This window comes from Porphyromonas gulae DSM 15663 (assembly GCF_000378065.1).
GTDB lineage: Bacteria > Bacteroidota > Bacteroidia > Bacteroidales > Porphyromonadaceae > Porphyromonas > Porphyromonas gulae.
In genome coordinates this window covers 1-44,739 of record NZ_KB899169.1, presented here as the reverse complement: position 1 = coordinate 44,739, position 44,739 = coordinate 1, and the positions used below count along the sequence as shown (strand labels likewise).

Here is a 44,739-nt window from a genome sequence, read left to right as displayed (position 1 = left end):
CATCCGGTGGCAGGTCGTATGCCCGGACATATGAATGTACTTCTGTGCGAAGCCGATGTACCCTATGACCAACTCTTCGAGATGGATGCCATCAACGGAGACTTCGCTCAGACGGATGCGGTGGTAGTAATCGGTGCCAACGACGTAATGAACCCTGCCGCTCGCAATGCAGAGGGTACGCCTATCTATGGTATGCCCGTACTGAACGTGGACGACGCTCCAGAAGTAATCATTTGCAACTTCGACCTCAAACCCGGTTACGCCGGTGTGGAAAATCCCCTCTATACACGAGCAACGGGGGTATTCCTCAAACTCGGAGATGCCAAGGAATCACTGGCAGAAATCATGAAAGAAATGGACATCGTATAGCTGTAAGCGACATCCATCCCAATACAAACGGAAAGGACTGTCAAGGAGACCGGAAACTCCTTTGACAGTCCTTTTCCTTTTGGCATTTGCCCGACTAACCAGACTAAACGATCACTGATGACTGCACTCGCAGGTATCGAAAACTGTCAATGATTGCCTTTCAGAAAAGCTATCGGGAAATTGGGATCGATACGCATCGTCAGCTCCAAGGCGTGGCTCATCGCAAAACGATCCGAAGGCTGGGACCATACCCGAGCAACAGCTGCCAACGAAATGCTTCGTGCCATCCGCCACGAATAGTCGGCATAGAGACGAATATAATCGCCCCGGCCGCTCGGAAGAGGCTGTTTGTCATACATCAGCGAATTGGCGAAAGGCGCAGCAAAGGGAGAAACGTAATGCCTGCCGTACCAATAATCCGCACGAAAAACGAGGTGTTCCAAGTCCATTCCAAGAGAAAGATAACCGCCCCACCCTCTTTCGTAAGGGAAGTATCCTCCACTTGATAAGGCCGCTACAGCATAGGCAGAACCCCAAATCCGCATGGGTTTGTCGGTACGAGGACGAAGGGAAAGCTTAAGTCCGATAGCTCCGTTCACCCATGTATGTACGGTATCCTGCTGTGCCCAGTTGTATTCTCCACCGCGATGCGTGGCAATAGCCTGCAAGGGCAGTTCGAGCTGCCATTTGCTTTCGTTTGACAGCAATTTGGAGGTAGTGGATAAGCCGAAGACAAAAGACTCCTGATGATTGTCATTCTTGAAAATCATGCTCAACCAATTGATCCAAACATGCATGCGGAAGCGTGTCCAATCTCCCCGAAATTGCAGACCGGCTTCAGGATCAGCCGTCAAATCCAACTCAGGATTGTAGATCGGTTCGATCAGTCCGTGAGCTGTACCGCCGGCTATATTGCCCAACGTCAGAGCAGTCGTGGCAGTAGGCTTCAGCGTGGCCTGTACATAAGGCAGAATACGCAAGCGTACATAGTCGTTATAGTCCGTCCAATAAGGTAAATCGGAATAAACGATACCGGCCGGATAGCGACTTGCCCCCCAGTAGTTCAGGGTAGATACTCCGAGCGAAAGCTTCACGCCATGTGCTGCCGGTAGCGAGTAAGAGGCAAAAGCGGAAACCCGTGCACCCGGCAACGTATAGCCTTTGACCGAGCGTGCATTGTACTCATTGTTACGAAAGAAGAGTGTACTTCGGATCGAAGCAGAGAGTTCATTGGGGTGAATGGTATCCGTCTCCGGTCGCTCTCCCCCCATGGAATAATAATGCTGCCCGCTAAGCACAGCAGGCAGCATCATAATCAAAGTGATAAGAAAGGCAGAGAGTCTCATCCTTTCACCAAATCCTTCATGCCACCCAAGGCACCGAGCATACCAGTAGCCTCGAATGGGAGGTAAACGGTCTTGGCCTGATCGCCCTTGTTGATGTCCTTGAGCGTTTCGATGTACTGCATGGCGATGAGGTATTGGGTCGGATTGGCACCGCTACCGGCTACTGCTTCGCTGATCTGGCGGATAGCTTCGGCCTCGGCCTTGGCCACCAGTATCTTAGCCTCGGCCTCCGCTTTAGCTCTGAGGATCTTGGCCTGCTTCTCACCTTCGGCATGATTGATGGACTCCTGCATCTTACCCTCGGATTCGCGTATCAAAGCTTCTCGCTGTCCTTCGGCTTGGAGGATTTGAGCACGCTTGTCACGCTCGGCACGCATCTGCTTCTCCATGGCATCGCGAATATCGCGCGGAGGATTGATGTCCTGTAGCTCCACGCGGTTTACCTTCACACCCCATTTGTTGGTGGCTTCGTCGAGGATTTCGCGTAGCTTGCTGTTGATGGTATCGCGGCTGGTCAGCGTCTGATCCAAATCCATCTCACCGATCACGTTACGCAGACTCGTCTGAGTCAGCTTCTCGATGGCATCCGGCAGATTGGAAATCTCATACATGGCACGCATGGGATCCACGATCTGGAAATAGAGAATGGCATTGATCTCCGTCACCACGTTGTCACGCGTGATCACACTCTGGCGAGCAAAGTCGTACACCGTCTCACGCAGGTCGATACGGGTATCGTCCTTGAACTGCACCACATTCTGTCCGGAGGGCAGTGTATAAGCGATGCGCTTGCGTATGGGACGGGGTTTGTCGATAAAGGGGATGATGATACTAACACCCGAACTGAGCGTACGATAGTACTTGCCAAGTCGCTCGATGATCATGGTCTCGGACTGCTGCACGATCTTCAAGCCATTGGCGATGATGGCTATCACGAGAATGATCAGAGCTGCAAGGATAAATCCTGTTGCTGTCATAATGAATTAGGTTTTTATTGTTGAATTATTATTGTTTGTCGTTACCAAGGACTACTACATTTAGGACAATGCTTTCGTAGGATACGATCTCCACACGCACACCCTTTTCTATCACCTCTCCGGTCAGCGAGCGAGCCGTCCAAATATCTCCATCCACAGCCACGCGCCCTTTGTCCGTCGTCGGATCTATCGTCTCCGTCACCAGCACCTTCCGCCCAACGAGGGCATCCGCTCCGGTGGACACATGCGGCAAGGCTTTCTCTGCCCTCTTCTGCATAAAAGGCCTGAGCAGGAAGAGCGAGAGCAACGAAGCCACAATGAAGAAAACGGTCTGCCACACGATGGACAAGCCCAAGGCCGCCGGTATAATGGCAGCAAAAGCCCCCACACCGAAGCAAGCCAGGAAGAAACCCGGGGTAAAAATCTCAAAAACGAAGAGCAGAATACCTGCTACCAGCCACCACTGCACCGGAGTAATCGATTCGAATAACATAGTTCTTTGAAATGTTTCTTAGAAGTATTTTGATTTCAAAAGCCGGTTTCGACAATCGAAACCATGCCCTACAAAGATAAAGGAAAAGGTGATGCATACTGAAAAAAAGGGGAAAACTCCTATAGTCATTCTTTTTTTCACTTTAATGTCATATAACACTGATAATCATTGCGTTGCAATGAAGACCGTAGGCCTACGCTGGTCTCCTGCACCGTGCAGGAAGGTATCGTACGCCTACGATTGTTTTCCAATCGCTGCACAGGCTGTCGCCACAGCGGAGACGGCCCGGAGTTTATGGCCTTCAATAAGATTGAAAAGACGCCCAAAGTGTCGATATACTTTGCAAGGCGATACACCTCTACGGATAAACCGCACATCGAACATCTCAACGCACTCACTCGGCAATACCTCCCTAAAGGCGTTTCTTTCATCGAAGATGGAATGTGCAAACTATTTTCAATCTTAGATTAAAAAGTAGCTTCATATTCAATTTTTCTGGTATCTTGGGAGCGTTCGGATATGCATTAAACAAATACATCAAACTATCGAAACAGAAAAGTTTTCTTCAAATTGGGACCGGGATACAGAGATACAGCAGTTATTAACTAAATAAAAACAGAACCAAGATGAAAAGGAAAATTTCAGTTGTTTTAGTAAGTATGCTACTCGGTTTTGTAGCAAACAGTCAGGAGATCAGATTTTTTCAGGACCTTCCCGTGAGTAACCCTCAGGAGTTGTTCAAAGAGCTGGAAGCCAGAAATTTCCCCAAAGAAGAAAAAGGCAAGTTCAAAGGAGAATACATCACCGAATTCCAAGGACATCGGTTCTATTTAAGTCAAGTGGAGGACATGGTAATTGCCAAGTATTGCTGTGAAGGCGATACACGGGAGACCATAGAAATCTGCAGCGAACTCACCAACCAGCTGGAGCGACAGGCCACCAATGCAGGGCACGAAGTATCGATTATTTATCACGAAGGAAAAGAAATCCTGGAACTAAAAAATCATGTCGATATTCGCCGGCAAATGGAAAATAGGAAATACGACAGACAACGGGAAGTGGACTACTCCATCATAACGCTGGAGAACGGAGATACGATAACAGTTCGCCTCAAGCCGGTAATTGGTCTGGGAACATTCCACAAACACAGCGCAGTGTCTTGGGAAATCAGCGTATTGTTTATGTACAAGGGTTCCGCTTCCTAAAAGGAAAAGGTGTGCAGAATGAAAGAAAACCTTTCTGCATCTGGAAAAAGGAGGACATAGCCCCATAAACGATACGGATGGAATATTCCATTCAGTAATCCCACCAAAACGAAGTGACCCACCGAATTTTTCGGTGGGTCACTTCGTTTTTACAACTGTCCAAATGGACGACGTTTAGGACACTACGGTATCGTACTTACGAATCTTAAAGGATGAAGATGGAGGTAAAAGCTGACTCGGAGCTGATTTTACGCATCCTCATACTCAGTCATGTGGTTGAGATTCGGATAGTCTTTGTTCGACAAGCTCTTCGGCTAAACGGACACAGTTGTTACAGGGGTATTTTAGTTCCCCCTTCAGCTCGCGGCAGGTGATACCGCCGGCAAGGGCTTGAAACTCCTGACTCACAGGTTGCAGCCCTTTGGCTTCAAGAATTCTGTTGGCTGAATAGAGTGCACCGCAGAGTCCGCCTTCGGCTCTTCCGCCTCCCTTGGGGCGGTATTCTTCTTCGATCGCTTCGTCGGTCATGCCGGTCAAATCTTGAAATCCTTTTTGAACAGCTTGTGCGCAGTTCCAATTGTTCGGTTTGTTGTGGAAAAATGTTTCCGATCTGGATTCTTTCGTCATATCGGGTTGTGTTTGGATATTGATACGCAGTTCTTGTAGGCCGGATTGAATATAGGGCCTCGAATAATCAACATGCTTCAGTATTGTATTGTTCCATGCAATCAGGTCGATGTCGATGGCTACGCGGCCATCGAAGGGTTTGGTATACGTTCTGCCCAACTGCAATTCTATTCCTTTCAGCTTTCGCCCGACTTCTTCCCTGTCCTCCGTCGAATAAAAATGGGCGGTCAGGTTGGTAAAGCGACCGGACGGGTATGGAAAGTCAATGGGATCATTCTCGATGGGCTCGGAGAAGCAGATCGTCGGATATGACCCCCGCAGCAGACGCATAGCCGCAGGAATATTGATCTCTGCGGCATAGTTGCTGCCTATGCTGATAACGATGTGGTGAGTATTCATGATGTGCAGTCGTCAGTGTGCGGCTTTTAGGGAGCAAGGGTTTGCAGACGGACAGATTCCTCATGGATACGACTGAAGAGCTCCGATACGAATGCTTCGTCCAAACCCAAGAGGGTAGCAGTGCGTGCGCAATTGCGTTGGAGCTGTTCGTAACGCAGGTTCTGAACGACAGCCAGATTGTGCTCTTTTTTGAACATGCCTATCTCGTATGCTACTTGCATCCGCCGTGCAAGCAATTCCACAATATTCTCATCTATCTGATCGATCTGCATGCGCCATGAGATCAACTCTTCGTCCTGCTTCTCGGATTGGCGGCATGGGATACGCAAGTGCCGGAGTATTTGAGCAAGAACGGCGGGCGTTATCTGCTGGCCTGCATCGCTTAGAGCCTTGTCAGGAGAGCAATGCGATTCGATGATCAGTCCGTCGAAATTCATTTCCATCGCTTGCTGGCTGACGGATTCGATCCGATCTCTCTGTCCCGTAATATGGCTCGGATCGCAAAGGATGGTAAGCGAAGGGAAACGTCTTTTCAGATCGAAAGGGATCTGCCAATGGGGAGGATTGCGAAACGTCTTGGTCGCATAGGTACTGAATCCTCTGTGGATGGCTCCGATCTGTCGAACTCCGGACTGCCGAAGCCGTTCCAAGGCTCCTGTCCACAGATCCAAATCGGGACTGATCGGGTTCTTGACAAGGACAATCACCGATTCGTCCTTGCCTATCGTATCGGCAATTTCCTGTACGGCAAAGGGATTGGATGTAGTTCGTGCGCCCAACCAAAGTATTCGGATACCGGCTTGCATGGCTTGCTCTACGTGCTCGCGAGTAGCCACTTCCGTGGCCACAAGCATACCCAATTCGTCCTGTACACGCACCAACCAAGGCAGCCCGACTTCTCCCACTCCTTCGAAGCAACCGGGAAGAGTACGAGGTTTCCACAGACCGGCACGAAAGATACGAATGCCGGCCTCGTTCCTAAGTGCACGAGCTGTAGTCATTATCTGTTCCTCGCTCTCGGCACTGCAAGGGCCGGCAATAACTGTCGTATTAGGCTCCAAGGGAAGAAGCAACGGTGCAAAATCACGGTACTTCATGATGCAATGCTGAATTAGTTAGCGACAATAGTTTCGAGCAGACGAGCATATTGTCCTGCCTGCTCCTTTCGTGAAAAAGTGGAAATGAAATCTCTGTTCGAATTAGGAAGGGATGTATCCCCTTCTGCCTTCCAGCGCGTATATTGATCGTTCAGGAACGTAGCTACCTCTTCTGTCGTCCGAGCAGCCAATCCGGCCTCGGCCTTCGATATAATATCTGCCACGATAGCTTCATCGCTCCTTACCATCAGGATGGGTTTTTCCATGGCCAACGACTCGAATAACTTGGTCGATACTATGCCATGAGGACCTCCGGGCTTCTCTGTATTACCCAACTGGAGCAGGATACTGCTGCGACGCAATATTTCAGGTACCTGAAGGGCCGGAACCATCGGGAAAAAGCGACTCATATCGGCCAGGCCATACTGCCGAATCAGCGGTTGCAGGATAGAACGGGAGTGTTCGTCCACATACCAGTGAAGTTCTATTCGTCTCTCTTTGCGCACCTCCTGAAGGGCTTCAGAAGCCAAAGCCTCGAACAAAAGGGTAGGGTCGTGCATTTCCGAAGTCAGCAATCGTCCTGTATAGGAGAGGATGAATTTGTCACAAGGGAGCGATCCTCGAGAAAAAAGTTCGGGATCATAGCCGTTGTAGATCAATTCTGTACGAGGATTAATTTCTGCGAGCAGATTGCAGTGCCAAGGAGATACTGAAACTACACGATCGGCTTCATGGAGATAACGGTTTCGGAGGGAAATATAGCGGTGTCGGAGCCACTTCATCAGCAGACTTGGCAGTCGCTTGCCACGAGGAAGAAAATCGTACTTGCTGTACTGTTCGATCACATCGCGGCAATCTGCCACCCAAGGCAATCGATGTGCTCGTGCATAGCGGCAAGCTGTAGCAAGGGGAAACTTGCGATAGGTAAGACAAAGTACAGCATCGAATTTGACACTGGGAAAAGCTTTCACCGCTTCTTTGTAGAATCGCTCTTCTTTCTGCTCCCAAGCCAATTCGCCGAACAGACGAGCCGAACGGATCGCATAAGAAGGTGAAGAGAGATCGATTGCCGTTACCGGAATATCGGTGCAGAATCCGCCGAATACATCGCCATGTGACTGGGATGCCGGAGCAGGCATCTTTTCCGTTATTACGTAAGGTTCCCAACCGAAGCGAAGCAGGTATTTGGTCAGATAGGCTGCTCTCGGAGCGAAAGCCGGTGGGAAGATGTCAGCGAAGATGAGTACCCGTTTCATTGATCGGTGGCCGTTTCGTAGTCAGGAGATTCGTTCTCCTGTTTTTCCTCCATGGTTTCTATCAGTCGCAACACCTCGCGATACAAACGGGCATGCCAAGGATGGATGTCACGAGAGAGGTATTCGTTGTGCCAGAGAAGTGTGGCTTCTCCTCCGTGGGTGAAAGTATGCTTCAGCAGCACCTCGCACAACTTCGTGGCTGCAGCTTCATCCAAGCCCATATATTCCCGCCTGTCCAGCGTACAGTCCATCAGCGTAAGTGGGTGCAGGATCAGTTCGCTCAGCCGTCTTGTGGAAGGCATGATGAAGCGAACGGGACGAGATGTACCGAGGCGGAAACCTGCAACATCGGCATATCCCATGGAGTAATCGTGTCTGATACCCGCCGAGATTAGGGCTTGCATGTCCTCCGGCTCACGGGCTGCAAGGTAGTGATGCCTGTTGCAGTCCACCACCGCGCCGGTATCACTCATCAATTGCTTACGCTGCTTTCCGATCAGTTCGGGGTTCAGTCCGGCGGAGTAGTTGCTGTGGAGTCCTATCACTATTCCATTGTTTTCGACCAAAGATCGGAGCGGTTGATAGAGCGGTTTTCTCAGCGAATAGTTCGGCGCATCTTGTGGGGCCTTTCCGGGTGTTTTGAAGAAAAAGATAATCCGACAGTGATCCTGCATTTTGCTGCGCAATGTTTTGTCCCAATCCACAAAACGGGGAAAAGTAAAAAAGCGATCGCTTGACGGATTGGCATAAGCCAGACGAAAAGCCTTGAAGGGAGATTTGCGTTCCTTGATCAATGCTCGGGCAAAGCTTCTCCATCCTCTGTACTCGAACGGTTCGTCTACGTCATGCGTCAGATTCACCATGGAAAAATGGGGGACAGGGTCTTTTATCGGCCAGCCCATCTGACGAATTTTAGTACGCAGGATGGCCCCGTATTCATCTACGACAGGACGCTGCAGGAATCCTGCCTTGAAAGGTAAGGACTCTCTTCCCGGAAATCGTCCGTGTATATCTCGATGTTTACGCCGGTACATCTCCTCGTAGCGAGAGATCAGAAAATATGTAGAGGCGACAATGTCGGCATTCAGCACCAGCGTGTCGCTCTCTTCCAACAGCTCTTCGGTCGGCTCTCCGAACAGGAGCGGTACGCCCTCCCACTCTTTCAGTGGTAACGAGGGAAAAGCCTTATCGGTACCGTAAATATCCGAATCGAAGAAGTTTGAAGCACGGATGACAATGCTGTATCGGGACATCTCGCTCTGCTTCGAGGTATAACCGATGCGGCTGAGGAGCTGATCGCTTCCGCTTTCATCTCCGATCAGAAAACGAATGATGTAGTGGATTACTTCAGTATTCATACCTGTTTTTGCTGACCGGCATCATGAAAGGCCCGCCATTTACGTCTTAGTCGGCCACATAAGCCAATCCGGCCTTTGGACAGTCGGAAATAGGGCGTTTGCACGCCTCCGAACGAGCGGAAGAATCCTTCTACCCCCTCCAGCATGGAACCTTCGAAGTCAAATGTATGAATGCCTTCCATCTCACAAGCCCTCCGAATGGCCTCATACAGGACAAAAGCTCCGGCATTGCGCCCCTGTCCTTCACGAATCTGGCCGGAAGCAATCGTATAAGCTGTGTCATGATCATGGACGAGGAAGACGGCAGCCAGCAGATGCCCTTCGCTATCTTCACAGCCGACTATTTCACCTGCTTGTCTTTCGATGGCGGCTTCCGCCACCCGTTGCAATGTCTGCGATGCAAATCCTTTTGCTTCCTGTCGGGACATGGATATACGACAGAGGCGCAGCAGGTCGTCCACCGTGGCCGACGTGTAGCGGAGTCCGTCTCTTTCCCCCTTACGTATCTTCTTCATGGCGTCGGGGCGAATAGCTGTCCGTACAACATCGATCCCCGGGCTTAGATCTAGTCTGTATGTATATCGCGTAGTCTGAGAGTAACCCTGCCAGTAATAGGGGAGCCAATCGGTAAAATCCTTGGAGTATTGTACCATAAAGGACTTATGAGGCGGAAGCATGGAGCGCAGCATATCGTGTACCCTGCGCTGGGTACGAAAGGAGGTTGTGCCGTCTTCATTTTTGCCTATGAGACTGTAGGATCCCAAAAACTGGGTGAAGGGCGGCATGCTGATATGACCGGGTACCGGCATATAACATGGCATCACGCCTGAAGCCGTCCCTTCCTCCTCAAGGACGAAAGCCATCCATTCGCCGACACCGCATACAGCGTCCAGCCACCAATCCTGCAGGTATAGAGGAATGGGCACTCCTCGCCGGCATAGCTCCCGATAGCGTTGCTTCATCACTATCCAAGGGAAGAGACCGAAAAGCCTCCGATATGCTCAAACGCCTTCGATCTCCTCATCCAAGATTGCTTTATGAATGTTTGTTGCGAATGGCTTCGCGTATTTTTTCAGTCAGTTCTTCGGCCAATTCCTCATTGTCCCGAATCATTTCCTTGGCAGCCTCACGGCCCTGTCCCAGCTTCGTATCGCCATAGCTGAACCACGATCCGCTCTTCTTGATAATATCCAGCTCTACACCCAAATCGATGATCTCGCCGGAACGCGAAATGCCTTCTCCGAATACGATATCGAACTCTGCTTTGCGGAACGGAGGAGCCACCTTGTTTTTCAACACTTTCACCTTGGTCAGGTGTCCCATGATCTCTTCCCCATCCTTGATAGGTGTGCTCTTGCGAATGTCGATGCGGATGGATGCATAGAATTTCAGTGCATTCCCCCCTGTGGTGGTCTCCGGATTGCCGAACAAAACACCGATCTTCTCACGTAGCTGGTTGATGAAGATACAGGTCGTATTGGATTTGCTGATGGCTCCGGTCATCTTACGCAGTGCTTGCGACATCAGACGGGCATGCAGACCGACTTTGTTGTCGCCCATTTCGCCCTCGATCTCCGCTTTGGGCGTAAGGGCTGCTACGGAGTCGATAACGATAATATCGACAGCAGAAGAGCGAATCAGTTGTTCGGCGATTTCCAAAGCCTGTTCACCGTTGTCCGGCTGTGCTATCCAGAGATTATCCACATTGACCCCCAGCTTTTCGGCATAGGTGCGGTCGAAAGCATGTTCGGCATCTATGATAGCTGCCAAGCCACCGGCTTTCTGCGCTTCGGCAATGGCATGGATGGCCAGAGTGGTCTTACCGGAAGATTCCGGTCCGTATATCTCGATAATACGTCCGCGAGGGTAACCGCCCACACCGAGAGCCAAATCCAATCCGATGGAGCCGGAGGGGATAACGCTTACATCCTCCACCGTATTGGCTCCCATATTCATGATAGCACCTTTTCCGAATGTCTTCTCTATCTTTTCCGTGGCCATTCGCAGGGCTTGCAGTTTCTTTTCGTCCTGCACCGCGGGTATCTTTTCTTCTGCCATATATCTTTATCTTGTTGTATTATCCGTTTAGTATCTGGTCGGCGTGGTCTTTGGTCTTGACCTCTTTGCCTCTGATGATGCGTGTGACTATACCCTCCTCATCCGTGAGAAAAGTAGTGCGTTCGGTCCCCATGTATTTGCGTCCGTACATGCTTTTTTCCACCCAAACGCCGAATAGCTCGTTGAGACGCATGTCCTCATCCACGATCAGCGGAAAAGGAAGCTCGTACTTCTCTCGGAAATTGCGATGGCTCTTGGCCGAATCACGACTCACTCCGATGATTTCGTAGCCGGCAGCACGAAGTGCGCCATGACTGTCGCGCAGGCTGCATGCCTGTGCCGTACATCCCGAAGTATTGTCTTTGGGGTAGAAATATAGTGCGATCTTTCGTCCGCGATAATCGTCTCTTTTGACTTCGTTCCCGTCTTGGTCTATCCCAAGAATCTCAGGGATACGGTCTCCTATTTGTATCATTGTTCTGTCTGTCTGAATTATATCGAACAAAGGTAACAAAAAGGTCACACCCTACAGTTCCTAATTTTACGAAGTATCTCGATTACCTTATCGACCGTATTTATCATGGAAAGAGCGAGGGGAGAAAGATCGTTAGAGAACTTTACTCTGTGCTTCGCCTTTGGTACTGTGGAATACGATCCTGATGTTCTTTTGGCGACAGTATTTGGTGACATTGCTGCTTAGAGAGATGTCGTCGCTGATGATACTGATTTGCTCGACCTATGCAGCAGGCTGTTTGCAGATCGTCCGTCCCCCTTTCCTTACGAGCAGATGGTTCCAGCTGATACCGACGAAAGCTCCAGGTTCGGTGACCATCAAATCGGATACCTCTTCCTGCCGTTGCAGCTGTCTCTTCTACCGGTCATGCAGGCTCTCTCTTTCATGCTTGATCGGACTGCCGGCATGGGACTTTCCTGTCTGTCTTTCGAAAATCGAAAGCGATGTTTTTCTGTTTTTACCGGATCATTGAGGACTCGTACAGCATGAGTACAGAGTGTATGGCGGTATGCCGTAGAGGATGACGAGCTATCCCATACAGCTTTTCGAGCTACGCTGTAGAGTTCAGCGAGGTACGCTCTACAGCGTAGCGAGCCGAGCCGTGGAGTTCCGCTCCGGGAGCCCTACAGACGGCTGAGCTGAGCCGTAGAGCCTGACGCAACGAGCCCTACAGCGTAGCTCGAAGAGCCGTAGAGCGTAGCTCGGTACGCTCTACGGCGTAGCCCGAGTAGCTGTAGAGCGTAGCTCACCTCCTTCCAAAGTATGCTCCGAAAGGCTGTAAAACGATGCAAACTCGATAAAACAGCGACAGCTGCCGAGTTTGTCGTAAACTCGACGGCTGCCTTACATACTCTCTGATTATTACAACAAGCTTATTTTGCGTTGTCGCTGCTCTCGACAAATCGGCCATACCCTACGTTGGTCTTCGCTCCGAGTCCGAACATAAGTATTATCTCTTCGAATAACTTTTCTTTGTCTGTTGCCGAAAAGACTATTTCGTTTCCGTCTACCAATATCTTGGTGTCTTTCAGAATAAAGCGGAATCGGTATGTTACGCCGGGGTTCACCCTGAGAAAACGGATCGGTGTAGGGTTTTTCAAAGGGTGTTTGTGAGCTGTGATGTAATCGTCTCCAAAGAGAGTCTTGTCGCTCTCTACGGGAATAGCATCCAAGAAAATATCCTGCTTATAGCCGGAAAGACCTTTCCCCTCGAATACATAGTCGAGAAAGTGTTCTTTATCATTTCCTTTCCATGTCGATGAGCCATTGAGTTCTTTGTATTTCAAAAAATCCCACTTTTCAATGGCTGATTTCAATGCCCCTTTTATAGAAGACCCGGGGATAACAGGCAGTCCCGAAGTGTAATCGAAGTACATGCCGAGCTGATAGAAGGCTCCACTGTCTCTATCTTCTTGCTGATCGTGATTGGCGTTTTGCTCATTTCGTTCCGATTTGTTGATCTCATGATGGTAGCCGATGCCGCAGAGCAATCCCGGATAAGAGGTTTTCAGTTCGAAACAGGTAAATCCCGGAATCAACTTGAATACCGGATCTTCTTTGGCGGGACGTTGGTTTATGGCTTTCAGCTTGTCAGTCTCCTTATTGAATTTGTCTGTATTCAGGAGATTGCCGTCGCCATCTAGCTTCAGGGTTTCGAAGTAGTCTCTGTAGTACCATTTGCCGTAGTTCATGATTGTCCTCCTTCCTTGTCTGCGATCTTAAATGTACGGGTGGCCAGCTTTAGCGTTACAGCGTATTTCAGGAGTATTCGTTCCCTCGCGAGCAATTCGGTTTTTCTTTTTTCCCGAATCTCCCTGATGGTTCCCCCTTCCCCTCCGATCACTTTTTTTATGATCGTGGTAGGCTCCACTTGCTTCCAATCCGCAACGTTTTCTCGTTTGTCTGTATCAGTCTCATTATACATATAATAGAGGGCCTTCAGCCACAGCTTGCGGTCGCCTTCGCTGTTGTCCTCTGTCCCTTTGTTGTAGAAAATCAGTGTGGGCAGAAGTCCTGACTGTAAGATATTAGGCCCAAGAGCATTGATATATCCCTCGTGCACTTTCTCTATTTCCCCCTGTTCATCGGCTATGCCTACTGCGGTTATGGCAGCCATGGCTGTGGGGATCAATTCTTGTATCTCTTGCTTCCTGACTATCATAGTTGAGTGATATTAGTGATCTTACACAATCCATAGCCGATCGAGCTGTTCGCACCGATCTGTACAATGCTCTTTTCGTTCGTCAGCAATGCATCGAACTTCTTGAATATATCTTCGGGCTTTTCCTTACCGGTATTTTCAGGATAGGTAACGAAGAATACGAATCGCGACTCAGCGGGTACTACCTCTTCATACCAGAGGTTTTTGCTTTCCCCGTTTTTCAGATAATTTCTGGCGATAATCGGAAGACTCTCGTGCGCATCGGCCAATACCTTTTGTTCTTCCTCGGTAAAGTCCGGAAAAACTATACCGGCCACCCCCATATGCTGTCCCAGCTCTTTAAGAGACTCCTTCCATGCCGGACAAGAACAGAGCTTGTAGCCCTCGGGTATATCCTCCTTCACACTTGCTTGTATAGGAAACGCCAGGAGATTGGCTTGCAGGAAATTGAAGTGTCCCGTTTTATTGTCTTTTTCGGCCGCTCCGTCGTTATCGGGGCCGAATATGTAGTCTATATCGATGGTATCCGGCTGTAGAGAGGCAAAAAACTGTCTCAAGGCTCCCTTCAAGCTGGAAGAATATATGCAGGGCCTTCTGTCGGTTACATCCCTTTGTACGGGGTTGTCCACCACATTGTAGTTTGCACCGCCTACACCTACATGGAGGTTGGTCAGGCATCGGATCATGTATACTGCTGTTTTCATATTTTGTTTGATGGTTATTGATTAGAGATTAGAGATTAGAGATTAGAGTTGTATGATTGTATCCTATCGCATGGAAGTGCGAATCGGCCACTTTGGATTGGAATTCCTTTGCTTGTTTCTCGGATGTGAAGTAAAAGAGCGAACCTCTGGCATAGAGTTCTATCTCCTTGCTGACACACATATCGCTATTGGACTTATCGTTTAGCTCTTGTATTCGAGTCTTATTCCTGTTGTAATATCTTTTCGTTTCGAGATTGGTGAGAAGACAAGCGAACTCCCTTACATCTGTGACGGCAAAAAATGCAGTCTCTGCAACAGCAGCCTCGATATAAGCATCCGAAAGGAGCAAAACGGTGCAATAGTTGGGATCCTTTTCATACCCGATTGCTGCTACAGCGCGATTATAGCCTTCGGTCTGTTCTCGGAGAGGGGTTACATTCATCAGGAAGGGTTGGCGTTCTCCTCCCAAGTGTACTATTTTGTCGGAGAGTGCTCTCTTCTCTTTCAGCCTGATGTAGAAAGCGAAGCACAGCTCTCTCCACTCCTCGTTATTGAAACGATAGAAGGTCTCATAAAAAAATGATTTGTCATCCGTTCCTCCCTCGTAGTTTTTGCGAATGCCGACACGGCTGTCTTCGATAAAGAAGTCTTCTTCTTTGATAAGCCCGTCGGGAGAGATCCACATATTCGGATGCTTTGCTTTGGAAGAGTATGTTCTGAATAGAGCTGCCCCATTGGAATTTGAGAGTTTTAGGAGGGTATACGGTTTTTCTTCAGCTTCTCGTTGGTACCTTTTTCCAGCAGGCAGATACGTTTTGTTGTTCTTTCTGTCCATCAGAAAAACGGGCGACAGACCTTCGATTATACCGAAGTCGCTGCTCTTCTTATCCAGCGGGAAAGGCGAAAAGCCGGCCCGACCTATCAGGCTTTGGGCTTTTTCTTTGTCTTGGATTTTATTCTCCCCAAAGACTTCCTCTCCGGCACTTTGCAGTATTTGAAAGCGCATCAGGCCCAATAGAGCCGTCTGTTGGGGGAAATATGATGAGCGAACAAAGTAATTGACATTGTCGTCCTCGAATGTATTTCTTTGTCCAAAGAAGAATTTCTCAATGGGTGTGAGTGTCACTAAATAGGTATACATATTCATCTTTCTTCTTTATCGGTTACGAATTGGCAGTAGCGCAAGATACCGTAGAGAAGCTTCTTACGCTCTTCATGATCCCATCGGGGAGTTTCCTTTTCGCTGCTTGTGAGGTATAGGAAGTCGAATACTTCGCCCATGAATTTCCTTGCCTTTTCCTCTTGATGGATTTCTTCATCGAAGAAGTTCTTACAGAGAGCACTCAGGCGGATCTTCTTCATTTCATCGGGCATCTGCATATCCAATATCGGAGCTATTACGGCATCGTACATCTCGCCAAGCCAATGGATGAAGCCTTCGATCATGGCCCCATCTTCACGAAGATCTTTCATCAGCCGGCGAGCTTCATTGTACAAAGAAGGCCCATTGCCCTGAGTCCTGTTTGCTGTTTCCTTGCATGGCAGCGCAAACTCGATAGTCTTGCCACTATGTTTTCGTATAGAGACGGCTACCCGGTCTTTGCCTTCATAGCCCTTGGCTTTGTCGAACAACATCTTGGTAGCCACATCCATAGCCTCGGACATCGGACTTTTGTAGTAGAAGATGCTGACCCCGTAGGACATGGAAAGATCTCCCGCATTGCTCAGCTCAGAGCGGAACGACTTGAAACAGTCGTCCACCTCGTTTATCAGATCGAATACATCGTCTTTGCCATCCCGAAGAATCGGAGCGAAGAAGAACAGATCGTCTCCTCCGATATAGATGGGCACTGCTTTTGCTACTTTTGCCACTTTTGCCGGTTTGAATTTTTCAGCAACGTCTGTGGAGAAATTGAAAAATTTTTCGGAAAATGTCCCCATCTCTTTGGGAGATAGCCCCTTAATGAACGAACCGAAACTATCCCCGTCGGCTTTTACGATAGCCATATACTTATAGCAGTTCAGGAAGTCTTCTCTTTTTTCTTGGGATATTCTGCGATAGTCTACCTCTTGCTCTCCATTGAGGTATTTACGAGTTTCATCGCGTGTTAGCCAACCGGATACTGCTATTTCGGATATTGAATCAAACGGTCTCCCCTCAAACTCTTCTTCGATAAAGGCATTGTTTCTCTGTATGAAATCGGAAATATGATCCGAAGAAAAAGTCACGGCTCGTTGTCTTAGTTCTTGGGTATCCAAGTATTGATTGAGCTTGGTAAAAATTTCTGTTTGATCTTGATATTCTATCCGAACATGAGAGATAGAGATATACTCTTGGAGGTAGGCTTCAATATCTTTTACTCCCTCAAATTTTTGGGCCAAATCTTCGAGTACCCTCCTTTTAATGTCATCGAAGTCTGTGACCTCGCCTTTGATAAAGGCTCTATCGGGAAATAAGCCGACACCTTTTGGGGCATTGGTGTCGCTCGAATAATGTGGAGAAAGAATAATTTCTTTGCCATACTTTTCTGATATTCTTCCGAGCAACTCTCGCATGATCCAAGAGAAAATGAAACTGGCACTCCAAAAAGATTTGGTGTTCCGGGCTTTGGACAAAGTCTTACATATCGGCCCTATGGTTATTGCTGTGTATGTCATAATAATGTTGTTACATCGATTAAACTGCTATCCTTGATAAATCCCATGAAATCAGCAATATCAAAACTGTCTTTTTCTGGTGTCAAGACAAATTCATCACAGACAGCATTCGCAGAGAATGTAAATTTTGTATTGAACATCTCATCCGGAATATCATTCAGTATCAAATAAATAATTCCTCCGATGGGCTTATAGGTAATAGGAGAAGAGAAGCGGTCGATACTCTCATGAGAAATTTTGATGATTTCCTTGTTGTTTTTATCATTGGGAAATTCAAAGTGCTGATGTAGCCCCAATAAAGCTCGAATATAGCGTTTGGGGAAGTTTTTGGTTCCCGTCTCTTCTGATCTGTTTAACATCCGACGTGCTATCGGTTTTTCCCATTCTATGGACTGTTCATGATAGTAGCACCTTAGTTCCGAATAGGAGCCTTGGGGCCCGGTTTTAATTTTGTTGTGGAATTTCCATATCTGGCGAAACTGGTATCCGATGTCGTCGTTTCGGCTCTTTAAGCAATCCACAACATCATTTTCCTGCATCTTTTTGGCAATATCTTTCCTTGAATTGGGAATGGGCTTGTTTTCTATTGAAAAAACAGAGTAACTCCCAAATCCCTTGGTTTGTCGCGTGCCGAAATTGTGAAGGAGGAAGAAATTCTCCAAATGCTTTATAAGTCTACAGCGCAAATCTTCGTATTTGGTGTAAACTTCCCCCACAATATGGCCTCTAGTGAGTATTGCAAGCCTCACAAGATCCCAATTGACCCGCTCATTCTTCACACCTTCTTCATTTGCGAAGTAGGGTGATGGGGATAGTATTTGGATACCCTTGAAGATATTGTGTCTGTCTATATCCTCCTGAAGTTTGGCCTTTTTCTGATCTCCCATATTACTAATCGGCAGATAATATTCAATGGAGGCCTTTTCTTCTATTTTAAAACTAAGCTTATAATCCAAGGCTTTCGGTTGGCCGGGAATACACCATCCCTTTGATTCTATGAACTCCTTTCCAAGTTTTTGAATTAAATACTTATCCAGCTTCGGTTTGACTTCCGAAGCTCGGAGGGTTGCACCCATATCACCTGCCTGAAAATGGATAATAGGGGTATGCTGTATAAGTTCGAATGTTAGGATTTCCATAAGCATTTTATTTGTTAATTATTTAATTCCTTTTCATTATAAGACTTTTGCCCATCCTTCAATTGTTTTCTGGCTTTGTCATAATCTTCTGGCGAGATATAAAGAGGATCGGTAGCATGTTTTTCCGTTTCTTTCTGGAAATAATTAAGATTGTCTATGACTTCTTCTGCTGAGATTTTCCCTGAATAGATTAAAGCTTCTATATTTCGAACTTCTTTCCAAAGTACATTAACTCTCTCTGCACGAATGAAATACTTCTTAGACTGACTTTCTTCTTTTGACAAAATAGAAAATAAATTGAGTATAATAGAAATAAAGCCAAGTATTGTGGCTAATAGCAAGCTTATCTCCTTAGGTATAGATTCTAGAAATTGGGTCATAAAAGCACTTATCGAAAAAACAGATAAAGAAAGAGAGAAAATATTCATCAATTTGATATGCTTGATTTTCCTCTGCTCAAGATTGCTTAATCGATTAAAGGCATTAAAACAAGAGTATGCATAGCAGGCAAAATCTGTCTTATACTCCTGTACTCGTCTCAAAAGATAATCATTATTTTCCATTGGATTTCTTGTTGATTATTTCAAATACTTTTTTTTCAAAATCATCAGTGGTTACGGGATATTTTTCTTTGTAGAAAGTTATATGTTTTTTGTTGAAATCAGGGTGTCTTATCCATCCATATGATGTATAATTCTCTACATCGCATATTATGTCAATATTTATACCTCCCATGTTGAACTTTCCGTAAAAAGATTTAATATCCTGAGAGTGGCAAAATTGAATCTCTTCAACTAGAAAAACATTCAATAATTTATTTACCTTAGTATAATCACCTTGATTTGCCAGAAGAATATCTATATCTCCACAATAGATTGATTCTCCCTTCAGGAATTTTGATGCAGATCCTGTTACTGCCCATTCTATCTGATTTTCATCAAGGATACTCTTTATTATTGGAAGGACTTCTTTTATCGCTAAAGAAGTATTTGTCAATGGTAGATTCTTATTTATTTCTTCCCATGATTTATTCAGAATATCTTTATTTTCCTTGTAAATTTTGTCTGGTATGTCAGGAGATTTTAAAATAATATCAGTATATGAATTATAAACTTGAAGGAATTTTGCATCCGTTTCGATTCTTGCGGAATATAAGTCTTTAACGAGATTATCTATTGATGAAATTACTATTTTAAGATTTTTGTACCTTTCGAAAAAATTGAAGGATAATGACGAAACGACAATAAGTCCTATCAAATAAACGAATTTCATATATAAATCATCAGGAATATTATTTACAATAAAAGGAAGAAGAAGAGAAATAAAAAATAGTAGAGAAACAAAAAAAATGAATCCAAGTAATATTCTTCCGTCTTTTTCACGCATTTTTTTATATAGGTGCCTATTCCAAATACAATTTTCTAATATTCTATAGGAAATTTCCTGATAAACATTTAATTCCTTGGGGGTATTAAAGTATTCATCGTTGTAGCATGAATAAAAATGTACATTTTCTTTTTTGTTTCTTCTTTCAATTTCCGGAATATATTTGAATAATAGTGCTTCTATTTCTCTTCGGTTGGAGATGTTGTATAGAATCTCCAGTTTCAAGATTTCCCTCGCTCTAGTTCCTTCTTTCTTATATCTCAAGAAATGTTTCCAAGACGCTATCTGAGACCCAATAGACAATAATCCAAAAATAAGCGATAGTCCTCCTTTCGAACTTATAAGCTGTTTGGTAGAGCAATCAGGCATTAAGCCTATAAAATCACAGAAGGGTATGATCACAATACATACCAAAGATAACCATCCATACGTTTTGCTTTTGTTTCGGTGTTTTTTTGATCTCTCAAATAAATATTTTCGAGCTTGCTGGATAGTCCATTTCCCCCTGAATGTTTTTTTTGTCTTCATAATCTATAGAAATAAGTATTCTTATAAATTGTAGTTATATCTTAATTCGGATTAAATTTATGCAATTATCTTGATTCAATAGATAAAATATCTATGACCAAATATCTTAAGAATATTGGTATTCCATTAGGTTGTTTGAAAAATACACTGACGCTCTTATATGTATATTCTTGCTCTTAGAAGTATTTTCTTTTTTATGGAAAATCCTCCTACAATCCCACTGAAAAGGGAAAATAAAAATATGCCTGCTATGCGTAGTAGAACTCATAGAATGGGTGATTTAGTTTTTTTCTAAAGTATGTATTCGGAGACTTTTTTCCCATGCTTTTCTCAATCCGACAGTAGGGAAATGATCAAATACAAAAGAAAAGCATACGAACGAAACAAAGATAAGTATTTTCCGATCTTATAGGATGGGTATGACATGGATTTCGATCAAGAGTAACTTCGCCACCCTGAGGGCGAAGGATTCATCCCATCGGTTGTATTGTATAGTCAGTTCGGCTAAGGAGGGGATAAAGGTCTCTCATCCACCATCTTAATAGCCATGCCGGCTGTGTTTGATCGGCTCGGATTAGCAAACGAGATGTAGCTTCGTTCCACTTGCTTTCGTCTGTTGTGTACTCTTTCTGCTGCTTGAATATATGGCCATAGAGATGGGAATATCACTCGCTATGCTTGAGAGCACTGCTCAAAGCAAATCGAGGCATGAAATAGCATTTGCGGTCGAAGTCTACAGCACGTTTCGCTATGAAGCGAACGCTTCGAAAAGAGCTTTTTTTCGAAAATCGAAAGCGATGTTTTTCTGCTTTTTTGCCGGATCATTGGGGATTTGCACAGAATGAATTTTAGCTCGCTTAGCAGTTGTCAGACACCCTACAATACAGTACTCTCGAAGCCGGATCATGACTTCACGAAAAGGAATGACTCAGGCTTCGAGGGTAATACAAAAACAGCATCCCGGCATCTTCGAAAATACGTGCCAAAAAAGTTTTCAACAACGAAGCGGAGTTTGGAATGATTCCAAATAAGCACCCGAAAGAGACAGATTCCGGAAGCGAAAAAGACGAGAAAACGGACTTTTGCAAGAGAGAATCTGCTTTTCGGAAGATCGGAAAACGATTTATATATAAAGCATTTTCAATTTATATATAGATTGTTTTCGATTTGTATATAAAACGTTTTCAATAAATATATAGATCGTAAATGATTTGTATATAAATCGCAGGACGAAAAAGGCCGATTCGGGAGGTGATAAAACAAAGGCACCCACCGAGTTTTACTGCAAACTCAATGGGTGCCCGGTCTCTTGAGAGGTGTATCGAAAGGGTATTCCGCCCCTACGCAAAATAGAATATATGTTCTTTATTTTCTATGGCGTTGATGGAACATAGATAAATGGGCTGCGGTTGTAGCAGCCAAATCGGCAGATGAAGGGGATATGAGAAGTCGGTGTACATGTCGGGTAGCAATTAGCAGTTTATCTAATGTATTGGTATTGAGCGGGTAAAGAGTGTAGGATAGAGCAATCTGCTTGCTATCCTTAGCTTTACCGGCAGCAAAGATAAGAAGATCGATCATTCTCAGGGAATCGAAATAGCCCCATCTATATCAGATAAGGAAGTCCGATAAAACTTCTTTTTTATCTACTTTTGTATTGCACGACAACCAAATTTAACAACGATGAAAACTGAAAAGGATTCGGAACTTTATCATACAGAAAGTAGCGGAACATCTTCTCTATATATACGAGCCGTAAGAAACAGACTCTTGAGTTACTCTTCGGTCTCTTTACTCTGTTATTTATTATTGTTGCAGGTCGTTAATGCAGCCTTTTTCTACCATCAAACGACGATCAAGACCGATTGGCTCCTGCCTTTTCTTACCGGAGCTTTGCCCCTGACAGCGTTCATCTGGATCTTGCCCTCTCTTGCAGTTAACAAATGGTTGAGGCATATACTCACCGCCTTGATCGTTGTCCCGTTTTCCGTCCTGTTTATATACGAATACCATTTATTGACGCTCTGGGACACACCTATCACGGATAGCGTTCTGATACATTTCCACACGAACAATCCATCCGAAGCCAATCCGGGCTATTTCTTGGGTGGTATCACCTTTGCTTCGTGGGCGAAAGGAGGAGCCATCCTTCTCTTGCTAGCTGCAATATCCATTGGCAGAAGACTGATTTTCCCTCTACTGTGTCGCATCCGATATTTATTTGGACGTGGTGCATATGTTGTTTTGTTTTCGGTCGTTTTTATCATTTCCGTTGTCGCTTCGCGCAAAGAGTTTTACAAGCTGGATGAATCCACCCCATACAATCGATTGGCTCTGAGCGAACGCTTCGTACTGGGCACGATGCATGCCATACAGGATAATGCTTCGATGAGCAGTATGGTGGAATCGCTCACTTCTCATTCCTTCGGGGATGTTTCCATCTCTCCGCAACGCAAGCCGCATACCGTCGTATTGGTCATGGGCGAATCTCTTCGTAGGCTGGATATGCATTGCTATGGCTATCCTTTGCCTAATACGCCGGTTATAGACTCTCTCTGCGCTATGGGCCATATGGTTCTTTACGACGATGTGGTCACCTGTGCCGCAAATACCAACTCATCTCTCAAGTCGGTGCTTACATACCACCAAACGAACACCGAGCAGGAGACCGACTGGCTGGACTATCCTACCCTTTCGCGGGCTTTCAGCTCGGCCGGGTACCGCACACATTGGAGCAGCAATCAGGAAAAGAGCGGCTTCTTTGTCGAAATGGTAGCAGCCATCGCCCAAACTTGCGATAGCACTTTCTACACCACACACTATTCTACTACGACATGGATGTGGGGAAAGCAAAACAACTCCTACGACGAAGCCATACTACCACTGCTTCAGAGCCATGAACAATGTGGCACAAATCTGCTGCAGATCATTCATCTCATGGGGAGCCATGCCTTATTCGAGGATCGGTATCCCGCCGATTATGCCAAATTCTCGGGAAAAGATATCCCCGAATCGCATGCCTTGGAAGAAAACGAGCTTTCTGCTCAGTATATGAACTCCGTCTACTATAGCGATTATGTGCTCGGTGAGATCATCAAACGGTATGAGAACTCTTCTGCCATCGTTATCTATCTCTCCGATCACGGTTTGGTGCGCTACGATGATCCCAAACATTCGCAGGCCATTGTGCATGCCAATGCTCCCACTGCTCTACAAATCCCCTTTATGGTATATATGAGTCCTCGCTTTATGGCCGAAAACCCCGATATAAGCGATAAGGTGAAAACAGCGCACAGGAAACCGTTCATGACAGACCTCCTGCCCAATTCCCTTGCTGCCCTTATGGGCATCAAGAACAGCTACAGCAATCCTCTGCTGGAGCTCTGGAGCGACGAGTATGACTATTCTCGAAAAAGAATTATCACAGGCTGGGATGCCTTAACAGAGTTTACACCCAAGCATCCTGAATATCAAAGCAAATAAGACGAAAATGGAACGAAAACAAATGGGCGCATTCTTTTTAGGATTGGACAGGCGTCTCTATCAACTGATCTGGCTGCTGATTTTTCTTTTCCTTGTCCAATTTTTCAACCTCCTTGAGCTACAAGCTATGGGAGTCGATAGCCAGGGGCAGATGAGAATGCTGAGGGCATTGCTGGCATGGTCTCTGGTGGGCTACCTTGTACCGGCTTTCATCCCTAATAGAATCATACGTAATATTGTAATCGGTATAGAACTGGTCTATATCTGTGTTTCTTTCCTCACGGATTTCTACCTGATCAACATCTACCGCCTTCCTTTTTCCGGAGCCATGGCGCAGCCTATACTGGCAACCAATCCATCCGAGGCTATCGGGTTCTTCCGGTCCGGTGGAAACGCGATGCTTTTTGGTCGTGGACTACTTTTGCTCTTAGTCGCTTTTGTCATAGCCCGATTGCTGCCTTGGTCTGTCAGAAAGGGATTCTCTTTGCTATTGATATTGATGGGCAAGATGCCGACTTCCGTCAGGGGTTTCCATCGAGGACGTTGGGGGCTGATCGTTCTTGTTTTACTGATGATTTTTCTCGGAGTATGGCATGCCAAATATATATATGCAGCCTACCGGAGCAATTGGATTCGTTACAATGCGATGTCATTACCCGAACGACTTTGGCTAAGCAATAGGATGGCCCAAAAGGAGATCTCCCTGTCCAATATTTACTACCATCCCCAAGCCCCTCATGAGAATCACTTGCACAGAGAGCGAACGATCGACACTCCTCACAATGTGATCGTAGTCTATGACCGGCTTATTTATCCGCACCTGATGCACTGCTATGGACATTATATAAAGAATACGCCGACTATCGATTCTCTGATAGCTTCTCAGGAGTTGTTCATTTTAGACAAGGCTTACACCGCGGACAATACGCCCCACTTTGCCATGGCGCAAGCACTGTCCTATTACGACCCCGGAGACGAAAGCAGCTGGGATGTCTATCCCACTTTGCCCGGAGTCATGCGACTGGCCGGTTATCGAACTTTTTGGCTCGACAATACGCCCAAAGCAACTCCCTGGCTGGATGTAGTACCCCAGCTTGCTGCCGATTGCGACTCTTCCTATCATGTCAATCTGCGTGCCTCGGAGGAATGCTGGAACGGCAATTCGCCTCTCGACGAGGCTGTGCTCGAACATTTGACCGATTATCGGCAGGGGAGCCAATCCGTGTTCAGTGTTATTCATTTACAAGGTGGAGAAGGGAGTATTTGGTCTCGTGTCAACAGGGACTTTTGGACTTTTGATCGTCGTCATTTCACAGTCTTCGACAACATACAGCCTGATGATAGAGACGTTTTAGCCCAATACCACAATCTCTTGCTGTATCACGACCATATACTTGGAAAAATCATCGATTTCTATAGCAGTACACCTTCCATTGTCATCTATATGGGCAATCTTGGAGTACAGGGCGATACGCATCCGTATGACGGGACACCGATCGATGAGGCGGATCGTAGCCGTGTTCCTTTCATGATTTACTTAAGCCCTGAAATGAAGCGGTTGCGACCCGATTGGAGCGAACAAATACAGGCCCTTATCGGTAAAACATATTCGACTGCCGACTTTCCCGAATGGCTAACCCGATTATTGGGTTTCGAGTATTTCAAGAACAAGTCGATAGTTGTACAGGAAGAATAATTCGGATACTGCCCCTCTTACGGGGAGGGTAGCATTGTTTTCCACATTTCACAGTGAGAAAAGAGGATTAGGGGTGCTTTGGGCAAAAGGGGGAATGTTCGACGGGGAATCTGCATTGCATGGCCGAAAAAGGTCGCCGCAAGCTGCGGGACGACATCTTTGACCCGAAAAAGCTTCTCGCAAGTTGCGGCGGCCTTTTTCAGTGCGAATTTGTCGTTCCGCAACTTGCGGCGAGGTTTTTTCGTTCGGAAATGCTTTCCCGCAATTTGCGGAAGCGAATTTCGTGCCCGATTTGCAGGTTTGCACGCCGGACAAACTGCACTGTGGAGTCGAAAAAGGTTGCTCCAACTTGGAGGAAGGCATTTCGGTGCGGATTTGTCTTCCTCCAAGTTGGAGCGGTGAATTTCGTGTCTGATTTGCAGGTTTACACGCCGGACAAACTGCATTGCGGAGCCGAAATGCAGATTTCCCGACGAACAATTGCATTTTCCTGACCCAAATGGTCTGTCGTGTAACTTTTGGAACAATTGGAAGTTTGGGCAGTGGGCTTTCTTGCGATTTTTTCAGTCCCAACGGCATGATCTCTCTACCGATCGGTACACTGAACGTAGAGAGAAAAGAAGGGGGGAGCCGGCACGTGGTCGGCTCCCCCTCTTCGTCTGTACGGGTTTGGCAGTGGGCTTAGTCCAGCAGCATCATATCGAGGATTACGACGTCTTTCAGGGGACGATTGCGCTCGTCCGTATGCTGGCGTTCGATCTTGGAGAGGGTCTTCTCGCCTTCGATCAGTTGGCCGAAGACGGTGTAGTCGCCATCGAGGTGAGGTGTACCGCCTTGGAGCATATAAGCTTTCTTCTGCTCTTCCGAAAAGGTGCATTTCTTCTCCTCTGCCATGCGTTCGAGGTCGAAGTCGGTGAAGAATCGCCCCGTAACAATGTAGAATTGGGTGGCCGATGAGCGTTTTTCGGGATTGACGTCGTCGCCTTGTCGCGCCGCGCAGAGTGCACCTCGTCGGTGGAAGTGTTTGGACGGATCGATCTCCGCCGGCAGGGTACGCGTCGTGGTATCGTTGCCGAGGTCTTCGAGTGGCTTGGCGTTTTTGCTCAGGAGGTTGCCCGACTGTACCATGAACTGGTCGATGACACGGTGGAAGAGCACGCCGCGGTAAGCTCCACTGCGGACGAGGGTGATGAAGTTGTCGCGATGGATCGGCGTCTCGTTGAAAAGCTCTACCGTCATTTTGCCCCGCGATGTTTCGATCAGGACGCGGCGGCGTACTTCGCCGGTTTGTGCCGCAGCCGCACAGCAGGCCACGAATACAAGTAAGATAAATAAGGTTCGTTTCATATCGTTATCGTTGATGTTTTATACTGTATGCCGTCTCTGTTCAGATGTCGCTCAGCTCCAACCAGCGCATCCCCTTGCTGTCGATCTCTTCGATCAGGGCGGCGATGCGGTCGCCGGCGGTGAGGAGTTCGTCCGTGGACATCGTGCCGCTGCTCATGCGGGATTCCAGTTCGGCTTTCTCCTTTTCCAGTTTTGGCAGTTCGGCTTCGAGCTGTTCCAGCTCTTGCTTCTCCTTGAAAGTCAGCTTCCGCGGACGCTCGGCAGTGTCGGTTCGGGGCTTTCCATTTTCCGCCTTGCGTGTCGTGGAGGAAGATTCGACGGCCTGTCTTTCGGCCTCTTCCTGCTGCTTGTATTCGCGATACTGCGTGTAGTTGCCGGGGAAATCCTTCACGATGCCGTTCCCTTCGAACGTAAAGAGGTGATTCACCACCTTGTCCATGAAGAAGCGGTCGTGCGAGACGACGAGCACGCATCCTTTGAATTCGCTCAGGTAGTTCTCCAATACGTTCAGCGTGAGGATGTCGAGGTCGTTCGTAGGCTCGTCGAGAATCAGGAAATTGGGGTTCTTCATCAGTACGGTACAGAGGTAGAGCCTGCGTTGTTCGCCACCGCTCAACTTGTGAATCGGCGTATATTGCTTTTCGGGCGGAAAAAGAAACTGCGTCAGCAAGGCCGATGCCGACAGGATGGTACCGTCCTTTTCGTTCCGAATCACTTCGGCGATGTCCTGCACGGCTTCGATGACGCGTTTATTTTCGTCGAACTGCATACCCTTCTGACTGTAGTAGCCGAAGCGAACCGTCTCCCCTACATCGAAATACCCTGAGTCCGGCTCTTCTTCGCCGAGCAGCAGCCGGAGGAAAGTGGTCTTGCCCACGCCGTTGGGCCCTACGATGCCCACCTTGTCGTATCGGCTGAAAGTGTAGTCGAAGTCGCTCAGGATAATGCGTTCGCCGAAAGCTTTACAGACTTTGTGAGCTTCGAATATCTTATTGCCTATGTATCTGCCCTGCTCCGAGAGGTGGAGCGTTTCGTCCCGGTGGCGAGGTTGGGCTTTTTCCTTGAGTTCGTAGTAGGCATCGATGCGGCTCTTCGCTTTCGTACCCCGTGCCTGCGGTCTGCGATGCATCCATTCCGCTTCGCGGCGCAGGAGATTGGCAGCACGGCTCGTTTCGCGTTCGGCAGCTTCCAGCCGCTCTTCCCGTTTGTTCAGGTAGTATTCGTAGTTGCCCTTGTAGGCATACAGCTGTTTGTTGTCCAGCTCCAGTATGCGGTTGCATACGCGATCCAGAAAGTAGCGGTCATGGGTGACCAGAAGCAGTCCGATCTGCTGATGCGAGAGGTAGCCCTCCAGCCATTCGATCACATCCAGATCGAGATGATTGGTCGGTTCGTCCAGAAACAGCAGTTCCGGATTGCCGATGAGCGTGCCCGCCAGAGCGATACGCTTAAGCTCCCCACCGGAGAGATTGTCCGTGGTGCGGTGTAGATCGTCCAGATGCAGACGGGTGAGAATCTCCCGTGCGCGCTGCTCGTACTCCCACGCGCCGAGGGCATCCATTTCGGGGAGCAACTCCTCCATGCGTTTGCCGTCGCCCCGAGCCGAAGCCTCCTCCCATCGCGCTATCAGGGAGGTCATCTCATCGTTGTGTCCGAAGCAGGTCTCCAGTACGGTACTGCCCGGAAGTACTTGGGGGAGCTGCGGCAGGTATGCGCGGCGGATACCGTTTTGGTAAATCACTTCTCCGGAGTCGGGTGAGTCGATTCCCGTGAGGATATTCATCAGGGTCGTTTTCCCGTTGCCGTTGCGTGCGATAAGTCCGACCTTTTCGCCCCGTTCGATACTGAAAGAGAGGTCTTCGAAGAGAACCAAATCGCCGAAGCTTTTGGTCAAGTGCTGTGCTTGAAACATGCTGTTTTTAGGTGCAGTAGTGTCAATCCTTCTGTTTGTATGCGTGATAACGAGCCATTACGCTGCGTACGTAGTTGATCGTTTCCGTACCTCGCAGATAGCCGGAGCGACAGACAGGATCGTTATAGTAGTTAGGATCCTTCTTGAGGCGGATGTATGCTTCCACGTTATTGTCCCATACGTTGGGGTTGCCCCCGTACTTCGCTGCCAAACGCCTTGCATCCGCCACGTGACCCGAACCGGCATTGTAGGCAGCGAGCGTAAACTTGAGCCTTTCTTCCGGATCCGTCACATCGGGAAATTCGTTCTTGAACACCAACAGGCATCGGATGGAGACGCGCACCGAAACTTCCGGATCCAAAAGCTCCTGTTTGTCGGCCCCGAAGCGCCGGCCTGTCCTCGGCATGATACCCATCAGTCCTCTGGCACCGGACCAACCTACGATACCGGCATTGAAGCGCGATTCGTGGTAGGCGATGGATGCGAGCAGATGCCAGGACCAGCCGAGCCGGAGTTCCTCGGCATAGTGCTTGAAAATGGTATCGTACTGCGATATACTCCCTTTTGTCAGTTTGATGCGAGGTCGGGGGGCGGACTGTTCCTCTTCGATCTCATCGTTGCTCTTGCTCATCTCGAAGTATCGCTTCTGTATGGCCCGGTACGATTCCTTGTCGGGGATGGACTCTCCCCACCGATTCACCCATCGTGCCAGACAATGATTGTCCTTGCGGACGATCCATTGCAACCTCTGGCCGAAGCCTACTCTCATGCTGATGTCTATATTGCGGTAGTAGGTTCGTGCCAGTCGTGCCAACTGTTCATCGGCAAAGGTGTAGTCTATTTCCCCTTTGGCTACCTGCGTGATCAGATCCTCCGTCGTGAGCGTATCTCCACTGAGGATCAGCGAATCGATACCCCCTCCCACTTCTTCATTCAGGTGCCGGAGCCGATCGGCATAGCGAGTATGTGCCATGACCGTGACGGGCTTGCCGATAAGGTCTGTTACGTTCGTTATACGCGGATTGACATCGGTGCGCTGTACCAATACTTGTCCCGATATTTCTTCGGGGCCGACGAAGAGATACTTCTGCTTACCCTTGAAGGTCGCGGCCTGAGGCGTAATTGCCATATCAACCAGACCGGTATCGACTGCGGCATAAAGTGCCTCGTCATTGGGCACTACCTCTACGACCAGAGTCAAGCCCAGAGAGTCGGCAAGCAGCTTGGCCAGTTCGTACTCGTAGCCCATTTCTTCGTCTTTGTACACGAAGTAGGTGGTCGATGACGAGAGTGTAGCCACGCGCAGCGTATCCGCAGAGCGCAGCCCCGATACGACAGAGGAGTCGCATGGGATACTGTCGGCTCTCCCCCCTCCGGATGCACAACCTCGGCAACTCTGCGACAAGGCTCCCACAAGGATGGAAGCGGCAAAACCGAGCAGACATAGGAGCTGTCTGCGAAGATAACTTTTCGATATGGGCATAACGATGATAAATACCGTATTGAAGAGATACACAGGCATCTCTTTGACGAACGAAGATAAGGACTTTCCGATAAAGCGACTTCCGAAGCCTGCCGCTGCACAACTGCTCCGAATCCGATACATGGACATGAGCGCAGCGCAAGGATGAAGGGCTATATATATAAGTGGTGTTCGGTACCGGTAAGAATACTGTCCGAATCAGCTTTCGAACAGATTCCGCTTTCCTGATTTTACGAGCGAAAAAACCGAAGAAACACGAGCCACTTTTCTGAAAAATGCGCGTGAGATTTTTTTCGTTGTGGTTCGTAATTTTTTTACTTCTCGCGCCAAAAGAAAAATTTTCTCACGCCACGTTTTGGGGAACGTGGATAGAGAAGTTTTTCGAACGAGAATCTCCATGACCGTGACACTGACATATACAGAAAAAGGTTAACACTCGGAGAGGTTAAGTCCATGATCAAAATTACAGTGTCTTTCCTAAAGTCCGTTATGGGTTTACACTCCTTACTCTTTAAGACGACTTTCGGTTTACACCGGTCAAACAGCCCCTTTTACACGGCGTTCATTTTGCCATGCAACTTGGGCGTGATTCGGGGAAGATCCTTCATTACACTTCAGCAGAGCAGAGAATGTCAACCTATTTTTTTATTTTTGTTGATGTATCGAATATATGCATTGGCAGAGGTGTCCCCCTCTTCCATTGGTAGTCATTGGATAATGAGCTTCACTTAACGACAAGAAAGACATGGCGGACAAACTTTGTGGAGAAATAACCTGTGCTACGACTTTTAAGGAAGAAGAGGAGGCCGTGCTGTGGCTCGCTGCCGGAATTGCTAAGAAACATGTCGAAAATGGTGACATTGAGGACTTCGACAATAGAGAAAGGGAGAAGAAAAGACTTATCCCCTCTATTTTCGTATTCTTATAGAAGAAAGTGATTCTTAAAAAATTAATGAGCAAGTACATATGGGCCGAAATCAAATATATATCACACAGGAGCAATTCGATTTCTTTTGTCAAACCCAACGACCCTATGAAGGATTTGTGGAAGGTGTCGGATATGCATTTGTCCATCGTGGACTTGTCAATCCTCACGCCAATCGCCCGACAAATCCGTTCCGCCAAACCAAAGGCTATGTATTGCCTTTCAAGCAACAGTTGATAGAGGTCTCTCCCGACTTGATAGCTAATAGCCTAAAGTGTAATAAGACCGCTGATACACCTCAAGAGGCACCTGAGAGAGACAGTAGATTTTTAGGAGAGCGATTTTACACAAAAGACGGTCGATATGTCTATATCGGTACTATGTCCGGCGGATGGGTCTGTTATGACAGATCAGGGAACAGAATACTGGAGCAATTACCTGAAATTATTGTTTACTCTTCAAAAGAACCCGGTAGAAGTATAATAGGGACAGGAAAAGACTTCGTCAACGCCGGACTGGGTGTCGCATCCACCTATATGGTTTATAAAGGTGGATACTACAAATGGAATGAAGCCTGGCATATGACAAAAACACGAGGTTTGAGATACCGGTTTCAGAAACAATGGAAAAACCCGGGTGCTGCTCACTGGCGAAAAGTCCAAACAAATACGGTCAGAACAGCTCGAAGAACAGCAGGGAAATTGACTAAGGCAGGAGGAGCCTTACTCGTTGCAGATATTGCCTTGTCAGGAGAACTAAAGCCTTCTCATGCGATAAATGCTGTTATGTTAGGAGCCTCCACCACCGGAGTCGGCACTATCGTCGCGGGAGCTTGGTTTATCCTCGACTTTGGGACTATGGGTGTGAACTATCTGATCAATGGAGAGGCAAAAAGCTTGAGTGATATAATTGATGAAAATATCGGGACAATCGAAATGTACGATGGACTCTATTAACGGTAAAAGCATAGATTACAGACCTCCGGTAAAATATCTGCTGTTAGGCATTGGAGCCATCCCCTGCAGCATATTTATGTTTTTGGGGATGGGCGGAGGAAGGCTCATCGTATCGATCATCCTCGGGATTCTTTGTGTCGCTACGTTGGCAATGGCGATAATCTTCTTGCTGCTTTACTTCAGGCGAACCGGCATTCGGAGGATTATTATCGGACAAGACCAAATCCTCTTCGTATCATTGGATAATACCGTGCAAAAGTTTCCTCTCAACACACTGAAGTCAGTCGATTTATACTCTACTTATGATGAGATGATCGAGCTTAAAGCCCATCGACAGCCGAAAATCATATTGTCGAAAAGCCGGATTAAAAGGAAAGACTATCGGTTTATTGTGAGCTATCTACAAGAACATTCAGCCCCAAGCGGCTATAAATACACCGACTACCGGTAACCAAACCTTTCCCATCCGAAGTACCTTCCCTTTTCCCGACAGTTACCATTGCAGCATGGAACAAGGAAGGGCAAGCAGAATCGAAGTACGAGACGTGAATGCTGTCCGGCAGGCGATATTACTGCTTTTTCGACCCATCCGGGAGCCAACTTCTTTCATTACATGTCGTGTCTTTTTTGCAGAAAAGGCCATGCTTCGATGCCAATTTGTACTTTTACCGTGCAATGGAAAAACAGATCGATATTTTGGTCGTGGACGATGATGTGGCTGTCTGTGCCGCACTGCGTCTGGTGCTCAAGCGAGCCGGCTATAATCCCATCTTAGCCAACAGTCCCGACGAAGCTTTGTCCATCGTGCGAAATCCCGATAGCGACTGCAAGCCGGCCGTAATCCTGATGGACATGAATTTCTCCCTTTCGACCTCCGGCAGGGAGGGATTGGAGCTGCTGGAGAAGATGCGGATATTCACTTCCTGCCCGGTCATACTGATGACGGCTTGGGCTTCGATTCCGCTGGCAGTGGAGGGAATGAGGCTTGGGGCTTTCGACTTCATCGGCAAGCCATGGGACAATGATCGACTCCTTCGTGCCATAGATACAGCCTTGCATCTGGCTGCTCCCTCAGCTATGGCGGATCCATCGAAACAGTCTAACAGAGATACAGCCCGTCAGCCGAAAACGGTGATCAAGGGGAATGACCCCTGTGCTCATATCATAGGCCGGAGCGATGCCATCTGTAGGATCAAAGAACAGATACGCCGCATAGCTCCCACGCATGCCTCTGTGCTGATCACGGGCGAGAGTGGTACGGGCAAAGAATTGATAGCCGAGGCCTTGCACCGTGGGAGCAAACGCGCTTCAGCTCCATTTGTCAAGGTCAATTTGGGCGGGATTCCCGAGAGTCTGTTCGAGAGCGAACTGTTCGGACATAAGAAAGGAGCTTTTACCAATGCTTTTTCGGATAGGAAAGGACGGTTCGATCTGGCCGATGGTGGCACTATTTTCTTGGACGAAATAGGCGAACTGCCGGTCGGCAACCAAGTGAAGCTGCTGCGAGTGCTACAGGAACAGACATTCGAGCCGTTAGGCGAGAGCATCTCCCACCGAGTGGACGTCCGTGTGGTATCGGCTACGAATGCTTCCTTGGAGCAGATGGTAGCCGAGGGACGTTTCCGAGAGGATCTCTATTATCGAATCAACCTGATACATCTGCATCTGCCTCCGCTGCGCGAGCGTCAGGAGGATATACCACTGCTGGTGGAAGCCTTCAGCAATGCTTTTGCCCAATCGGGCGGATTGTCCCCTGTCTGTTGGAGTGCAGAAGCTATACGACGTATCTGCGCCATGCCCCTGCCGGGCAATGTGCGCGAATTGAAAAACGTAGTGGAGCGTACACTATTGCTCTCGGGAGCGAGAGAAATCAGTGCCCGGGATGTGGCTGACTTCGGTCTGCAGGCAACAGCAACAGACTGCTCCGACGAACGGGCTTTGACCGACATGGAAAAGGCTGCCATCCGAGAGACGCTGACTAAATACAACGGCAACGTCAGTCGTGCTGCACGAGCCTTGGGTTTGAGTCGGGCAGCTCTCTACCGGCGAATGGAGAAATACGGACTATGATGGCGTGTAAAACAGAATCGGCACGATGAAACGATTGGGCAGAATATCCCTACGCGTTTTGCTCCTGACAGGAGTATCGCTCACCTTGATGCTCATAGCGATGACTCTCCTATACCCTCCGGTGGAGAGGAGTGGGCTATTCATCATACTGGCCATAGAGGTTGCTCTCCTCTTCTTTCTCGGTTTTCTATATAATAAGGTGGTATTGCCGATACGAGCCGTAGGCGATGGAATGGATATGCTCCGTTCGCAGGACTATGCCACTACCCTTGCTCCTGTCGGTCAGCCGGATGCAGACCGGGTGGTAGAGCTTTACAATGCGCTGATGCACAGCCTCAAGAGGGAAAGACTTAGACTGGAGGAACGAGACAATTTCCTTTCGCTCGTGATGGATGTTTCGCCCGTGGGCTTCGTCGTTTTGGATTTCGACATACGAGTTGTGTCCGTCAATCCTGCCGCTCGCAGACTGTTGGACTTGCCCGATGATTATATTCCGATCAAAAGACCATTGGAAGAAGTATGTACAAAGATCCCTTTCCGTCCGGACGAGCTGGGTGAGGGAGAGTCCCGTACATGGCGATTGCCTACCGCCGAGGTGAGGAGGATTACGCGGATGAGATTCTACGACCGATCGTTCAGCCGTCTCTTTTTCAGTATCGAAACCCTGACCGAGGAGTTGCGTTCGGCCGAGAAAGAAGCCTATGAAAAACTGATCAGGCTGATAGCCCATGAGGTCAATAACAGCACTGCCGGTATAATCGGTGTGCTGAATGCCGTGGGGGATGCTTTCGACGACACGCCTCATACACCCGAAGGGGAAGTATCAGAAGCCATTGCACTCTGCCGTGATCGGTGTATGGCCATGAGTCGCTTTATCACACGATTTGCCGAAGTGGTCAAGCTACCCGATCCTACCCTATCTTCCGTAGACTTGGTATCTCTATGCGAGCGGTGCATGCTGCTGATGCAGCCTTTAGCTGCCGAAATGGGTGTGGAAATGAAGATGTGCAAAGAGCAAAATTCCTGCTTTGTCCATTGTGATTCCGAGCAGATAGAGCAAGTAGTGATCAATCTGCTACGCAATGCGATAGAGAGCTTTGCAGGGTATGAAAATATGGCAGCCTCGGAGACAAAGACGGTTCTGCTCTGTCTGGATGGTCACAATCTGCTCGTAGAGGATAACGGACAGCCTATCAGCGATGATGTCGCTGCCCGTCTCTTTACGCCATTCTTCAGCACCAAGCCAAATGGTCAAGGGATAGGCTTGGTCGTTATTCGCGAAGTACTGACCCGCCACGGCTGGTCCTTCTCCTTGACCACCGATGCCGACGGCCGCACTCGTTTCCGTATGGCGTGGCCATGATGCGATTTACCTCTTTTGTTCGCTGATAGCCCTTTCCAACAGGGCTATAATTTGGGAGGATGGAATGTTTTTGTCACCTTAGCACGTCCGTTTTCCCGATTTCTTCTTTTTTCAGGGACGATTCGGACAAGTATTCAATATGATTTTTAGGCATGGACAATCAAAAAAGACCTTTTACAACGCGTTTCGATCATTATAACTACAACGTCCTCGACCTCGAGCGTAGTCTGGCCTTCTACGACCGCGCTTTCGGTTTTCGTGAGGTGAAGCGTAAAGAAGCGGCCGATGGCTCGTTCATCCTCGTTTATCTGGGCGATGAGAGCGGACATTTTCTTTTGGAACTGACTTGGCTCAGGGACAGGAAAGAGCCTTACAATCTGGGAGAGAATGAGGTGCATCTCTGTGTCCGGACTACGGGCGACTACGATGCCGTACGCGAATATCACCGCACCATGGGCTGTATCTGCTATGAGAATGAGCAGATGGGGCTCTACTTCGTGAACGATCCGGATGGCTATTGGATCGAGGTGCTGCCGGAGGATCGGGATTGAAGTTTCTCAGCTGTCGGATGTCTCGATGCTGCCCACTTCGAACAGCTTTTCATGTGCCGATTCTTGAGGATTAGATGAATTTCATCATGCTTTCTACCAATCAGATAAAATTCTTGCGAAGCCTGCGCGAACGAAAATACCGTTTGCGAGAGCAGGCTTTCGCAGTGGAAGGGCCTAAGCTCGTCGGCGAGATGCTGCCTTTCTATCGCTGTCGTATGCTGGTCGGCACGGCTGCCATGCTAAGAGCCGTAGGCGTACCGCATGATGTCGAAGCAGTGGAGCTACCCGAATCCTTCGACTTCAAGCGCATCAGTACGCAGACCACTCCACAGCCACTAATGGCCGTATTCGATCTGCCTGCAGAGCCGGAGCCGGTAGTGGAAGGGCTGACGCTGCTCTTGGATGGGGTGCAAGATCCGGGCAATGTGGGGACTATCCTACGAACAGCCGACTGGTTCGGTATCCGTCATGTGTGGCTGGGGGCAGGTTCTGCCGACGTCTTTTCTCCGAAGGTCGTACAGGCCTCTATGGGAGCATTGGCACGAGTACAGCCGACACCCCTAAAGAATACGGTCGATACACTGGCTTCTTTTCGTCGGCAGGGAGTACCCGTTTACGGAGCTTTTCTGGATGGACAAAGCCTGTACGAAGCCTCCTTGCCGAACTTCACCGAGCCTGCCATACTCGTCTTGGGCAGTGAGGGGCGCGGTATCAGTCCCGAAGTTGCGACAGAGATCACCGACAGACTTACGATACCGGCTTTCGGTTCATCGGTCGAGGGGCATATCGAATCGCTCAATGTGGCTATTGCCGCAGCTGTTTTGTGCTCTGAATGGAGACGTCGCAACTGAGAAAAACAGCACCCTTTTCGATAGTTTCCCAAAAGTTTTTGCAAATGGTAAAAGGAGGAATTGTTTTCGGGTATCCAATACCGATCTACGATTCATCCGAGTTCGGCTTTTTTCTTACATTTGCCAGTGAAGAAAATCCTTCTTCAGGCTGTAAATACCTATCAATAAACGACTAAATGATAATAGACATGTACTCCGACTTCATCCACTCCATACCCTCTGTGGCCTATTGTACCACTCCTATACAGCTTATCTCACTCCGAAGTTGGATAAAAAATATCTACGTCTATGGCTAATCAGCAGGAATAGCCCCTCTTCGCTCATCCTCCGAACTAATAAGGCACCCGTCGAATTCTTCTGCGAATTTGACGGGTGCCTTTGTTTTATTATCTCCACAAAAAGCCTTTTCTGCCCTACGATTTATATATAAACTGCTTACAATCTATATATAAACTAAAAACGATTTATATACAAATTGAAAATGATCTATATATAAATCGAAAATGGTTTATACACAAATCGTTTTCCAATCTCGCAGAAAGCAGGTTTTCAAGTAAAATTGTCTACTTTCTTATCTTTTTCTCTTCGATTCCTACCTCCCAGAAGCTGCTTATTTAGAATGGTTCCAAACTCGCCTTCGTTGTTGAAAAGTTTTTTGGTACGTATTTTTCATTACTAGAAGTCACTAGAGTCTTTAGCTATTACATTTAAGTACTCTCCGAACCTCCTGTTGTCACCGACTCCGTTGCTATCCAACTGCTTTCCTCAGATTTCCAACTTTCTATCCTTGCTACCATCTCCGGCTTTAGATAAGCCTTTATATGAGGTTCATTCACATACAATAGAAACAGTAATACACTCTTTGCTGTCTGCAGCTTTTCTTCCTTAGAGAAGAAAGGTGTAAAGTCGCTCAATGTGTATGCCCGTTCCTCCTCATGACTCTCTCCGTTCAGTGCTAGACGGCACATAAAATTCTCGTAATAGACTCGTTTATCCTCCGACATGTTACTGATTATTCCCTCCATACGCATCATGGTTTCAAAAGGCTTATTATAGCAGAAGCTTGAGAAGGCCTCTAACATTCGCCGCATAATATTGCCAATACCCATTTCCACTGTTTCATCTAGGTCATCTAGGCACTCGCAGTTTGCATATTCATACACATGTGTCAACAATTTCTGGTATTCGTTTCTTACAGTCTGCTCCCTTATCTTCTTATTCTCTAGCTCCAGAAACTTCTTCTCACCACGTCCTCCTTGTAGATCATTCTTTATTTTTACTAAATCAAAGACAGACTGTAGATCGTGAGACATGACTAATAACCGGCTATTTGGATTACCCTTCTTTATGTTACCAAACTGATACCGCAATAGAGACATCACCCCTAGCCTGTTTCCGTAGTCAAAGCTCGAAATGGGGTCATCTATCACGATCAAATATTCCGAGGTATACTTATCCTCATCACTTTTTCCACTAAATAGCATCGCAAAGAAGTAGCAAAGTCCCAGCACATTTCGCTCCCCCACACTAATCTTCTTTGGCTTTACCTCTTTACCGTTCACCGTCAGTTTGTAGCAGCCCTCGCCGGGAGTTAGCTTCACCTTGCGATTACTATAGAACACGTACTGCAGTTGCTTGTTGATATACTCCAGAGCAATGTCCGTTCGCTCTTTCTGCATTTTCAGTTCCTTTATAGCAGCTACTAACTCATCCTTTTGCTCTTTCAGTTTTTGAAGTTTGTTTTTATCTTCAAGCTCATTATCCAATGCCTTTCTGTAGCTTATTAGTGCAGATGCCAATTCTTTTCGGGCCAACTGATTATTCTCGTTGCTTACCTTTGCAAGCAACTTATTTCGCCTGTTGATTGTCTCATTAAAGATCTCCACGCGTTCCAGTATACAATCTAGTGCAGTCTTCCATGCTATGCGTGCTTCAGTATATTCGTCCATCTTATCAATAAACGGAGTTTGCAACTGTTTATAAATATCGCTTTGTCGCTGCTCTATTTTCTCTCTTACGATAGCCAATACATTGTTCAATTTCGTTTTCGCAGTGATGGCAGCATCCAGTTCTGTTTTATTTAGACTATTGGGAAATTCAGGCATCTCTGTTTCTATTGCCGTAAATAGTTTACATTCATTACTTAGCCTCGTGTTAAAGTCATCCGCTTCTTTGTTTAGAAGATGACTTAAAATCTCATCTATGGAAACTCGATCTTCTTTTGTGATTTCTCTCAAGCACAATGGGCAGAACGTCCACCCCCCTTCTAGCATATGCCGAGTATGGGACTGCTCAAAGCGCTGTGGTTCTTGACTTATCTTTGTTAATAAATCCATAAGTCGCTGTTCTCTCTCTGTAAGTTGCGGCGAGTCTAAGGGTTTTTCTAATAGCAGAGTCAAGTCTTCCAAATTTTCTGGCAACGTCAATTCCCCTATACTCCACACTATAACTTGCGAATTCTCCGACTCCAAGTATAAACTCTTATCAGCCACCACCTGCTCTCGCAGTTGCTCGCAGCTCTCAGGGGGTTCTTCCATTTCCATCAGCTTTTTCAACAAATCATCCGTAATGCGGCTTTTCAGTTTGTTTCTTTTCAAGTCGCGGTCTATGTCAGCCCATCCACCGTCCTTGCGTAAGCCCTCTCTAATCTGATTTCGCCAATACTCTGGTGATATGATTTGGTGTGTATCCTCGTATTTCCTTACTTGTTCTTCTTGCTGGTTAAACTCTTCTTCCTTCTTTTTTAATTCTTCGTTTTTCTTGTTTATCTTTTCATCCAATTCTACCTGCTCACCTAGCATCACTATAGCATTCAGTCCATCATTCTTCACCCTTACATTGTTCTGGACAAAATCTTCGTCAAATACGAACACATCCCGTTTATACTTATCTGCTATAGGTATCTCGCTGCTCACAGTATAGTCTATTTCTTTATCCAATGGCACTTCCTCACGTTTAGCTCGCTCTTCTTCGCTCTCTGATAACTGTTTCAAACAAAGGGCTATAGTGCTCTTTCCACTACCATTGCGTCCATAAATGATACTCAAAGGTGCATCTCCTTTGAACAGTTCCAGTTCCGTCTCCTCGTCAAAGTATCCACCCTTTATCTTTATCTTCTTAAAATTCTCAAACATAATATGTCTTATTTATTCTGCAATATTACAATTATAAATCAAATTTCAATATAGGAGCACATTATTTTCCCTGTAAAAAAATTATCCACATAAAATAGTGATACCTAAAAAGCCGACGATCAAAGAGGTTAAATCTGAGATTTAATTTGTGGCGTTTTATCTAAAGTCAATTATAGGTTTACACATTTTGGCTGTGTGCATTCACCAGGAAAGATCGGTGAAGCCACACCATTTAAACGATATAGGCAATATCAGCTACGACCTATTCTCCCAGACGCTTGGGCACGAGGTTGGATTCTGTATTCAGCAGGTCTTCATAACGATAGGGTCTGTGCTAAGAGTTGGTGGTCCGAGGAGAAAAACAGCATTTGCGGGGCATTAAGTCGTTGGTTCTAAAGAATCAGTAGAAACTGTTCCGACCGATCAAGAAAGAGCATTGAGCCCCCCTTTGCCAAACCTATTGCATATAGAATATCTCAATACGCTATATAGAAATAAAAGAACACATTTCGATAGTTTTCATCCTAAAATTTAATCCGTAACCAAACTGTCACATTTGAGACTGGAATATGTGAGGAAAGAAATTCGTATTTTTGTCCTCATTATCAAAGAATAACAACCTACTACGTGCAATCGAATATGCTCACGTCAAAAGAAATCAGAGAGTCGTTCAAGACTTTTTTTGCCTCAAAAGGTCATAAAATCGTTCCCTCTGCCCCCATGGTGATCAAAGGCGACCCTACGCTCATGTTCACCAATGCCGGCATGAATCAGTTCAAAGACATCATACTCGGAAATACCGAGGCTAAATACACTCGTGTAGCAGACTCGCAGAAGTGTCTGCGTGTAAGCGGCAAGCACAACGACCTCGAAGAGGTAGGCCATGACACCTATCATCATACCATGTTCGAGATGCTCGGCAACTGGTCGTTCGGCGATTACTTCAAGAAAGAAGCCATCGAATGGGCTTGGGAATACTTGGTGACGGTATTGGGTCTGGATCCTCAGCGTCTCTATGCTACCGTATTCGAAGGCAGCCCCGAAGAAGGCCTTGACCGCGATGATGAGGCAGCATCTTACTGGGCACAATTTCTGCCCGAAGAGCGAATCATCAACGGTAATAAGCACGACAACTTCTGGGAAATGGGCGATACCGGCCCCTGCGGTCCCTGCTCGGAAATACATATCGACCTGCGTTCGGACGAAGAGCGTGCCCAAATAAACGGTTTGGAGCTGATCAATAAGAGCCATCCACAGGTCATCGAGATATGGAACCTCGTCTTCATGCAATACAATCGGAAAGCCGATTCTTCCCTGACGCCTCTGCCACACAAGGTGATCGATACGGGCATGGGATTCGAGCGTCTGTGTATGGCCTTGCAGGGCAAGACTTCCAATTACGATACGGATGTCTTCCAACCCCTTATCCATGCTTTGGCTACGATGACGGGGATCGGATACGGAGAGGATTCCGCCTCGGATATAGCCATGCGCGTAGTGGCCGACCACATCCGGACTATCGCCTTTGCCATCACGGACGGCCAATTGCCCTCCAATGCCAAAGCCGGCTATGTCATTCGCCGTATCCTGCGCCGTGCGGTTCGCTACGGCTACACCTTCCTGCACTGCCGCGAAGCGTTCATGTACCGATTGCTGCCGACACTGATCGATACAATGGGCGATGCTTATCCCGAATTGCAAGCACAGCGCGAACTGATCAGCCGCGTGATCAAAGAAGAGGAAGAGAGCTTCCTGCGTACACTGGAAACGGGTATCCGCCTGCTGGAGAAAAAAATAGCCGACAATAAGGCTGCCGGCTCCACCGTATTGGACGGTGCCGCTGCCTTCGAATTGTACGATACGTTCGGATTCCCCCTCGACCTCACAGCCCTGATCCTATCGGAAAATGGAATGACGGTGGACGAATCAGGCTTCGACACGGAGATGCAGAAGCAAAAAGAGCGTGCCCGCAATGCCGCTGCCGTAGAAGCCGGCGACTGGGTAGTGCTGCGTGAGGGTGAATCCAAATTCTCAGGATACGACTTCACCGAAACGGAAACAGAGATCCTGCGCTACCGTCAGGTGAAGCAGAAAAACAAGGAATACTTTCAGGTGGTACTCTCGGACACTCCTTTCTATGCGGAGATGGGTGGACAGGTAGGCGACAGCGGTCAGCTGATCGACGAGTCGGGTGTAGCCTATGATGTATTCGACACGAAACGCGAAAACAACCTCTCGGTACACCTGATGAAGAAATTGCCCGAAAGCACGACGGATACTTTCGTGGCACGGATCAATCAGGACAAACGCCGCCAGGCAGAGGCCAACCATACGGCTACGCACTTGCTGCACGAAACTCTGCGCGAAGTCCTCGGAACGCATGTGGAGCAGAAGGGTTCGTTCGTCAGTCCGGAGGTGCTTCGTTTCGACTTCTCCCACTTCGGCAAGATGTCTCCGGAGGAGATCCGAAAGGTGGAAGAATTGGTATCCGAGCGGATACGTGCCGACTTCCAACGGGAAGAGTTTCGCGATGTGCCGATTGCCGAAGCACAGGCTATGGGAGCCATGGCCCTCTTCGGAGAGAAGTATGGCGAAGAAGTGCGTGTACTCAAATATGGCTCTTCGGTAGAGTTGTGCGGAGGTACGCACATTCCCTCTACCGGCATGATCGGGACATTCCGTATCGTTACGGAAAGTTCGATAGCATCGGGAGTTCGTCGAATTGAAGCCGTAACGGGCATCGGTGCCGAACGTTTCATATACGAGAAAGAAGATATTCTGCTGGCTGTAAAGGAGCTGTTCAACAACAATCCGAACCTGATCAAGTCCATCAAGAAAATGCTCGAAGAGGATGCAAGTCTGAAAAAACAGATAGCGGACATGAAGCACGAACGCATGCTGAAGTTCAAAAAGTCGCTTCTCGAGCAGGACGTTCGTCGCCGTGGCATCCGTCTTTTCCTCTTTCAGGAGATCATGGAGGCAGAGACGGCCAAGGATATAGCTTTCCAGATAGCCGGCGAACTGCAAGAGAGCTTCGTCCTCATAGCAGGAACGACCGAAGGTGGCGAAAAATGCGCACTGACAGTGATGCTCTCGAAAGACCTCACGGAGGGAGGAATGAATGCAGCCAAACTGGTGCGAACTGCCGCCAAGCACATACAGGGCGGTGGTGGCGGACAGCCTCACTTTGCTACGGCGGGCGGCAAGAATCCCAAAGGACTGCCTGCTGCCATTCAGCAGATACTGACCGAAGCGGAGCTAACGGACTGATCCCCCTGTAGCCTGTGGTCATCGTCGGAACAGATATTATCGGTCGTAAGCTGGTACCTGCACTGTCGGGTATAGCTTACGACCGATTGTTCGTTTTGTGCGACGAGGCAGTGGCAACGCTGCATGCAGAGCGAATTGCTGCGATCAGAGCACTAACGGCCGCGGATGATTGGTATTTGCTCTCCGGAGGGGAAACGATCAAACAGTGGGAAAACTGCCTGCCCCTATGGCGATGGCTGAGCGAAAGAGGTGCTTCGCGCCACTCTCTACTATTGAATATAGGAGGCGGTACCATTACGGACTTGGGCGGCTTCGTCGCTTCGGTCTATAAGCGAGGTATCCGAACGGTAAACCTCAGCACAACGCTGATGGGGATGGTAGATGCTTCGGTCGGAGGGAAGACAGGCATAGACTTCGAAGGCGTCAAAAATGAAATAGGCACTTTCCATCTGCCGGAAGCAGTCTTCTACGACTGTGCTTTCCTCTCTACCCTACCCGACCGTGAACTGCTGTCGGGATATGCAGAATTGATAAAGCATGCTCTTCTCATGGGAGCGAATGAGTGGAAGGGAGTCATATCTTTCGATCCGTTCGGTAATAATATGAAGGCATGGGAAGAGATCGTTCGGCATAGCGTAGCTTTCAAGGAGTCGATAGTAAATCGGGACTTGCACGAATCCGGGCTTAGAAGCATACTCAATCTGGGACATACCATCGGGCATGCGGTAGAGAGCTTTTCCTATAGCCTACCGGGAAATGTAGGCCTCTCGCATGGCCATGCGGTCATGATCGGCCTTATCTGCGAACTCTATTATTCGGTGGTGGCACATGGTTTTCCTCGGGAGATCCTCTACTCGCTGGTCTCATGGTCCAAAGAATACTACTCACCCTTCTTTTTCACCTGTAAGCAATATCCGGCTCTGACCGCTTTTTGCATGAAGGATAAGAAGAATCTGGAAGGCAAAATCAGGCTCATTCCCCTCAAAGGGATAGGCTTACCGGCGGAACCATGTGAGATAACGGAGAAAATGTTGCACGAATGTTTCGATTTTTATCGCGAAACTCTTGGAGGGTAAATAAAAAAACCTACCTTTGCAACGCAATAAGCAAGCGGGGTGTAGCTCAGCCCGGTTAGAGTACGCGTCTGGGGGGCGTGTGGTCGCTGGTTCGAATCCAGTCACCCCGACTGGTAAAAGAGAAAAAGGGGCTGTGTCAAAATTCATTTTTGGCGCAGCCCCTTTTCTTTTCGGTTTGGTGTTGGTTAAGCCACCAGTTTTAGCCTTTGAGGGATATTTTTGTGTCTTTCGAGTAGGAAGAAGGGCATGAGGCCGAGATTGAGGGTTGATATAGGTCTTTTCGGGGTGTTTTTCGCCTTTCGAGCAAGCTTAGCCCATAGTTTCTTCAGATTAAAGGCCATAGCTAG

Annotated in this window: 37 protein-coding genes, 1 tRNA gene and 1 pseudogene; 15 read left to right on the top strand and 24 right to left on the bottom strand. The window is 47.6% G+C overall.

Annotation, left to right across the window (positions count from 1 at the left end; genetic code table 11):
- Window positions 1-369, top strand: a 369-nt coding sequence (locus F452_RS0107745; protein ID WP_026292299.1) for an NAD(P)(+) transhydrogenase (Re/Si-specific) subunit beta, incomplete at its 5' end; no start/stop codon positions are given.
- Window positions 370-515: 146 nt separating this feature from the next.
- Here the strand turns inward: F452_RS0107745 and lpxZ are convergent.
- From lpxZ to F452_RS0107730, 3 genes are read right to left on the bottom strand one after another with little or no spacing between them, the layout of a single operon-like run.
- On the bottom strand, window positions 516-1,715 hold the full coding sequence (lpxZ, locus tag F452_RS0107740; protein ID WP_018965644.1) for a lipid A deacylase: 1,200 nt from the start codon (window positions 1,713-1,715) through the stop codon (window positions 516-518).
- Window positions 1,712-2,692 (bottom strand): SPFH domain-containing protein, encoded by a 981-nt coding sequence (locus F452_RS0107735; RefSeq protein WP_018965643.1) that lies wholly within the window; start codon window positions 2,690-2,692, stop codon window positions 1,712-1,714. The genes lpxZ and F452_RS0107735 overlap by 4 nt, the downstream gene beginning before the upstream one ends.
- Before the next feature lie 28 nt (window positions 2,693-2,720).
- Window positions 2,721-3,185, bottom strand: coding sequence for an NfeD family protein (locus tag F452_RS0107730; protein WP_018965642.1), 465 nt, complete (start codon window positions 3,183-3,185; stop codon window positions 2,721-2,723).
- A 626-nt stretch (window positions 3,186-3,811) separates the two neighbouring features.
- On the opposite strand from F452_RS0107730, the gene F452_RS12850 reads away from it, so the two are divergent.
- Window positions 3,812-4,390 (top strand): hypothetical protein, encoded by a 579-nt coding sequence (locus F452_RS12850; RefSeq protein WP_235315025.1) that lies wholly within the window; start codon window positions 3,812-3,814, stop codon window positions 4,388-4,390.
- Between the two features lie 264 nt (window positions 4,391-4,654).
- Here F452_RS12850 and F452_RS0107720 read toward each other — a convergent pair whose 3' ends face one another.
- From F452_RS0107720 to F452_RS0107645, 16 genes are all read right to left on the bottom strand, one after another.
- Window positions 4,655-5,416 (bottom strand): C-GCAxxG-C-C family (seleno)protein, encoded by a 762-nt coding sequence (locus tag F452_RS0107720; protein WP_018965640.1) that lies wholly within the window; start codon window positions 5,414-5,416, stop codon window positions 4,655-4,657.
- Window positions 5,417-5,442: 26 nt separating this feature from the next.
- On the bottom strand, window positions 5,443-6,513 hold the full coding sequence (locus F452_RS0107715) for a chorismate mutase (RefSeq protein ID WP_018965639.1): 1,071 nt from the start codon (window positions 6,511-6,513) through the stop codon (window positions 5,443-5,445).
- A 14-nt stretch (window positions 6,514-6,527) separates the two neighbouring features.
- A complete protein-coding gene (locus F452_RS0107710) occupies window positions 6,528-7,769 on the bottom strand; it encodes a glycosyltransferase (protein WP_018965638.1) in 1,242 nt (413 codons plus the stop codon).
- Window positions 7,766-9,127, bottom strand: coding sequence for a polysaccharide deacetylase family protein (locus F452_RS0107705; RefSeq protein ID WP_018965637.1), 1,362 nt, complete (start codon window positions 9,125-9,127; stop codon window positions 7,766-7,768). The genes F452_RS0107710 and F452_RS0107705 overlap by 4 nt, the downstream gene beginning before the upstream one ends.
- Entirely contained in the window at window positions 9,124-10,089 is a 966-nt protein-coding gene (locus F452_RS0107700; RefSeq protein WP_018965636.1) for a GNAT family N-acetyltransferase, read from the bottom strand. Before F452_RS0107700 ends, F452_RS0107705 begins: the two co-directional genes overlap by 4 nt.
- A gap of 73 nt (window positions 10,090-10,162) precedes the next feature.
- Complete coding sequence (gene recA, locus F452_RS0107695; protein ID WP_018965635.1) at window positions 10,163-11,185, bottom strand: recombinase RecA; 1,023 nt, start codon at window positions 11,183-11,185, stop codon at window positions 10,163-10,165.
- Between the two features lie 19 nt (window positions 11,186-11,204).
- A complete protein-coding gene (bcp, locus tag F452_RS0107690; protein ID WP_018965634.1) occupies window positions 11,205-11,660 on the bottom strand; it encodes a thioredoxin-dependent thiol peroxidase in 456 nt (151 codons plus the stop codon).
- A gap of 662 nt (window positions 11,661-12,322) precedes the next feature.
- Window positions 12,323-12,448 carry a hypothetical protein gene (locus F452_RS13040; RefSeq protein ID WP_262497958.1) on the bottom strand — a complete coding sequence of 42 codons (126 nt, stop codon included), beginning with the start codon at window positions 12,446-12,448 and terminating at the stop codon, window positions 12,323-12,325.
- Window positions 12,449-12,571: 123 nt separating this feature from the next.
- Entirely contained in the window at window positions 12,572-13,390 is an 819-nt protein-coding gene (cmr6, locus tag F452_RS0107680; RefSeq protein WP_018965632.1) for a type III-B CRISPR module RAMP protein Cmr6, read from the bottom strand.
- Window positions 13,387-13,860, bottom strand: coding sequence for a type III-B CRISPR module-associated protein Cmr5 (locus F452_RS0107675; protein ID WP_018965631.1), 474 nt, complete (start codon window positions 13,858-13,860; stop codon window positions 13,387-13,389). The genes cmr6 and F452_RS0107675 overlap by 4 nt, the downstream gene beginning before the upstream one ends.
- Complete coding sequence (gene cmr4 / locus F452_RS0107670; protein ID WP_018965630.1) at window positions 13,857-14,564, bottom strand: type III-B CRISPR module RAMP protein Cmr4; 708 nt, start codon at window positions 14,562-14,564, stop codon at window positions 13,857-13,859. The genes F452_RS0107675 and cmr4 overlap by 4 nt, the downstream gene beginning before the upstream one ends.
- Before the next feature lie 28 nt (window positions 14,565-14,592).
- Window positions 14,593-15,705 (bottom strand): type III-B CRISPR module-associated protein Cmr3, encoded by a 1,113-nt coding sequence (gene cmr3, locus F452_RS0107665; protein WP_026292297.1) that lies wholly within the window; start codon window positions 15,703-15,705, stop codon window positions 14,593-14,595.
- Window positions 15,706-15,707: 2 nt separating this feature from the next.
- The gene (cas10, locus tag F452_RS0107660) at window positions 15,708-17,222 is read right to left on the bottom strand and encodes a type III-B CRISPR-associated protein Cas10/Cmr2 (protein WP_033317171.1); all 1,515 of its coding nucleotides are present in this window, start codon (window positions 17,220-17,222) and stop codon (window positions 15,708-15,710) included.
- A complete protein-coding gene (locus F452_RS0107655) occupies window positions 17,219-18,361 on the bottom strand; it encodes a hypothetical protein (protein ID WP_152567419.1) in 1,143 nt (380 codons plus the stop codon). Before F452_RS0107655 ends, cas10 begins: the two co-directional genes overlap by 4 nt.
- 14 nt (window positions 18,362-18,375) lie before the next feature.
- Entirely contained in the window at window positions 18,376-18,924 is a 549-nt protein-coding gene (locus tag F452_RS0107650) for a hypothetical protein (protein WP_018965626.1), read from the bottom strand.
- Window positions 18,914-20,275 carry a nucleotidyltransferase family protein gene (locus F452_RS0107645; protein ID WP_018965625.1) on the bottom strand — a complete coding sequence of 454 codons (1,362 nt, stop codon included), beginning with the start codon at window positions 20,273-20,275 and terminating at the stop codon, window positions 18,914-18,916. Before F452_RS0107645 ends, F452_RS0107650 begins: the two co-directional genes overlap by 11 nt.
- Window positions 20,276-21,958: 1,683 nt before the next feature.
- Between F452_RS0107645 and F452_RS10840 the strand changes: the two genes are divergently transcribed.
- On the top strand, window positions 21,959-23,758 hold the full coding sequence (locus tag F452_RS10840; RefSeq protein ID WP_052114563.1) for a phosphoethanolamine transferase: 1,800 nt from the start codon (window positions 21,959-21,961) through the stop codon (window positions 23,756-23,758).
- Window positions 23,759-23,765: 7 nt separating this feature from the next.
- Entirely contained in the window at window positions 23,766-25,454 is a 1,689-nt protein-coding gene (locus F452_RS0107625; protein ID WP_018965621.1) for a sulfatase-like hydrolase/transferase, read from the top strand.
- A gap of 681 nt (window positions 25,455-26,135) precedes the next feature.
- Here the strand turns inward: F452_RS0107625 and F452_RS0107615 are convergent.
- The 4 genes from F452_RS0107615 to F452_RS11595 form a co-directional block, all read right to left on the bottom strand.
- Window positions 26,136-26,801: a peptidylprolyl isomerase gene (locus F452_RS0107615; RefSeq protein WP_018965619.1), complete on the bottom strand. Its 666-nt coding sequence runs from the start codon at window positions 26,799-26,801 to the stop codon at window positions 26,136-26,138.
- Between the two features lie 40 nt (window positions 26,802-26,841).
- Window positions 26,842-28,713 carry an ABC-F family ATP-binding cassette domain-containing protein gene (locus F452_RS0107610; RefSeq protein ID WP_018965618.1) on the bottom strand — a complete coding sequence of 624 codons (1,872 nt, stop codon included), beginning with the start codon at window positions 28,711-28,713 and terminating at the stop codon, window positions 26,842-26,844.
- A gap of 22 nt (window positions 28,714-28,735) precedes the next feature.
- Window positions 28,736-30,325, bottom strand: coding sequence for an MltF family protein (locus F452_RS0107605; RefSeq protein ID WP_235317526.1), 1,590 nt, complete (start codon window positions 30,323-30,325; stop codon window positions 28,736-28,738).
- Window positions 30,326-30,394: 69 nt separating this feature from the next.
- On the bottom strand, window positions 30,395-30,526 hold the full coding sequence (locus F452_RS11595) for a DUF1661 domain-containing protein (protein ID WP_230587835.1): 132 nt from the start codon (window positions 30,524-30,526) through the stop codon (window positions 30,395-30,397).
- On the opposite strand from F452_RS11595, the gene F452_RS12845 reads away from it, so the two are divergent.
- The 8 genes and pseudogenes from F452_RS12845 to F452_RS0107570 all read left to right on the top strand — a co-directional run bounded on the left by F452_RS12845 (window position 30,495) and on the right by F452_RS0107570 (window position 36,912).
- Window positions 30,495-30,629, top strand: a complete 135-nt coding sequence (locus tag F452_RS12845) for a DUF1661 domain-containing protein (protein WP_235317525.1) — start codon at window positions 30,495-30,497, stop codon at window positions 30,627-30,629. The two genes, F452_RS11595 and F452_RS12845, sit on opposite strands and share 32 nt — an antisense overlap.
- Before the next feature lie 327 nt (window positions 30,630-30,956).
- Window positions 30,957-31,067, top strand: a pseudogene (locus F452_RS12100) (histidinol phosphate phosphatase); the annotation flags it as partial.
- A 95-nt stretch (window positions 31,068-31,162) separates the two neighbouring features.
- Complete coding sequence (locus F452_RS0107595; RefSeq protein WP_018965615.1) at window positions 31,163-32,077, top strand: hypothetical protein; 915 nt, start codon at window positions 31,163-31,165, stop codon at window positions 32,075-32,077.
- A complete protein-coding gene (locus tag F452_RS0107590) occupies window positions 32,064-32,528 on the top strand; it encodes a hypothetical protein (protein WP_018965614.1) in 465 nt (154 codons plus the stop codon). Before F452_RS0107595 ends, F452_RS0107590 begins: the two co-directional genes overlap by 14 nt.
- 224 nt (window positions 32,529-32,752) lie before the next feature.
- Window positions 32,753-34,147, top strand: a complete 1,395-nt coding sequence (locus tag F452_RS0107585) for a sigma-54-dependent transcriptional regulator (protein ID WP_026292295.1) — start codon at window positions 32,753-32,755, stop codon at window positions 34,145-34,147.
- A gap of 25 nt (window positions 34,148-34,172) precedes the next feature.
- Complete coding sequence (locus tag F452_RS0107580) at window positions 34,173-35,510, top strand: sensor histidine kinase (RefSeq protein ID WP_026292294.1); 1,338 nt, start codon at window positions 34,173-34,175, stop codon at window positions 35,508-35,510.
- A gap of 152 nt (window positions 35,511-35,662) precedes the next feature.
- Window positions 35,663-36,061, top strand: a complete 399-nt coding sequence (locus tag F452_RS0107575; protein ID WP_018965611.1) for a VOC family protein — start codon at window positions 35,663-35,665, stop codon at window positions 36,059-36,061.
- Between the two features lie 74 nt (window positions 36,062-36,135).
- Window positions 36,136-36,912, top strand: a complete 777-nt coding sequence (locus F452_RS0107570; RefSeq protein ID WP_018965610.1) for a TrmH family RNA methyltransferase — start codon at window positions 36,136-36,138, stop codon at window positions 36,910-36,912.
- A 707-nt stretch (window positions 36,913-37,619) separates the two neighbouring features.
- Here F452_RS0107570 and F452_RS0107565 read toward each other — a convergent pair.
- Window positions 37,620-40,046, bottom strand: a complete 2,427-nt coding sequence (locus F452_RS0107565) for an AAA family ATPase (protein ID WP_018965609.1) — start codon at window positions 40,044-40,046, stop codon at window positions 37,620-37,622.
- 639 nt (window positions 40,047-40,685) lie between these two features.
- Here F452_RS0107565 and alaS point away from each other — a divergent pair.
- The 3 genes from alaS to F452_RS0107550 all read left to right on the top strand — a co-directional run bounded on the left by alaS (window position 40,686) and on the right by F452_RS0107550 (window position 44,502).
- Window positions 40,686-43,316, top strand: coding sequence for an alanine--tRNA ligase (gene alaS, locus F452_RS0107560; protein WP_018965608.1), 2,631 nt, complete (start codon window positions 40,686-40,688; stop codon window positions 43,314-43,316).
- A 14-nt stretch (window positions 43,317-43,330) separates the two neighbouring features.
- Window positions 43,331-44,392 carry a 3-dehydroquinate synthase gene (aroB, locus tag F452_RS0107555; RefSeq protein ID WP_018965607.1) on the top strand — a complete coding sequence of 354 codons (1,062 nt, stop codon included), beginning with the start codon at window positions 43,331-43,333 and terminating at the stop codon, window positions 44,390-44,392.
- 35 nt (window positions 44,393-44,427) lie between these two features.
- A tRNA-Pro gene (locus F452_RS0107550) sits at window positions 44,428-44,502 on the top strand.
- Window positions 44,503-44,739: the final 237 nt, after the last annotated feature.

What these genes read in the sequence shown, in the direction of transcription:
- F452_RS0107615 (WP_018965619.1), bottom strand. Translation starts at nt 26,801, where the DNA reads ATGAAACGAACCTTATTTATCTTACTTGTATTCGTGGCCTGCTGTGCG.
- F452_RS0107590 (WP_018965614.1), top strand. Translation starts at nt 32,064, where the DNA reads ATGGACTCTATTAACGGTAAAAGCATAGATTACAGACCTCCGGTAAAA.
- F452_RS0107570 (WP_018965610.1), top strand. Translation starts at nt 36,136, where the DNA reads ATGAATTTCATCATGCTTTCTACCAATCAGATAAAATTCTTGCGAAGC.
- F452_RS0107650 (WP_018965626.1), bottom strand. Translation starts at nt 18,924, where the DNA reads ATGGAAAATAATGATTATCTTTTGAGACGAGTACAGGAGTATAAGACA.
- F452_RS0107580 (WP_026292294.1), top strand. Translation starts at nt 34,173, where the DNA reads ATGAAACGATTGGGCAGAATATCCCTACGCGTTTTGCTCCTGACAGGA.
- cas10 (WP_033317171.1), bottom strand. Translation starts at nt 17,222, where the DNA reads ATGACATACACAGCAATAACCATAGGGCCGATATGTAAGACTTTGTCC.
- bcp (WP_018965634.1), bottom strand. Translation starts at nt 11,660, where the DNA reads ATGATACAAATAGGAGACCGTATCCCTGAGATTCTTGGGATAGACCAA.
- F452_RS0107645 (WP_018965625.1), bottom strand. Translation starts at nt 20,275, where the DNA reads ATGAAGACAAAAAAAACATTCAGGGGGAAATGGACTATCCAGCAAGCT.
- F452_RS0107735 (WP_018965643.1), bottom strand. Translation starts at nt 2,692, where the DNA reads ATGACAGCAACAGGATTTATCCTTGCAGCTCTGATCATTCTCGTGATA.
- lpxZ (WP_018965644.1), bottom strand. Translation starts at nt 1,715, where the DNA reads ATGAGACTCTCTGCCTTTCTTATCACTTTGATTATGATGCTGCCTGCT.
- cmr3 (WP_026292297.1), bottom strand. Translation starts at nt 15,705, where the DNA reads ATGTATACCTATTTAGTGACACTCACACCCATTGAGAAATTCTTCTTT.
- F452_RS0107595 (WP_018965615.1), top strand. Translation starts at nt 31,163, where the DNA reads ATGGGCCGAAATCAAATATATATCACACAGGAGCAATTCGATTTCTTT.
- F452_RS0107720 (WP_018965640.1), bottom strand. Translation starts at nt 5,416, where the DNA reads ATGAATACTCACCACATCGTTATCAGCATAGGCAGCAACTATGCCGCA.
- F452_RS10840 (WP_052114563.1), top strand. Translation starts at nt 21,959, where the DNA reads ATGAAAACTGAAAAGGATTCGGAACTTTATCATACAGAAAGTAGCGGA.
- F452_RS0107705 (WP_018965637.1), bottom strand. Translation starts at nt 9,127, where the DNA reads ATGAATACTGAAGTAATCCACTACATCATTCGTTTTCTGATCGGAGAT.
- alaS (WP_018965608.1), top strand. Translation starts at nt 40,686, where the DNA reads ATGCTCACGTCAAAAGAAATCAGAGAGTCGTTCAAGACTTTTTTTGCC.
- F452_RS0107610 (WP_018965618.1), bottom strand. Translation starts at nt 28,713, where the DNA reads ATGTTTCAAGCACAGCACTTGACCAAAAGCTTCGGCGATTTGGTTCTC.
- F452_RS0107605 (WP_235317526.1), bottom strand. Translation starts at nt 30,325, where the DNA reads ATGTCCATGTATCGGATTCGGAGCAGTTGTGCAGCGGCAGGCTTCGGA.
- F452_RS0107585 (WP_026292295.1), top strand. Translation starts at nt 32,753, where the DNA reads ATGGAAAAACAGATCGATATTTTGGTCGTGGACGATGATGTGGCTGTC.
- F452_RS12850 (WP_235315025.1), top strand. Translation starts at nt 3,812, where the DNA reads ATGAAAAGGAAAATTTCAGTTGTTTTAGTAAGTATGCTACTCGGTTTT.
- recA (WP_018965635.1), bottom strand. Translation starts at nt 11,185, where the DNA reads ATGGCAGAAGAAAAGATACCCGCGGTGCAGGACGAAAAGAAACTGCAA.
- cmr6 (WP_018965632.1), bottom strand. Translation starts at nt 13,390, where the DNA reads ATGAACTACGGCAAATGGTACTACAGAGACTACTTCGAAACCCTGAAG.
- F452_RS0107715 (WP_018965639.1), bottom strand. Translation starts at nt 6,513, where the DNA reads ATGAAGTACCGTGATTTTGCACCGTTGCTTCTTCCCTTGGAGCCTAAT.
- F452_RS0107730 (WP_018965642.1), bottom strand. Translation starts at nt 3,185, where the DNA reads ATGTTATTCGAATCGATTACTCCGGTGCAGTGGTGGCTGGTAGCAGGT.
- F452_RS0107625 (WP_018965621.1), top strand. Translation starts at nt 23,766, where the DNA reads ATGGAACGAAAACAAATGGGCGCATTCTTTTTAGGATTGGACAGGCGT.
- F452_RS0107675 (WP_018965631.1), bottom strand. Translation starts at nt 13,860, where the DNA reads ATGATAGTCAGGAAGCAAGAGATACAAGAATTGATCCCCACAGCCATG.
- F452_RS0107565 (WP_018965609.1), bottom strand. Translation starts at nt 40,046, where the DNA reads ATGTTTGAGAATTTTAAGAAGATAAAGATAAAGGGTGGATACTTTGAC.
- F452_RS0107700 (WP_018965636.1), bottom strand. Translation starts at nt 10,089, where the DNA reads ATGAAGCAACGCTATCGGGAGCTATGCCGGCGAGGAGTGCCCATTCCT.
- F452_RS0107710 (WP_018965638.1), bottom strand. Translation starts at nt 7,769, where the DNA reads ATGAAACGGGTACTCATCTTCGCTGACATCTTCCCACCGGCTTTCGCT.
- cmr4 (WP_018965630.1), bottom strand. Translation starts at nt 14,564, where the DNA reads ATGAAAACAGCAGTATACATGATCCGATGCCTGACCAACCTCCATGTA.
- F452_RS0107655 (WP_152567419.1), bottom strand. Translation starts at nt 18,361, where the DNA reads ATGGAAATCCTAACATTCGAACTTATACAGCATACCCCTATTATCCAT.
- F452_RS0107575 (WP_018965611.1), top strand. Translation starts at nt 35,663, where the DNA reads ATGGACAATCAAAAAAGACCTTTTACAACGCGTTTCGATCATTATAAC.